Source organism: Halegenticoccus soli (assembly GCF_002844195.1).
GTDB classification, from domain to species: domain Archaea; phylum Halobacteriota; class Halobacteria; order Halobacteriales; family Haloferacaceae; genus Halegenticoccus; species Halegenticoccus soli.
Map to the genome: position 1 here is coordinate 1 of NZ_PEND01000013.1, position 47,805 is coordinate 47,805.

Sequence of the window (47,805 nt, forward strand, 5' to 3'; positions counted from 1 at the left end):
CGTTTTCGTAGTAGATGGCGCTTGGAACGTCGCCTAGAGCCGGGAACCGATCCCGCGCCTCCTCGGGCGACACGTCGTACAGCCGATCGGCCGGTGGGTGATCCGATTTCGCCCGTCGGGCGTAGATACGTTTCCGACCTTCGGAGAACGCCGTATCGTCCCCCGAACGGCTGGCTACGAGGATGCCACACTGGCTGTACCCGGTCTCTTCTAATTCGGTCGTCAGCGAGCCGTAATAGCTCGCCGCCTCGACGGCGAACTCGTACCACGCTTCGGATTCGTGACGGCTGGTTTCGGGCGAGACGATACCGGCTCCGGCGTCGGTCGCCCGACCGCGATCCCGTCTGTCGACGAGAAGTGTGCCGGCGCCGGCACTCGAAAGGTGGTATCCGATCGAAGCGCCCACGATTCCCCCGCCGACTATTACGACGTCGTACACGTGACGGGTGACTTTGTATAGCCATATAAAACCGCACTGCGGTCCGAACGAGCTTCGCAGCGAGGTGTAATCACGTCGACGTGGGACATCCGTACCGACAGCTGAGTTCCCCGACAGCGGAGACAGCGCACTAATCGCCGGTGCGAACGAGGAGCCGAGTACTGTTTTGGCGGGGATTCGGCCCAACGGGGGATATCACGTGGCGTGCGGTCATCCTTGTTGTCGGAACTGTTCGAGGACGCTGTCGGGAACCGGGTTGTAGTACTGAAACGTCTCATCCGCACACAGTTCGTCGAAATCAGCGTCGGTAGTGAGGATGGCGTCGGCGTTGTGAGAGCGTGCGAGTGAGATGAGAACGCTGTCGTAGACGTCGTGGTTCTTCTCGGCGCTAATCTCGTAGGCGGCGAGGAGAGCTTCTCGATCCGCCGAGACGATCTCAAGTGGCTGTCTCAGGAACCGCTGAACGACGTTGCGAGCGCGGTGTGGTTCGACGGAGTACCGTTTCGTGAGCACATACTGAGCGCGAAATGGGAAGTAGTCGAACACGAGGAGACACGATTCTCCCGCGAAGCCTCGCTGGACGTACGGAAAGACGTACTCGTGCCCCGGATGATCGCCGAGTAGCGCGATTGCTATCGCGTTTACGTCGAGAAGGAGCCTCTCGAATTCGATCCGTTCCTTACCGTCCATTGTCGTCCTCGAGATCACCGAACATCGCTTCCCCCACGTCAAGGAAGGCCTCTTCACCCCACTCGTCCTTATTCGACGAAATCGGCGTAAACTGCGGCCTGTTCGGTCGGAGGTGGATTTCGCCCTCCTCGAGGTTGATATCGAGATCGTCGCCCTCTCCGAGCTGGAGTCGATCGCGGATGTGCTTCGGGAGCGTGATTCGACCCCGGTCGTCGACCGTCACCGTTTCGCGCCCCGTGTTCGTACCCATCCTTACTCACCCACCAGTAATTACCCCGGTTTGCAGAAAAGGTGTTGCGGTGCCCGTAGGTCTCCATCTCTATCGGACGCCACTGAGCGATCCGTATCGTTTTGTACTCCCTTTTCAAGTGTCCGAGTACACATCTATGCCGACTCCCAATGACCGCGTCGTCGTGGTTGGCGCTGGCGTCTCGGGGCTTGCCATCGCCCGCGAACTCGCGCCCGACCACGACGTTATCGTCCTCGACAAGGGCGGTGTCGCCGCAGACACGTCCTCCCGAGCGTCCGGGATGATCTCGCTCTCGCTCGAACCGTTCCCCGAGGAGTGGGCGTCGTTCGCCCTGTCGCAGTTCCGCGACCTCAACGGACGGGGCGTCTTCTCGTTCACGGAGCGCGAGACGGTTCGTCTCGTTCCCGAGGCGAACGCCGATCTATACACCGACCAGGCACCCGACGGCGGGGAATTTCTCACCCGTTCCCAACTGGAGCGCAGGTATCCGGACTCGTTCGGCGACCTCTCGGCGTACGGGGGCGGTCTCGTCTACTGCGGGACCGGATTCCTCGACGCACTCGACTACGCAATGACGTTGAAGTGGGCCGCAGAACGGGACGGCGCGGAGATCTTCCGCGACCACGAAGTGACGGACGTCCGGGTCGAAGACGGCACGGTGACCGGTGTCGAGACGGAGTACGGCCCTATCGACGCCGACTACGTCGTCTACGCGACTGGATGGAAGACGCGGGACCTCCTCGCCGAGTACGTCGAACTTCCGGTGAGACCGCTCCGGTGGAACGCGGTCGTCATCGAACCCGATGATCCCCTTCCAGACGACTGTCCGATGGGTTCCGAACCGACGATGCGGATATACTGGCGGCCGACCGCTCACGGGAACGTGCTCGTCGGCGGGAACGAACACCTCCTCGACGACCCCGAAGACGCGCCGATGGGCGTTCAACCGTCGTTCCGCGAACGCGCGGTCGAGGACGTCGCACCGCTGCTCGACGGGGTCGCTGCGGGGACCGTCCGCCGTGAAGATTGCTGTCCGACTGCGGACTGCGCCTCGCCTGACGGCCTTCCGATCATCGACGCCCCCGAGGAAGCGCCGGACGGGCTCGCGGTCGTGACCGGTCTTCACGGCCGGGGCGTCATGCTCTCGCCCGTGGCAGGACGCGCTGTACGGTCGCTGGTCACCGGTGAAGATTCACCGTTCCCGATGACCCAGTTCCGACTCGATCGATTCGATGATCGATCCGCCGATTTCGAGTATCGGAGTCACTGGGGGGCGGGGGAAGACGAGTCGATGTCGTAAAGTGGACTCTTTTCCGACAGAGATCCGAGGGGGAAGGCCCCTCGGTTTTCGGTGTGACGGTTTCCAGCCCGGGACAGTGGGCCGCGAGGTCTACTGTTATGGCTCCGCGGTGCGTATCAATACGCCGGTAATTACGATGCCAGCATCTTCGAACGGGAGTGTCGTGCGACGGCTCCACGAACTGGGCACCGAAGATGTCGGCGTAGCCGGCGGCAAGGGTGCGAACCTATCCGCGCTGGCACGGGCGGGCCTCCCTGTCCCACAGGGGTTCGTCGTCACGACCGCCACCTACCGGGACCTCGTCGAGCCGCCCCGGATTCGGGAGGCAATCGATCGACTCGACGCGCTCGACGCCGCCGACACCGACACCCTCGCCGCGGCCGCGGCCGAACTCCGGTCGCTCATCCAGAGCCGGGAGCTCGGCGCGTCCGTCGAGACGGCGGTCGCCGACGCGATGGCGTCGTTCGAGAGCGCCGATTCCTTCGCCGTCCGGTCGAGCGCCACGGCCGAGGACCTGCCGAGCGCGTCGTTCGCCGGCCAGCACGAGACGTTCCTGGGCGTGGCGAGCGCCGACGTCCTCGACCGCGTCCGCGACTGCATGGCCAGTCTCTTCACCGACAGAGCGGTCACCTACCGGGCTCGCAACGGCGTCTCCCACGCCGACGCGGAGATGGCTGTCGTCGTCCAGCCGATGGTCGACGCGGCGGCCGCAGGCGTCCTCTTCACCGCGGACCCCGCGACCGGGAACCGACACGTCTCGGCAGTCGACGCGAGTTTCGGTCTCGGGGAGAGCATCGTCGCCGGCGACGTCACGCCTGATCACGCGCTCGTGGACGCGCGGACCGACGAGGTGCTGGAGTACACCGTCGGCACGAAGACGATCGCCGTCGAGTTGCACGGGGACAGCACCGCGGGCGAGGGAACGTCGGGGATCGAAACCGAGGAGACGCCGACCGACGAAGGGGGCGGGATCAGGCGAGTCGAACTGCCGTCGGACCAACGGGAGTCGCGCGTGCTCACCGACGACCAGCTTCGCACGCTCGCCGGACTCGGTGAGCGGGTCGAAACGCTGCTCGGCGCGCCACAGGACGTCGAGTGGGCGCTCGCCGACGGGCACTTCGTTCTCCTGCAGTCCCGCCCAATCACGTCGTTGTTCCCGCGTCCGTCACCACCACCTGCCGACGACCGCCTCCACGTCTACGTCAGCATGGGCCACATGCAGGCGATGCCGGAGGCGATGCCACCGCTCGCCCGCGACGTCTGGCGGACCTATACCGGAAACGCACTCTCAGCCCTGGGTTTCGATGATTCCCTCCGCAATCCGACGATCGAGGCCGGCGGGCGGATCTTCGTCGACGTCACCCCGTTCCTGCGCCACCCCTGGCTGCGATCCCGGCTGATCGAACGAATCGCCGCGATAAACGAACCCATCTCCGCCGGGCTCGCCGCTATCGTCTCGCGACGCCCCGAGGAGTTTACGTCCCGCGGCGTCACCGTCGGCGCACTCCCGGGACACGTCGCGACGGCTGGGCGAGTAGCTCGACTGCTCGGCCCTGCAGTCCCGCGTATCGCTCGGAACCTTCTCGGTGCGTTGGCCGGCCGCGGGCCCACCCCCGACGACGAGTCCTGGGCTCGCATGGGCGACCTGTTCGCCGGACAGGTCACCGACGCACCGACCCCCGAAGCCCGGGCCCGCGCCGTGTTCGAGACCATCGACTTCGGGCGTTTCTTCCGAGAGGCCTATCCCCGAATCAGCCCGTTGTTCCTCGCGTTCGCGCTCGGTGGCTGGCTCGCGCGGGCGTACCCCGATCAGCCCGAGGACGTGAACGCGATCGGCCGAGGGTTCGAACGCGACGTCGTCACCCGCATCAACCTCGGCCTCGGAGACCTCGCCGACGTCGCCCGAGACCACCCGCGGGTCGCCGCGGCCCTGCGGGACGGCGCCTCCCTCGGGGACCTGGAGGACGTAGACGGCGGCGAGGCCTTCCGTGACGCGTTCGAGGGATTCCTCGCCGAGTTCGGACACCGTGGCACCGGCGAGATCGACCTCAGCAGGCCGCGCTGGCGCGAAGATCCGTCCGTGCTCCTCGCCGTCGTCCGGGCGAACCTCGCGGACGAGGCGGCGGGCGACCACCGCGAACGCATCCGGCGGCTCGCCGAGGAGGCCGAGGCGGCCGCCGCGCGCCTCGAAGCGCATGCCGACCACGGCCTGCTCGGCCCGCTTCGCCGCCGCTACGTCCGCCGGCTCATCCGCACGTACCGCGACACGGTCTACCTCCGGGAGTACCCCAAACAGGAGGCCGCCCGGGCGTTCACCGCGTGGCGGACGGCGCTGCTTGATGCTGGGGAACTGCTCGCCGCCGATGGACGACTCGACCGGCCGGACGACGTCTGGTATCTCCACAGGGACGAACTGTTCGACGCGCTCGATGACGAGCGCGTGGACGTCGACATCGCCGCCCGCCGCCGGGAACACGCACGGAACGCCGACCTGGACGCCCCGCCCGTGTTGACGAGCGAGGGGGAAGCCGTCCGTGGGCAGGTGGACCGCGGAATGGTCCCCGAGGGGGCGCTTGTCGGTACCGGCGTGTCGTCGGGCGTCGTCGAGGGGGTGGCCCGCGTCGTCCGCGACCCGGCGGCCGCGACGGTGGAGCGCGGCGAGATACTCGTGGCGCCCTCGACCGATCCCGGGTGGACACCGCTGTTCCTGAACGCCGCCGGGCTGGTTTCCGAAGTCGGCGGCTCCGTCAGTCACGGTGCGCTCGTCGCCCGAGAGTACGGCCTGCCCGCCGTCGTTTCCGTGCCAGACGCGACGAAGCGGATTCGGACCGGACAACGCATCCGTCTCGATGGAACCCGTGGCACGGTTGAACTGCTCGACGGACGGCCGGCGACCGCCGACGCGGAGCACGTCGAGCACCCCGAAACCGGTTCGGGTGGGGTCGAGTAGGCTTCGAACGCCGATTTTTCTGCTTTCGATGGAGCCAACTTCCCTTGGGCACCCTCGCGACGCGGAACGAGCGAGCCAGGAACGTGGTGATGGGTATCGGAAACGTCTCGCAGACGATTCCGACGCTCGCCATCATCGCGCTCGTGTTTCCGCTCCTCGGTCTCGGGTTCCTTCCGGCCCTCGTCGGCTTGTTCACCTACGCGCTGCTCCCCGTCCTGACGAACACGGTCGCCGGCCTCGAGAACGTCGACGAGAGTACGGTCGAGGCGGCGCGCGGCATGGGGATGACCGACGCGCAGATCCTCCGGAAGATACAGCTGCCGCTGGCGCTGCCGGTCATCTTCGCGGAGATCCGCACGAGCGCGGTTCTCAGCGTCAGGACGGCGTATCTCGCCTTCTTCATCGGCGGCGGCGGACTCGGCGTCTGGGTCATCACGGGGATTTCGTTGTTCGACACCGCCCAACTCCTCGCCGGCGCGATTCCGGGGGCGCTGTTGGCGATCGGCCTTGACTCGCTGTTCGCGCTCGCAGAGAAGCAACTGAGCGCTGAGCGGCACAGTCAGCGGTCGTCGGCCGTCAACTAGTCGAAAGGAGCCGGTCGAAACGCGGTAGAAATCCCACCCGCCGAAACGCCGGTCTCCCGTGCGCGTTCATGGACGGGGTAGACGCGATCGGCGACCGCCTCTGCACCGTAGCGGATGAATCGCTCCGATTTCGAGCGGTGCCGGGCGTCCTCATCGCCCTGTTCGGCCGAGAGCGCATCGGGCTACGGCCAGAGCCCTCGTGCTTCGTGTGCTTCCGCGATACGGGACAGCGCGACGATGTAGGCCGCATCGCGCCAAGTGACGTCACGCCGCTCGAACTCCGATCGAACCGCCCCCCAGGCGGCCCGCATCTCCGCTTCGAGTTCGTCGTTCACCCGTTCGAGCGACCACGCTCGCCGATTGATGTCCTGGAGCCACTCGAAGTAGCTCACCGTGACACCGCCGGCGTTGGCGAGAATATCGGGAACCACCGCAACGTCTCGCTCGGCGAGGATCGAATCGGCCGTGGAAGTAGTCGGCCCGTTCGCACCTTCGACGACGAGATCCGCGGCAATCGCCGCCGCGTTCTCCTTTGTGATCACGTTCCCCAGCGCTGCGGGAATGAGTACGTCGACGTCGAGCGTGAGCAGTTCGTCGTTCGAAATGACGTCGTCCGCATATGTGGTGACGGCCTCCGGCTCCTCGTCGTGCGAGGGGACTGAGGCCGTATCGATCCCCTCCGGTTCGTACATCGCCCCATTCACGTCGCTGATCGCGACGACTGTCGCACCCCAGTCGTCGAGTAGTCGGGCAGCATTCGCTCCGACGCTCCCGTAGCCCTGGACCGCAACTGTCGTCTCCTCGAGCTGGCGGTCGTAGTACTCACAGACGAGCTGCGTGACGATCGCAACGCTTCGTCCGGGGGCTTCTTCACGGCCTTCGCTGCCGCCGACGACCGGCGGCTTGCCGGTGACGACGCCGGGCGTCGTTTCGCCCTCCTGCATCGAGTACGCGTCCATCAGCCACGCCATCGTCCGGGGATCCGTCCCCATGTCCGGGGCGGGAATGTCCTGGTTGGGGCCGATGACGTCACGGATCTCCTGTGCGAATCGACGCGTCAGCCGCTCTTTCTCTGCCGAACTCAGCTCCTTCGGGTTGACAGCCACACCGCCCTTGGCGCCCCCGAACGGGAGATCCATGACCGCGCACTTCCAGGTCATCCACATGCCGAGCCCGACACATTCGTCTCTGGTCACCTCGGGGTGGTATCGAAGCCCACCTTTGTACGGCCCTCTGACGCTATCGTGTTGGGCCCGATAGCCGGTGAACACCTCGACCGTCCCGTCGTCTCGTTCGATCGGGACCGTTACCTCGTGGACCTTCTTCGGGTACCTGAGCCGTTCGACGATACTCGGGTCAATCTCGAGTCGAGTAGCGGCGTGAGACAGCTGTCGGCGGGCCGTTTCGAGCGCCGATTCCGACTCCGTCGATTCTGCCGGTGCGTCTCCGGACCCGTCGTGGTCGCTCCTAGACGTCGATGCCATGGTTATTCGAGCGGCATCTGCCGATTTCGCATCGGTTCGCCACAGTCGGGACACCGACCGGGGTTGTTTTCAGCGACGATGATGTTCCCACACTCGAAGCACTCGTACGGACTTTCTTCGCCGGGAGTCGTCTCGATATCTCTCATGGTTGGCCACGAGCGCCGGCAGGCGATCTGGGGCACTCTACACGGGAGTAATAAGTGTCTAAGGGAATAATCGGGGGTTTACTACCAAACCGCTCTCTGAATCCGTGGTTCGTTATTCAACGCCCCCGGCAGGAGCGGCAACGGAGCGGTTGGTCTCTTCGAAGAGCGTCGCAAACAGTTTGCGCTGGACGGTCCGAGCGTGCTTGTAGAACGCGGGCGGGGAGATCTCGAGCGTCTCCGCAACATCCTCTCCTGTGCTCTCGCGAGGCGATTCGAAGAACCCGCTGTAGTACGCTGTCTGGACCACCTCGAGCTGTCGCTCGGTCAGCTTCTCGAGGAACTTCGAGTAGAGGTCGTGCTCCATCGACTGATCGAGCGTCTGCTTAGCACGGAGTTCGACGGTGGAGAATGTCTCGCGAACGAGTCGCGTGATCATTCGAATGTCGATACTATCCGGAATCTCGATGACGAGCGTCGTGGTGGTCGGATCAGCGGTCGCCTCCCGGAAGACGGCGCCGTGATCGGCTAACTCCAGGGCGAGGAACGGCTGTGTGAGCCGTAATCGCAAGACGCCTCCGTCCCCATCTGCGCTGATCTGTTGGACGTCGTCGACCGCGACCAGCCGAGATGCCGCTTCGGCGACGTCCTCGGGAGATGCATCTTCGACGGTGACGAAGACGTAACTCCCCTCCGTGGATTGTTGGACGCCACCCTGATACGAGAGTGTACATGCCGCGTCCTGAGCGAGCCGTGAGAGGACGAACGTCGGGTCATCGATAACGAACTCGACGCGAGTTATCGACGTCGTGAGCAGCGCGTTCTTCCGCTCAAGCGCGCTGAGCGCAGACGCGATGGTTTCTCCGAGCTCGGCCAGGACGGCCTTCGCGGTGTCGTCGAACGCGTCTCGGGTCGGTGCGTAGACCGTTAATACGCCGTGGGTGAGATCGTTGTACGCGAGCGGAATACTCAGCACCGAGAGGTAGTCGCGAGCGAGCGCGTCTTTCCGCCACGGTTCGTCGCGGAGACCGGCGGCGACGTTCGTCACCATCGTCACGTCTCCGGTCCCCGCCGTTTTCCCGGCTGGCTCCGCATCTGAGCCGGCGATGGCGAACGACTGGCAGTCCAGATAGCCCTGTTCGCTTCCCGCCCAGGCTCGCGGTTCCACCGCGTCGCTCGTCGGATCGGCCGTCCCGATCCAGGCGAATCGAAACCGGTCGTCGGCGGTCAACAGTTCACAGACCGTATGGTCGATCTCCTCGCGCGTTTCGGCCTGGACGAGCGCCTGATCGATTTCCCGAATCGTCTCGTTGATGCGATTCAGATCGGTTAGCTGTTCGTTTTGTTGCTGGAGCGTGCGGTCCTGCTCACGGAGTCGTGACTCCCGGGTGATGCGGTCGAGAGCCGCTTCAGCCGTCGCTGCGAGGAGATCGGCCAGCTCCCGGGTCACATCGTCGAAGGCACCCACCTGATTCGAGCCCGCGACGAACACGCCGTGATTGCCGAGCGGGATGTAGGTCGCACTCCGGAGGTCAGTCGCCCTGTTTTCGAGTCGGTCTGCCTCGTGGACGTCGTCGAAAAACAGTATCTCGTCCTCGACGAAGCTGTAGCTCGGAAGCGTCTCTCCGTCGGCGCGAACGGCCGGAAGCGGTCCGTTCAGCTCTTTCATCGTCGCCGAGCGTGCTGCGGGCCGAAGGTCGTTGGCATCAGCATCGAAGAGATAGACAGCACTCGCATCGAGATCGAGGACACCGGGTGTGTCGTCGACGACGTGCTGGGCGATTTCCTGGTGGGTTTCGGCATAGAGGAAATCACGGGCGGTCTCGTGGAGCGTCGCAAGCGCTTCCTCGCGTTGCTTCCGTTTCGTAACGTCCCGACAGCTGAAGAGGAGCGTTCCGTCCTGAATCGAGACTTCGCGCACGTTGACCAAGAGCGTGTGCTCGCGCCCGGCTTTGTCGGTCGCCGTGCACTCGATGTTCTTGAGGACGCCGTTTTCCGCGAGTTGGTCGCGATCGACGAGCTCCTCACCGAGGAGCTCGTCGATAGTCCCCAGGTCGCGAATCTCCGCGGCCGTATAGCCGAAGATGAAGTGGACGTTGGGACAGACGTAGGTGTACTCGCCGGCGTCGTCCGTGATGAGGACGGTGTCGGTCATGTTGTTGAGCGTAACGCGGTGAAGTTCCTCGGACTGACGGAGATTGCGCTCTAGATCGACACGCTCGGTGACGTCGACGCCCTCGACAACGATCGAGACGAGGTCACCGCGTTCGTTATCGACCGGGCGTACGGAGAGATCGATGATGCGCGGATCGTCGAGGTGCGGCGGCTGTGGGATGACGGCGGTACCGAACGTCCCGTCGAGTGCGTTCTTCACGATCCGGTGCACCTCCGCCTCCGTCGTGTCCGCGTGCGACCACCACGGGAGCGTCCAGAATGGCTCGCCGACAAGAGTTTCGACGTCCTCGTCGATCATCTCCCGCGCCGTCTGATTCACGCGGGCGAGTGAGCCGTCCGGGTCGAGCACCCACGTCGCCGTCCGCGAATCGTTGAAGATCGCATCGAACTGTCTGGCGCGCTCTCGCCGGGAAATCGCCCGCTGTGCCGACCGAATCGCCCGTTCGGTTCGAGCCACCAGCTCCTCGATCATCTGGTCAGCCGATTCCGTCAGTGCGACGTAATCGGTAACCCCGGCCCCGATGGCCTCACTGGCGATGGTTTCACTTCCGGACGTAGCGCCGATTATCACGGGGTGCGCGGCAGTTTCGTTGCGGATCTCTCTGAGCAGTTCGACTCCCGTCGTCTCGTCGAGCGCGTACTCGCTGATGAGACAGTCTGTGGCCCGCTTCCGGAAGACTTCGAGCGCCTCCGCTCCGGTTTGAACTCGCTGCACAGTCGCGTCAGTCCCAGTTTCGAGCGTCGCTGCGAATCGCCCGACCCACTCACTTGTTCCGACGAGTAGGACGGCCGACGAATCAAGGACGGTGGGGGAAGACGCCATTATTCGATACCTGGGGACCGACGGGAATGCAGCTTACCGCCGGTTCCGGCCCAGCCTTGCTGCTGTACTGGATCGAGATTCGCGCTCATTACTAGTCACCCATCAAACCGACAAGAGACAAAGGCGTTTGCTATTTAGCCCCAGAGGCAATCGCGGGTTGCTCGGTTATCCCCGTACCCTTCCGTTGGAACCGCCTCGCTTGGTATATCCTTTCGTTCGACGAACCGGTGACCCTCGTTCGGAGTACGTGTGTCGGCGTGATTGTCGTCGGTGTCGCAGGTCTCCACCTCGCTTCTGGTGGTCACTGACTACCTACTGCCGAGCCGCATGTACTTCGAACCGATAGGTATCGCCGTGCTCGACGTATGCAACACGGTCTTCGAGATCCGCCTCCCTGACCGCCTCTTTGAAGTCCGACAGCGGCGACTGGAAAACTTCGTAATCGTTATAGTGAATCGGAATGTTCGTGTCCGCATCGAACAGTTCGACGGCCTCGACGCCTTGTTCTGCGTCCATCGTCAACAGGACGCCGAGGATTCTTGTCCCGCCCAGATGCAAGAGTGCGAGGTCGATGTGGGGGTAGCGCTCGGGAATCTCTTTGAGGGCATCGTGCATCACTGTATCCCCCGTGATAAATAACTGGAAGCGGGGCTGTCCCTCCTCTGGTTGGAATTCGAGCATGCTTCCCATGACGGGCGGAAGTGCCTTTTCGACCACAGGCGGGCCATGTCTGCCGGGCGTCGACGTGATAGCGAGTTCTACGTCTCCCTTGCGGACAGTCATCTCCTCCCACGTGTCCAGTGGATACGTTTCGCGGAACCCCTTCTCTGCGAGTTCGTCAGCCGCGTGCTGAGTCGTCACAATGGGGAGGCTTTGGTCGAGTTTCTCTTCGACGACGTGGTCGAAATGATCGCCGTGATAGTGTGAAAGCAGAACGAAGTCAATATCTGACGGGAGTTCTTCGATCTCGATGGCCGGGTCGGTCTTGCGCTCCGACCTGATACCGTACCCGAGGTGGACGTGGTCGCCGCTGTGCAGGAAGTTTGGATCGGTCAGGATTGTGAACCCGGCGTAGCGAATAATCACAGTGGCGGTCCCGACGAAGAAGATCGAACCACTCTCACGGTCAACGTCGCCGGTCTCTGGAGCCGGAAGGTCAAGCGTCTGGTTCATACTCTCTTCTAGTTGGCCGCCTCCGCGTTCTGCGGACGTAGCCATTCCTGGAGGCGGTCGGAATGAATACCGAATCTGAGTCCTGTGAGATATGACAGGAAACTCGAAATAAGTATCCACAGTACTCTTGGATGCTCTATGCCGATGTGTAAGATGGTATCAATCACACCCTCACTGTACAGGCTATCTGCATACAAGATTTTTGCCATATAGTCGAAGTGCCCGTTCAACTGATTTGTGGGGACGTTAGGTAGTCTTCAGAGCGATGAGTGTAGCCATGATGCCGCTAGTTCCACGCAACGGAGTCACGATAATCGACACCGCGATCGAGACGGGATTCGATCTCAAATGAGACGCACCGAGTCGAAGGTTCGATCGAGCGAGGATATGTATTTGAATATCCACCCAAACCGTTCATGTCCCAGGGACTTATAGTCCCTCATATGAACTGGGGACAACGGTTAGAAGGAATCGGCGCGGGCTGGATAATCCTCTTGGGCGTCCTCTTCTTTTTCTTTCCCGAACCAGTTACCTCATTCTGGGGCGCCATTCTGATACTCATCGGTGTGGGGATCTTTCTTGTCGGGTGGTGGCGCGATCGACAGGAGTCGGAAACTGTGACGGCGTAATTGGCGATCCCACAGCGTACCTTTTGCTGCCGGGTACGGGCCGTGCCTATCGGCCTGCCTGTCCCTTCTGTGGTTCGAGACGGCGTCGCCGTCTCGTCATCACAAAAGACCAGAGGTCTGCCGAACGACCACGGTGGACGGGCTCAACTGGAGAGATCAGTATTCTGTGGCCTCAGCCGTGTTCGTAGCCACGCACCGCGGTACCTGGTGAAACGAGACCTAGAGCGATACTTAGTGAACTACCCTACCCTACTCGCTCACGGCTGACGCCGTTCGCTCCGTGAGGGGAGGGCTTCCTGCTTCCACGACGCGCTTTGCAGATACAGGAGTATCCACAGGGAGCGCAGTCTCCACAGGCGTTAATTCGGAGTATCCCACTCCTACGTCTTCGAGGCCACGAAAAAGAATGTTCCACGCCGCGTTCGCGTCCCTGTCCGCCTCAAATCTACAGGCGGGACAGGAGTGTTCACGGACCCACAACGGCTTGTCCGTCGAAACGCCGCACGCCGCGCACTCCTTGGTCGTCCCTCTCGGTCGACCGCCACGAAGTGCGTCCCCTCTCGCTCGCACTTATAGTCGAGCAACGAGAGGAAAGTTCGCCACGCCGCAGACGCCGTGTTGCGGCTATTCGACGGCGACTCCATCATCCTCTTCACGTTCAGGTCTTCAACTGCTACGAGGTCGTACTCCCGAGCGTAGTAGTTCGAGAGCTTGTGCAAGAAGTCGCGGCGCTTCCGTCGGAGGACGGCGTGACACTCCGCGACTCGACGCCCCATCATGAAAGAACAGGGTCACGGAGCGATTGTGAACATCTCCACCTTCTCAGCGTTCGAACCCGCAAGCGACTTCCCCGTTTCGTCGGTGCTTCGGGCGGGACTCGGAAGTTTCACCAAACTCTACGCCGATCAATATGCATCCGACCGCATCCGGATGAACTCCGTTCAGCCCGGGTTCGTCGATAGTTACGAGATCGATGAAGAAACGAAGGAGGAGATCCCACTGGGGCGCTCCGCGAAGACCGCAGAGATCGCCGACGCAGTGGCGTACCTGCTCTCGCCGGCTGCGAGCTATCTAACGGGCCAGAACATTCGCGTCGATGGTGGCCTGACCTCGTCTGTGTAGACGGACCGGACACCCTGGCGACGCTCTGTACTCGCCCAGCGAGAATACGTCGAGAAAGGTCAGCTCGACCGGCGTACCGACTTCTCCCTGATCGCCGACGTGTGCCGCAACGCCCTCAGAGAACGCCCGAGCAGGAAGTCCAGTACCTCCGAGAGACCGCCCCCGCCTCCCTCCGAAAGTACGGCTTCCCCTTTCGGCGTTTACCCAGCTGTTCTTTCGCGTGTAGACAGAGCAGCTGTCTCCCCGTTCAATTACTATACCGCACTCGAATAATTTACTGTAGGATACTAGCAGAAAAGGTCTTAGTGGACTCTTCAGAACATCTGGAGAAGAAGATGGCGTCACACCGACACACCGCGGTTGCAGCCCGAGCAATTCAACTCGCGATCCGAGAGGGGCTTTTCACGGCGTCGGACGTCTGTCGAACGCTCCGCCACCCGCCGATGCAACACGCTGTGACTCAAATTCTAGAGCACCTTGAAACAGAGGGGTGGATCGAGCGGGTCGACTCCGAGTCGTCTCTGTGGCGCGCAGGAGACCTTGCAGCTCGGTACGGGAAGATGGACGACCACGCAAAGCGCCGGGCACGAGTTCGCGTGCGAAGCGCCGAACGTCCGCTCACCTCCTGGAGCAAACCTACCGCAGAACGGCGACGCCGGTGACTCAGAGCACGGCTCAAGCCACTGTCTGTGCGATGTCACTTCACCTTCCCAAACGTGATCCTGGATGGGCGCGTGATCGTCGCTGTCCGACGTGTGGCGAGCTCTCGTCGGCTACACGGGTAGCGCTCAACGGAACTGTCTTCGTCTGCCCAAACGGTCACCGCTGGTTTCGCGAGGCGGCCGTCGGCAGTGACCGGTCTCCGTAGATCTCACACCCCGATATTGTCTCACGAGGTGTATCAGGACACCTCACGAAGAGGTACAGGCCGTCCGACGCCGCACGGGCGTTGCGACGACTACTGTTATCTTTCCTGGGATGGCCGCCCTCGCGGCCATCTTCTACGGTCGCCTCTCTCCCGGTAATCCACTGAGACGGTGCATACAGAACTGTCCAGGAGGTAACGGGACTCACCTTGGCACAAAAAGTAGAACGGGCCACCGGTTCGGTCAACGTTACGCGCAGTTCGCCTCACAGCGGGAGACATCTGGATTGCCGTCCTTCAGGGTGATATCCTCGAGGACGAACCCGATGTCGTCGAACTTGACCGTGACGTCACACACCGTGTAGACGGTGTCGTTCCACGTGAGGTGGAGTCCGTAGATGCGGAACTCCGCGTTCTCGACGAGGTACGCTCGGTGATCGATGTGCGCGTCGGGCAAGCCGGGGCCGACCACCGACACGTGCTCCCAGGCGAAGACAGCGTCCTCGATCACGATTGTCTCGTTGATGAGCTTCACCTCGTCTGCACCTTCAGCCGGCGGTTCGCCCGCTGCGGTCATGCTGAACCCGATGAGTACCACACCGAGTAGCATCGCAACGACGACGAGGCTAACTACGGCTGAGATGGCACTCAAGGCTGTTCGTATCACTGGTATACACCTCGATTGCATTAAACGTCTTCTGAGGAGATGAATATGTCGAACGCGAAAGTAACGACGATCACTATCCACGCAGCCCTTCGACGCTGACGGCGTGCAGCTACGCGAAGAGTCTCGGCGTCTGTGGTGTCGCACCGAGGACCGGTCGTTTGGGGAGCGGCTCGCCGAAACCAGCGAAAAGTTTGATTGGGTCCCTCCGGCGTTCCGCGACCTCTCAGCCTGAGCTCTGGTGAATTCCTTCGCAGGGAACTACCGCATCGCTCGCATCGGTGGCCGCCACACCTATGCCATTCTGTAGCGTACGTCTACGTTGGGAGCCACCACGCCTGCGTTTCCTGTGCCGTCAAGGGTGCGGTGGCTCCCCTCGTCGCATTGGACACGCGAGGCCAGTGGCAGCATGACCGGGCTGGCACGAGCACAGCCTCGGCAACTGTGATACTGGCCTCGCACTTGACGATTAGCTCTCCGGTAAGATCGTCTCGTTCACGGGAAACGCCTGGGGAAACCAGCGCCAAGCGCTCAAGGTCTTGTCTGGTCTTGATCCGTTGAGCAGGACAACGCCAGCGCGAAAGGCTTATCCAATGTATGAAGATCGGAATGATAAGTATTCTACTATCGTTTAATCAATGCAAAAAGCGTATGGTAAAGGATTACACTCGTCTGAATAGACTGTAGAAAATCATCAAACCGGGCTCTAGCGGGCGCAGAAACATCCGACCGCGTGTGACCAGTTGAACGCAGAACGCAACCACCTCATGACGAAAGACACGAACGATCTCGGAGAGCGAACAGGCTTCCGACCAACCAATTCGCGGCACACTTCCCAACAGACGCCCGGGGCGGAATCGCTCGCGAACGACCTGACCCGGCCAACGGATGAGAGAGCCGCCGTAGGAACGGCAGCGAACGGGAACATTCAAAACCCGGCGATCCAGATCGGCCCGAAGTTGGATCTCGGGGGACGACTCATCGTCGGAAAGGGGCTCGCTTACGAGACGATCGAGGCCGCCTGGAACGACGCACAGGACGGCGACAAGGTCTACGTCCACTCGTCGTACGACGCCCAGGAGGCGGGCGAACAGTTCCCAATCGTCCTCGATAACCGGGAGAAAGAAGTCACGCTCACCGGCGGGCATCCCTCTGGGTCGGTGATCGACGCGGGTGACACCGACACCAACGTCATCGAGGTCATCGGCCGGGGCCAGAGCGATTACCGCAACAACCCTCTCGTCCAGAATCTCAAAATCACGGGGGGCAATGTGGGCCTGCGAATTCGCGCGGCCCCCTACTCGATGTACCAGAACCTCATCCTGTACCAGACGGGGTCGCACGGGGTGCAACTCGACGGCTACACGACAGACGACGGCCTCGAAAAGCGGACCTTCGGAGTCAATCTCCGCTACTGCGTGGCATGGGGCTGCGGCGGCAACGGCTTCCGCCTTGAAACCGATGCTGTCCCGAACAGCACGTCGTTCTACGGCTGTCACGCCATGTTTAACGGACGGGCTGGGAGTGCGACGCTTCCGGGCGTGCAGATGCGTGGGTACTCGACGCGGTGGCACGGTGGCTCTATTCGGGGCAACGGCGGATTCGGCGTCGACGCTCGCGGCGGATCGGCACAGAGCGTCTACGGCACGTACTTCAAAGGAAACGGTGCGACGCGACAGTACCCGAGCGACGTCTACCTCTCCGAGACGGCGGTTGGCCACACGATCGAGGCCTGTTACTTCGACGGAACGTATTCGGTAGATTCGCCGAACGGACGATCTCGAGAGTACCGCGCGATCGTCGTCTCCGGCGCGCCGACCGTGTCGATCAAGAACACGACGTACCGGGGCTACGAGGACGCGTTCATCCTCGTCCGGAACGCTCGCGACGTCGACGTTCATGGACCGTCGCACGTCGGACTGGACAGCACCACGTTCGTCAGCACGTCGGGGTCGGTCCGACTCCGGAGCAATGAGGTCGTCCAAGAATCGGACCTGCGCGAGATCTCCGGCGGATACCGGGGCGATCTCGGCATCCACGACGGGTCGGGCGATGCCCGATGGGGGCTCGCGATATGGAACGGCCGAGAGTGGGTTAGCGCCATGAACTCGACAGTGATTCAGTAGCCGCTGGGGCTTGGTTGGCGAACTCACCAGAGAACTTCCTCGTTGAGGGCCTCCAGGAACGATACGACGTCGTCTTCGGCGCAGATTGCGTACGCCGACGCTGACCGGTGTCCGTGGAAATCGTGGGTCTACCCAGTGACGCGGCTTGCCGGCGTACGCTACGTACTCGTTACCCTGGACGATCTCGGGAACGGATACGAGCGCACGACCTCTCCCCCGGTGAAATCGATTCCCCATCGATTCTTGGTGCCGCTGCCCGTCTCTCACCGATCGCTATCGTCGGCATGCGCTCTCGGCTGTGAGCTCCACAGCGCAGGGACACGCTCCCACGAAGACGAAATCGCCCGATACCGACGGTGGCTCCGCTCAGAGCGGCACCTCTTCGAAAAACCCCTCGCGGAGATACTCCTCACGGGCGCCGCACGCTGGACACTGCGTGAGCGCGAGATACGCTGACGACCGTTCGACGGTCGGCGTCGACGCTGAACACGTGTGCGCCTCTACGGTACCGATCCACCGCGCAGGAATACACAAACTGCGTCGCTAGCCGCTCGAAGGTCCGTTCTCTAACTGGTTACTCCGCGAGACGGTCTCGGGTGGGCGTGATACACTTTTTTCCCTCCGGTTACTGAAGGATATATCTGTCATGGGAACCGTTGACGTTGCAATCGGAGTCGACGCCGACTGCGTCGCCGGCTGGCTCGGCTCCTACGGCGGTGCGGATTCCCCCGCGGACCTCTCCCGGGGGCTGGCTGCCGGAAACGAGGGCATCCCGCGGATGCTCGCGCTCTTCGAGGACGAGAACGTCCGGACGTCGTGGTACGTCCCCGGCCACACGATCGAAACCTTCCGCGACGAGATCGAGGCGGTCGCCGACGCCGGTCACGAACTCGGAGTCCACGGGTACTCCCACGAGAACCCGACCGATCTCACGCGAGAACAGGAAGACGAGATCCTCGAGGTCTCGATCGATCTCATCGAGGACGTCACCGGATCGGAGCCCGTCGGCCACCGTGCCAGCTGGTGGGAGTTCAGCGAGAACACGCCCGATCTCGTGGAAAAACACGGGTTCCTCTACGATAGCAGTCTGATGGAACGCCAGTTCGAGCCGGGCTGGCTGCGCAAAGGCGACACCTGGAAGAAGATCGACTACGACGAAAGCCCGCAGACGTGGATGGAACCCTACCAGTACGGCGAGGAGACCGACATCGTCGAGATCCCGATCAGTTGGTACCGGGACGACATCCCGCCGATGCTGTTCATCAAACAGCCGATCTACCACGCGGGGTATAAGGACCCGGAAATGATGTACGAGCAGTACTACAAACGCCAGTTCGATTACTTGTACAACAGGCGCGGCGCTGGCGTCTACACGTTCACGATCCATCCCGACATCCACGGCTTGCCGCACATGATCCCCCTCCTCGAAGAGTTCATCCGGTACGTCAAGAGCCACGAGAACGCGCAGTTCGTCACCCTCGAAACTATCGCCGAGAAATTCAGAGACGATCCGTCGGTGTACGAGAGCGAGAGCGGGTACGTCTGATCAATCGGTCGACGCGAACGCGTCTCGGATCGCGTCCGCGTCGTCGAACGCTTCGAGCGCAAGTGCGAGCCGGTGTCTGGCCTGCGGTGCGGAGAGATCGCCGGCGAAGATAGCCCCGCACTCGCGGAGACGTTCGCCGCCCCCTTCTCCGCCGTAGACCGGCGCGACTCGCCCTTCGAGACAGCGCGACGTGACGACGACGGGAACGCCCACATCGATCGCGTCGCGAACGCGCTCGGCGATTCCCGCGGTCACGTTCCCGAGCCCCGTCCCCTCGATGACGAGGCCGTCTGCGTCGTGTTCGAGTGCGGCCGCAACCAGTTCGCCGGAGACGGCGCCTCCGCTCTTGATCGTGAAGACGGTCGCCGCGAGCGACGTCGCCTCGATCGGACGCGTCTCGCTTTTGGGGGGACGGTGAATCGAAACGCCGCTCCGATCGACAGTCGCGACCGGTCCCGCGTTCCTCGATCGAAACGCCTCGAGAGCGGACGTGTGTACCTTCGTCACCGATCGCGCGCTGTGGATCTTCTCGTCGAACGCGACGAACGTGCCGCCCGCGTCGCGCTCGACGAACGCAGTTGCCGCCCGAACGGCCGTGAGTGTATTGCTCGGTCCGTCCGGGCTCACCTCGTCGGGGCGGCGCTGAGCACCCGTCAAAAACACCGGTGTGTCCGGCTGTACAGTGACGTCGAGGTAGTAGGCCGTCTCCTCCATCGTGTCGGTCCCGTGGGTGACGACCACGGCGTCGACCGCTGGGTCGGCGTCGAGCGCTCTCACCCGCTCGCCGATCGTCTCGAGCGTCGACCCGTCCAGTTCGTAGCTCGGTATCTGCGCGACGTCTTCGACCGTGAGCGTAGCGTACGCCTCGAGTTCGGGAACGGCTTCGAGGAGTTGTGTCCCCGTCTCCGTCGGTCTCGCGCCGTTAGCCGCGTCAGTGCTTGCGATGGTCCCGCCCGTGCTGAGAAGGGTCACGTTCATGTGGTCGCGTTCTTCGTCGACGACCCAAAAGGTACTCTATCAATTCGACGAAGGCTCCGTCGAGAAAGGGCAGACCGACCGGCGCACCAACTCCTCCCAGATCACCGACGAGGGCCGCACCGCTCTCAGAGAGCGTCGCGAGTGGGAGGATCGGTCCCTCCAAGAGACCGCGCTCGCCTAACGCCGAGAGTCGCACCGGAATTCCCCCTGTCAGAGTGAAGACTGGGGCCTCACGATGTCCGGGGCTAGGTAATGCGGACCGCCTCGTCGACGTAGTAGATGTAGCCGCGGCTGTGGAGAACACTCAATAGCGCCTCAGCAGACTCCTCGCCGAACTCGGAAGCGACCACTGAGAGAGCTCGTTCGCGAGGTAGTTCACCACCCGCATTCTCGACCGGCGACCGAAGCACCTCAAGTGCCTCCTCGGCTCGCGGCGGGAGTGGCGTTTGAGGGTTCATCACGAATACGTATCGCGGGCTGCGCCATAAATCTACCACCGTGCCGTGATTTTCGGATTTCGGTGCCTCTCAGCGGTTCCGTCCCCGGTTTTTTGTCCGGCGTATCGTCCCGAGTCTATCTCGTTGCCGAAGCGAAGCACGCCTCCCGTCTCGCGGGAGGCATCTTTGTCCTACATACCGTGTGCGATTTGCGCTTTTATTGGCGGTGCGAGCCTTTCGTGGAAGGAATTACAGAGGTTCGAGGAGAGCCCACGACTTCAGTCGTGGGAGGAAGTCAGGTTCCGTGGAGCCGTTCGACTCGGTCGCTCACCCAATCGAGGACGGCAAACAATGCGTCGAGGTGATGTGGGTCCAGCGACGACGGTTCGGCCTCGCCGGCGTCCGGCGGTGGGTGAAAATGGGTCCGCGGGGCGGCCGTTTTCGGATGCCGGTCCCATCGGCACTGGTACGGACTGGTCTCCCCGTCTCGTTCTTCGAGATAGTGAAACGAGTAGTCGCCGGTGACGAACCACCGGACGTCGATGCGGACGGCTGTGACGTCGGCCGGGTACGCGTTCGCGACGAGGTGGATCTGAAGGTGGCGGGGCGAAACACTCGACGGGTCGAACGCCCACTCGTCGACGAGGGGGTGAGTTGCAGCGCGCTGGGCGAGCGTCTGGAGCGTCGGCACGTCGAGGCGGCCCTCCGGAATCGGGTCAGCACTACGTGAGTCTTCGTCGTCGGGCATGCTGGCTCGCTCGTCACGCCGACGCCGACTTGCCGGTTCGACTGTCGGTATCCCCCTCGGCGCGGTGAGCCGCTTGTTGGAGGACTTCGAGGTCTTCGCGCACGCTCCGCCACCGCGTCAGCGCATCCCACTGTCCGTGGATCTCCTCGTGGTCGACGCCCTCGAACGCCGCCGGCGAGATCGCGTTGGGATCGGGCGCGTCGAACCGTTCCTGAAACGACCGGTCTTCCTCCAGAAGCGCGTCGACCTCCTCGCGCAGCTCGGCAGCGGAGTGCTCGCGCGCGAGCGCTTCGATTCGCTTCCAGCGTAGATACGATTCGTTGCGGCGGTACTCCGCAGGGCGGTCACCGCGGCGCTCGGCGATTCCCATCTCGACGAGCTGCGAGAGGGCCGCGCGCGCGCCGTCAGCCGAACAGTCCGCGCGCTCGCCGATTTCGTTCGCGGTCGCGTAGCTCGTGGTCCCGGTGATGACGTCGTAGACGCGCTGGAAGGTGGTTCGCTCCTCCCGCCAGCGTGCACGAGCCTCGCCGGCGTGCCCCCCATTAGACGTCTCATCGCTCATACGCGACCGTTCGTGACGGAAGAGGATATATCTTTCCCGTAGACGAAAAATATCGTCCGCCTCGGACAGCTCCTCGCCCGAGTGCTCACCGGAGGGACACCGGTTCCGACTCTGAGGTGAGAGTCGTTCAGACGCGTTCCCACGCCGAGTGATTTCGGGAATCGGCGCAGTCGCTTCCCATCCTAATTTAACGAGACAGTATTACGGTAAGTGACTCAGTGCTGAACAGCAGTTATACGTCTTCTCGTGGCACTCACACGTGATGTCCGGACGCAGACTCTTCCGCCGAGAGGCGCTGAGAGGTATCGCAGCAAGCGGACTCACCGCCATAGGCGTCAGCTCTTCGTCCGTCGCGGCACAGACGGACAGTCGCTCGAAGCCGGTGATCGTCGACGACTTCGAAGACGGCGACCTGAACGAATACCAGTTTGACAGGGGGCGCTCTGGCGCCGAAATCGCCTCTCGACCAGTATTCCGTGGATCGAACGCACTCGCGATCCGCGGCACAGACGCGGAACTCACCTCCACTTCAGGTTTGAAGCCGTACCCGAAGGCGGGAGACACGTTCGCCTGCTGGATCCGTGCGTCGGGTGGCGCAGACACCCTCCAGTTCTCGTACGGGGTGCAGAGCCCCGGGGATCGGTACTACGTGAAACTCAACTACCCGAACCAGGCGGTTCAGCTCTACCGGATCCAGAACGCGGGATCGCCGACACGGTTCGGTGCAGCCAACCAGGGGTTCACACTCGCACAGGATCGGTGGTATGGGATCGTGATCACGTGGCACCGCGACGGTCGACAGATCGTGCGGCTCTTCGACGCTCAGGGGAACAAACTCACACAGTTCGCTGGGCGCGACAACACGTGGAAACGGGGCGGAATCGGGTACGACGCCTATCTCGCGTCCGGCGGCTCGGCGTATTTCGACTATGTGACGATTATCACCCCGCCGGATGACGGAAACGGCACCGGCGGGATGCTGAGAAAAGACACTGGTCATCGGAACAGCGGGAACGGCAACGGATAGGGCGACCATAACGGCCACACTGGCGATCCCGACAACGGAAACGGCACTGATCGCGGTGGACGATGGCGGTCCCGTCTTCAGTTTCAATCTCGTCCGCCCGCGTTACTGAGCAAGTGCGCAACCGGAGAAGTCGAGGAGGCGGTCAAAGCGCTGGTCACCCTTCGATGGGTGCCGTCGCGTCAGCTCGTTCGTATTTCGTTTCGAACTCCTGGATGAGCTGCCCCATCTTGGCGTACCAGTCGTTGAGCATCCGCTGCATGTTCTTGGAGATCTTCGAGGGATCGGTCGGCGAGTAGACGTGGTAGTAGCCGCCCTGCTCGTAATTGACCTGCTCTTTCTGGATGAACCCGGCCTGAAGCAGGCGCTGAACGGCGCGATAGGCGGTCGAACGCTCGCGATCGACCGCCTCCGCAAGTTCGTCGACGGTGAGTGGTTCCGCGGCGTCGACGAGCTCCTGGAAGCACTCTTTGTCGAGTTGCTTGAGCCCGTGGAAACACTCGAGGAGTCCCTCGCACTCCATGTCCTGCTGAAGTTGTTCGGCCATCGAATTCGGCATTCGTATCGCGTTCAGCTAGGTACCAGGCCGGTAAAAGACTTGTGCATAAGCTGCACAATTCTGCGCTATCTCAGTCAGCGATCGCTATCAAGGACGCTCCTTTCCGTGGAACCGCCGACGAATTGCGCCGCTCCCTCACACAGGTTCTGGTCGGGTGATCTGCGGGGTCCGCAACGCATCGACGCCGCGTCTCCCTGAACATCCGCGTTGACTTCGCTGACGATATCTTCAAACGCAATATCGGTCACCTCCGTCTCGATGTAGATCGTCAGACGTCAGCCCCTCTCCCACCGCTGATCTCAGTCGTCGCCCGAAAGGCTCGATGTTCGGAGTTCCGTGCTCCCGCTGGCACCGAATTCAGGATGGGTTTCCCGCATCCACACGACCGCAATACCGCCTGAGAGAAACATCGCGGCGGCGACGACGTAGAACGCGGCCTCCGTGGCGACGAGATCGGCCGTCGCGCCGATGAGTATCGCGCCGAAGCCGTAGCCGGCGTCGCGCCACATCCGGTAGACGCCGAGCCCGGTCGCACGCCAGGAGGGGTGTGCGGCGTCGCCGACGACCGTGATCAGGTTCGGGTAGAGCAGTGCCATCCCAACGCCCGTCACGCCGGCGGTCACGAGCCAAGGCCAGTAGCCGTCGACCAACACCGTCGCGAGCACGCCCGCTCCGGCGACGAACATCCCGGCGACGACGGGCGGTCGGCGTCCGACGTCGTCCGCAAGCTTCCCGGTATAGAGCTGGAGGACGCCCCAGACACCCCCGTAGACGCCGACGACGACGCCGACCTCGGCGACCGACAACCCGGCGGTCGTCAGATAGAGCGGGTACGCAATCCAGACGAGGGCGTCGACGAACTTCTCGACGCTCCCCGCCTGTGACGCCGCGAACAGCGTCCTGTCGCCCCACGTCGCACGCTTCAGTATCGCCCGGAACGGCAGGTCGGCGTCTGCGTCGTCGGACTCGTTCTCGGCCTCGGCCCGTGCATAGGGGAGCGTTTCCTCGATAAGGAGAACCGAAACGACGAGTGCGACCACGATGACGCCCGCGAGGACGTAGAAGGGTGCGGGGCGGAGCCCGTACCGTGCCGCGAGGACGCCCGTTATCCAGGCACCGACGGCGACGCCCCCGTAGCCGAAGGCTTCGTCGAGTCCGACGGCGAAGCCGCGCGCGTCGCTCCCGGTGAGATCGATCTTCGCGTTCACGCTCATACTCCACGCGAGTCCCTGGTTGACGCCGAGCAGGACGTTTCCAACCGAAATCCACCACCAGTTCGTCGCGTAGATGAGAATGACGGGAATCGGCAGCGCGACGAGCCACCCGGCGACGAGGATCGGTTTGCGTCCGTACGCTTCGGACCACTTTCCACCGTAGAGGTTGAGCAGGGCCTTGACGAAGCCGAAGCTCACCACGAACGAACCGATAACGAGCACCGACTCGACGCCGAGAACGTCCCGTCCGAGCACGGGGACGACGTTTCGCTCGGCGCCGATAGTCAACCCGACCGCGAAGACGGTGAGCAGCTGGAGCGCGAACTGCGGCCAATTCCGTCGAATACCTTGACTGTATGACATGGGGCGGCCGGTCCCGGGCGCTAGTTGGCCGCGCAGTTGTTCGGGCCGAGTTCGAGCGCTTCGACGTCGTCGCCGGGCTGTTCTCTGCCCCAGTTGATCTGCTTTATCTCGTTGTAGTTCGCGGGTTCGTCGGCGAGACTCTCGACGATGGTTTCGACGAACGCCTCCTCGTCGCCGTCTTCGACGTAGCTGAGGAGCTCATTGGTCGTCTCCGCGCGGAGTTCGCCGAGTTCGGTCGCCAGCGGCCGAATCTCTTCGTCGCTGAAGTGACCGGGGAGGACGACCGTTCCGTCGTCGAGGTCGGTCAGTCCGCCGAGGCTGTCGAACAGGTGACCCGCGGCCTCGCGGACGGCGTCCTCGGAGCTGTCCTCCAGATCGGGACGACCGACGCTCCGGAGGAACAGCGTATCTCCGGAGAGGAGGGCGTCGCCGTACTCGAAGGAGACGCTGCCGGGCGTGTGGCCGGGCGTGTGACGCACGTCGAGAGCGCGGTCGCCGACCTCGATGGCGTCGCCGTCTTCGATCTCGGTCACGCGGTCGAGCTCGCCGGCGTCCTCGCCGTGGAGGTAGTAGGGGACGTCGAGTTCGCCCGCGAGGCGCCGGGCGCCGGAGACGTGGTCGGCGTGCGCGTGCGTGTCCGCGACGCCGACGATCCGGAGGTCGCGCTCGTCGGCCGCCGCCAGGTACTCGTCGATGTACTGCGTCGGATCGACGACGACGGCTTCGCCGCCGTCGTGGACGAGGTAAGAGACGCAGCCCGTGCCGGGGCGGACGATCTGGACGACGCCGTCGACCGCGTCGATGTCGTACTGGCGGTGGACGCGCCCCCAGCCGTTCATCCCATCGTCGATGGATTCCGCGTCGTAGCCGTGCTCGCGGAGGAACTCGGCCGCACGCGCCGACGTGACGCCGGCGACGCAGACGACGGCGATCTTCTCGTCCTCGGGGAGTTCGTCGAGGCGATCTTCGAGCGTGGAGAAGTCGTACTCTAGGAGTTCGTCGTAGATTGGGAGGTTCGTGCTCCCTGGGATCCGCCACTCCTCGTAGTCCTCCTCCCGACGGACGTCGAGGAGGAAGACGTCCTCGGCGTCGTCGTTCTGGACTCGCTGTGCGACCTGCGACGGTGCGAGTTTAGTATTGCTCATCACGTACACAACTATACAATTCCAATGCCTTAAACTCGTTGGCTTCGGCCGGGGAACGCTCAAACTGATCGTTCAAATGTGCCCGATATGCCGGTTGAAGGCCCAGAAACACCGATTTCAGAAAATACCAGCGTGACACTCTAAACCGACGGCGCGTGGCGACGACCGCCAACTACCTCGCGGTCGTTCCACAACCGAAAACACGTGGGCGTCGCACGTTCGATGCCGCCGAGGACGGCTCCCTCGACGGACTCGCTCGCGTTGAGCGCCGGGCGGGCGGCTGGTCGTCGCAGGCCGGGCGGCTACCGGGACCGGTGAGAGCGGTCCTCCCGTCGCTGAGCGCCACACCGCCGAAGAGGCCGTCGATGCGCTGTGAAACCACGGGTTCACGGACGTCTTCGAAGCGACACGATCGGAGACGTATCTCGTCATCGTCGTGAATACGTGACATCGCGTCGTGCTCGCACGGCCGTAGGGGTTGTTAGGTACGGATTCTATGGATTGATGGGGGCGGTTCACGACGTGGTGAGTCGACACAACGTCCCTGTACGGTTTCCCCGGAGGCGACAGACGGCCGCGAGGACGACCGCACCGCTGACGAGGATCGCCGCGCCGAAGATGAGCACGATACTCGCCGTGTTGAGCGCGTCGATTCCGTACGCGGTCCCGAAGTTCTTTGCGGCGACTGCCAGACTTCCCGCGAGCAGCATCGCCGCGAAGTAGCCTTTGATCTCGTCTTCGTCGACGAGTTTCGTCGCGCCTGCTCCGATACGCGCCCCGAATGCGCTTCCGATGAGTAGTGAGGCGACGACAGGGAGGGCGACTGCGTCAGCCTGCGCGTAGGCGAACGTGCCGTACGCGCCAGAGATCGTGATCTGGAGGATATCGGTTCCCACAGCAACTGCCGCCGGGACGCCGAGTCCGTACATCATCGCGGGCATCAGCAAGAATCCTCCACCGACACCGAGGAAGCCAGATAGCACACCGACTACGAACCCGATCGTGAAGACGATCACCCCAGAGACACGAATCTCCCCCTTCAATGTGACCATTGGCGGGAGTTCGATCGACTGCACTCTCTCGGAAAGATCGAAACTTGCGGATTCGTCGTTTGCAGAGCGGGCATCACGCAGGGTGAGAAGACCGACGGTAGCCAATAGACCGACGTACGCGATGCTGACGATCTGGTCTGCCATTCCAGTCGCTTCAAGGAAGAGGACGGCATGTTTGCCACCTTCAATTCCAATGGTCATGGCCACCGTCATGATGGCTGCTAGCTTGTAGTCAATTTGGCCGTGATTACGGTGTCTGAGCGCCCCGACGATGCTAGTTCCGAACACAAATGCGAGGCCACTTCCCACGGCCACTTTCGCCGGGTACCCCATGACCAACAGCGCAGGTGTGATCAGGAACGATCCACCCATACCAAAGAACCCGAAGAGAGTTCCGATCAGGAGACCGAATCCGACGAACACGCCGACCATCGTCATGCTCACTCCAAGCAAATCCATAATTACTCTCCTTCAAGTGCTTCAAGCACGGTTGAGCTGGCGATGTGTGTGAGGATACCGTATCCAATGTACAGAGTGATAGCCTCGCCGAGGACGAGTCCAACCGTCGATACAGCCTCTACAGATCCACTTGTTAATCCAATTTCGAACATTTCAGTTCACCGTTAGCGTTCGGCTCTCTTTCGTGGAGTACATACTATTCTGCACAATACTGGTTTGGGAGCACAGGGTGAAAACAGTTTTGGGAACATCGGACAATACTATATCCGGGTAACGAACCGATATCCATCCGTATGCAATGAATAAGTTATGAACGTCTCCTGGGTACGTGTCTAGATAGAATATACGCCTCACGAAGTATATCTACCAGTGCCCTGTGCCGTTCAGCATCCTAAAGGGCCAGAGATCGCCCAGTACGTTACCAGAAGGGACAGATCAGTATTTACAGGCGGTCGAGGCGCATGCCACGGGGCTTGACCCCCGAGGCGGTTCACGATACCGATACAGCATTGTCGCTCTGAATAATCTCGACGGTAATGAGGAGAGTACTCAGTCTCCGGCCCTACTCGAGCAGAAGAGCGACAAAAAGTCAGTTGTCCGTTGCCGCCGCGTCAGCAGAGGTCGATGTCCGGGCGGTCCGCCAGTATCCCTGGGCGTACGCACCGAGGAACATTCCTGCGATAGCCCATAGGATCGGATAGTTGCCGATTCCGACGCTCGCGTACGCGGCCCCCGGACAGATACCGGAGACTCCCCAGCCGCCGCCGAAGATCGTCCCGCCAATGATGACGTTGCGGTCAAACCCCTTCAGCCGTCGGCGGTAGGCGTCACCAGTCAGTGGCGCCCGCTTAAGGGATCGCGTTGCGACAGCGAACGTAATTCCGGTGACGAGGGCCGCACCACCCATGACAAACAGGAGACCAAAGTCCTCGAATTGGAGGAAATCCAGTACGACTTCGGGGCGAGCCATCCCGCTGATCGCGAGCCCGAACCCGAAGATCAGTCCCCCGACATAGATGACTGACAGGAACCAGGGACCGCGTTCCTCGGTGTTCATGGCGTCACCCCGAGTGCCTGCACGAACTGAGCGGTTCCGATAGCCACGGCAAGGAACGTCACGACGTTCACGAGCGATGTGCGCGAGAGTGAACCAGTGCCGCAGACACCGTGGCCTGAGGTACATCCCTTGCCGAGGCGGGTGCCGACCCCGACGAGAAAGCCGCCGCCGAGCAGCCGCCACCACTGAACCTCAGTTGTCCAGGTGCCCGGACCCAATACGAGCCCGTACAGGGCTGCGCCGCTGACAATGCCAGCAGTGAACACCAGTCGCCAGCCGCGTGACTGGATGTATTTGAAGCGGTTGAACCGTGGAACGTCCGAGACGTACGACAGCGTCGATTCGAGGAACGTGCTCGCTCCAGCGATGATACCCGTTGCGAGGTAGATGAACGCGACCCCGCCGCCGACGAGCAGCCCGCCAAGGAGATACGGCAGAATTCCCCGCGGGAAGAACTCACTGAGTGCGACCAGTTGCACGAGTGAATCCATTTTAATTCGTCAGCGCCCCCTCACTGGCTGCACAGTTGTTCGGACCAAGTTCGAGTTCGAACGCTTCCTCGTCGTCGGACGATTGCTGTCCAAGGTTCGTCGCGATGATCTCCTCGTAATTGGCGGGACGCGGCGGCATGTTCGAGACGACGAACTCGATGAACTCCCTTTTGTCCATCGAGAGTGCATCCATCGTCTCCTTTAGCTCGCCAAGCTCGGCTGTGTACGTTCCGTCGTCGTTGGGCGTCGCAGAGTCGCTGAAGTGTCCTGGTGCGATGATCGTATCGTCGGGCCGCGTCAGAATTTCCTCGGTGAGGCTCTCATAGAGCGTCTCTGCCGCGTTCTTCGCAGCCTCCGGATCCTCGAGGTCCGGCCGGGCGACACTCTCGGTGAAAAGCCCATCACCCGTGAACAGGACGTTCCCGACCATGTACGCGGTCATCCCTGTCGTGTGTCCGGGTGTGTGAATGACCTCTAACTCGACCTCGCCGACGGAGAGGGTATCGCCGTCAGAGACAGTCTCGTAGGGATGGTCGTATGTCACACCACGGTTGGCGGCGGGCTCGGGCAGAACCATCGTCGCGTCAGTCTTCTCGGCGATGGTACGAAGACCGGAAATGTGATCGGCATGGATATGGGTATCGAGCGCATACTCGAGTTCAGTCCCTATCGCGCGCACGTCCTGGACGTACTCATCTGTGAACGCACGGAGCGGGTCGATGACGGCGGCTTCGTCGCCGGAAGCGATGAGATATGCCAGACAGCCGCTGGATGGCCGCTGGTACTGGGCGATCGTAGCGTCGACGTTGACATCGAGTTCCGTGTACTCGTAGATGCGCGCCCAACCGTTCATTCCATGTTCGAGATGGTTAACGTCGTAACCTTCGTCCTCAAGCTGTTCGGCGACCATCTCGCTCGAGCCTCCCTTTGCACAAAGTACTGTGATTTTCTGTTCGTCAGGGAGATCTGCAAGCAGATCCTCTGGAATCCCCTCCAGCAGCTGGAAGTAAGGGTAGTTCACGATCTCAACGTTGTCACCGTTGATGTGCCACTCGTCGAAGTTCTCCTCTGAGCGGGTGTCGAGGATGAATACCTCCGCACCGCTGTCGATCTGCTCTTTGAGCGTTTCGGAAGTAATCGATTTAACCTCTCCTCCCATGTTCGAGAGGGTATCCTTGGTCATCGTCACTCATGGCTAACCGTGCGTTCCAAATAAGACTTTGCATAGTAGTTCTACTATAGTACAAGATTAGGTTCGGTATTCTCCCTCCCTAAGGCCGTCTATGGCCGTAAGGAACAGACTAGGGGAGACAGATGTGTTCGAATATCGAACTTCTACCGATACGCTTTTACACCTCGATCTGATATTGGGTAATGAAGTCAATACCATGACTCAGTACGAAGTGACCGAAACGCTCGACGTGACGGGACAGAACTGCCCGATGCCGGTCGTCAAAACCAAACAGAACCTCGACCAGCTTGCCGAAGGAGATGTTCTCGAAGTCCTCGCGACGGATCCCGGAAGTATGAGCGACATCGCCGGCTGGGCGAAGACCACCGACGGCGTCGAACTCGTCGATCAGGTGGAAGACGACGACGTGTACAAGCACTACGTCCGCAAGACGGAGTAACACCGATGGACGAGATCGGAATCATCGTTTCTGACGACAGCCCGAAAAGCCTCGCAATGGCTATGAACCTCGGCCACACCGCGCTCGCGTCCGACATCGAGGTCATCACCTACTTCACCTTCGACGGACTGACCCACCTGATGGAGGGTGAGAAGGACCTCTCAGAGATCGAACCTCTCCTCGACGCAGGGATGCCGAATCCGTACGACCTGCTCGAAGCGTTCGTCGCCGACGGCGGCGACCGCGTTTCGACGGTCGCCTGCACCACCACGCTCGATATGCTCGAGTGGGACCGGGATGCGATGGACGAGTCGGTCACGACCAAGTTTGCAGGCGCGGCGACGTTCCTCGAAGAAGTAGACGACGCCGATCAGGTGTTCAGCTTTTAAGCCTGAGTTCGGACACGCCGCAGCAGACGACTGATGCGACGGCTAACACAGATACGGCCGCCCTCAAGGTCCGCATCGAGGAACTTGAGTCGGACCTTGCCAACCTCCGCGCCGAGAGCGATGACGCACAACCGAAGATATCGATCATCGAGACGAAGGGGATCCTCGATATGGCGTATCCTCCGCTCATCCTCGCGAGTACCGCTGCTGCCTTCGGCTGGGAGGTCACCGTCTTCCACCCCTTCTGGGGGCTCGATATCCTCCACAAAGAACGCTCGGAGAACCTTCTGCTGAGTTCGGTCGGTAATCCCAACATGCCGGTGCCGAACGCGATCGGCGCACTCCCCGGAATGGACAGCGTAACGACGACGATGATGCAACGGCGGATCGAGGACGACGATACGGCCACTATCGAGGAACTCATCGAGACCTCGCTCGACACGGGCGTCGAGTTCCGAGCGTGCCGGATGACTATCGATTTAATGGGATACGGCCGAAGCCGACATCCAACTCCTCATCCGACTGATCCTCCGACTCCCCCATCGGACGACGAGACCGAGCAGGACCCTGGGCAGAGGCCTCACCGTACGTCTGCCGGCCCTGCTCGACACTAGCGTTCGCAGTACACCCGGACCGTGATCTCTTCCGGTCGTCAACTGTGGGTGAGAGCGCGGCGGTTTCGGTTCGTTGCTACGGTTGACGGCTTGTGATCGAACTGGAGGCGGCGCTAGTCGCGACGCCTGAGTGACTCCCGTCGAGTTTCGTATTCATCGTCGGTCAGCTCACCGCGGGCGTATGCGAGCCGGAGCTCCTCCAGCGCACGGTCTTCATCTCCGGTTGACCGGGTCGCTGCGCGGTAGATGAGGTAGCCTGCCCCGACGACGACTGTGAGGAACAGGAGTTGCGCGATGCTTCCGACGAGGAGCATCCACGTGGGGGCGGTGTTCCCGTCTCCCCACATCCCACCCCACATTCCACCGCCCATCATTGAGCCGAAGCCCATCGCGCCGAATCCCATGAAGAACACGGGAAGGATGACGAGCGCGCCGAGCGCGATGAGCACGATCGTCACGAGCTGTTGATCTCTTGTATCTGTTGACATCGTAGTCACCAGCAGTGTAGGGTTCCCACACTACAGTTACCTAGTGATAGGCCGCGGCAGTTTAATGCACTTCCTGTTGCTTTGTCGCCGCGTATCTACCATCGAAACCTTCGATTCAAAAGTGCTCCCTCTGTCCAGTAACTGTCGGGGGAACATACGGTTCGACTTGACCCGTTGGGGAACGGACAGCGAGAATCCGTTGTCTGACCCCTACAGGTAAAACACTGGGTTGCCGTACGATCTCCCGTCTCTCTCGAAGCTACCGATACTCACACAACAGTAATGACTCTGGAACGCGTTGTGCACAATATGGCGTACACCACGCAAGAACGAGTCACAGGAAAGTTCGATGATGTTGTCGCGCGGACGATATCGGCTCTAGAAGACGAGGGGTTCGGGGTTCTCTGTGATATCGACGTCCAAGCGACCTTCGCCAAAAAACTCGACAAGGAATTCCGTCAGTACCGGATTCTCGGCGCGTGCAATCCCCAACTCGCCTATCAGGGGCTCGAAGACGAGATCGAGCTCGGTGCACTCCTGCCGTGTAACGTCATCGTGTACGAGGAGGACGATGGGACGGTCGTGGTTAGCGCGGTTGATCCGGGCCGACTTGTCGGTATCACAGACAACCCCGACCTTGACTCGATTGCCGAGGATGTCTCCGAGCGATTCGAGCGCGCACTCGAGTCGCTGTGAGTGACCAGCTGTCACCCTCACGCCGCCGATTTCTCCAGATGCTGAGCGGAGCGGGCGTGAGCGCACTCGCAGGATGTTCGACAAGCGACAACTCACCGTCAACCGGGAACGCTCCGACTCTACCACCGCGTCCAGGCCCTTCTGAGCCGGCAGATGTGACCGCCGCACTACGTGCAGCACCGGGGCGGATCCAGCCGAGTGCAGACACGTCCGCTACGACCTGGCTCTACGACGGGGAGTTCCCAGGTCCGGAACTCCGAGTGAGAGAAGGCGACGTGTTCGAAGTCGAGTTGACTAACGAACTCTCGGAGGGGATGACGATCCACTGGCACGGCATCCCTGTGTCCAATGGGATGGACGGCGTTCCAAACGTGACTCAACAGCCAGTCACGTCTGGGAATTCATTTAGCTACAAATTCCGGGCAGAGCCCGCCGGCACGTACTTCTATCACAGCCACGTCGGCCTCCAGCTTGACCGTGGACTCCTCGCGCCGCTCGTCATCGAGGAACCTGACCCACACGTCGCATACGACCGTGAGTATACTGTCGTCATTGACGATTATCTCAAGCGGTCGCCACAGCCGCTCTCGGAGTCTGGTTCCGAGGGCGGTCCATCAGGTAGTCAGGTGCCGCAAAGCGACGGCGGTCCCGGTGGGATGGGTGGTGGAGGTCCTGGTGGAATGGGCGGAGGTATGGGTGGCGGCCCCGGTGGAATGGGTGGTGTGATGGCTGCCAGACGGCCGCCGTACGCCGGGCTTCTTCTCAATGGTCGTTTGCCGACCGATCCGCGAACGTTCACGGTCCGGGAGGGAGAACGCGTCCGTTTTCGGTTCATCAACGCGAGCAGTGCGACACTCTTTCGGGTGCAGGCGGCTGGACATCCGCTCCGGATCACGCACGCTGATGGCCGTCCAGTCACCCCGGTTACCGTCGACTCGTTCGCTTTCGGATCCGGAGAACGCTACGATGCGATTGTCGCGGCCGATAATCCTGGCGCGTGGGAAATCCGAGCCGCGGCCGTCGATGGAGACGAACCCCCTGCGAAAGCAATTCTCACATACGGCGGAAGTGAGCCACCCCAGTCACCGACACCACCATCAGCGGACGGAAACCAGCTGTCGTACAGCGACCTCCAAGCGATCTCACCGCTCGACGGCGTGGATGGCAGTCCAGATCGAACGTTTGACCTGACGCTCTCGGCCGGCCAGCGATCCAACGAGTGGGCGATCGACGGCCGAGCATATCCTGATGCGGATCCGTTTCGTGTCCAGAAAGGAGAGCACGTCCGAATCAGAATGGTGAATCACAGTCCTGTGATCCATCCGATGCACCTGCACGGACACTTCTTCCAAGTGCAGGACGCCGTCAAGGACACCGTCGTTGTCCCCGGACACATGGGCGAAGTGACCTTCGACTTCGTCGCCGACAACCCTGGGAGCTGGCTGTTCCACTGTCATAATCTCTATCACCTTGAGGCAGGAATGGCTCGCGTCATCCGGTATGTCGAGTAGCGCGACTGAGTGATGACATCAGGAGCCCACCCACGGCTGACGGGAGAAGAACTCCGATCGGAGCGAACGTGCCGGCGGCCAGGGGGATGGCGGAGACGTTGTACCCCGCAGCCCAGACGATGTTCTCCTGCAAACTCGTCGACGATTTCCACGGCTGGGTCACCGGAAGCAGGATAGTGAACACTAGACCGTCGGGAGCAAACGACCGCTCTCTCTTTGATTACAGAGTGGTCGTGAATACGGCGACGGCGGAGAGACGGGCGCGCTGACGCCCTCAACCGCAAGAGAAGAACCTGTCTTATTAAACGATGGTACCGTTTCCAGACACAGAAATTCCTCTTAGCAGATTTAGGAACCGTGGGGAGTAGGGGACACGTCATGGCGAACACTCACTGGGGTCGACGTCGAATTCTCAAACTCGCTGGTCCAGCGTTCTTTCTCGGCCTTGCAGGCTGTAGTTCACAACGGGACGACGCAGCGCCACAGTCAACGCCGGCCACCTCTCGCTCACCGCCGGCAAATGAATCGTCCGAAACGACTCCAACGCCAACTGAGACGGCACAAACCACTGAAACTGAACAACCGACTGAGACTCCGGGGTACGTCGAATACCACTGGCACGGACAGCTGTTTTTCGAAATAGACGGAAAGCTGCTTGATTTCACCCAGCCACGGTACTTCCTCGAAACACTCGAGGCCGAGCACCCAGAAACGGTCTACTTTCACTTCCACGAATCTGCGCACGGACCGAACGAGTGGAGCAATGAGAAGAAAGTCGTCACCTTTGAGCAGGGGCTCAATTTGCTTCCCGGGATCGCATATCGGCAAGGCGCGAACGGGAATCACGTCGTAACGCACGAGGGAACGACCTATCGGGAGACCGACGCCGGCACGACTATCTCGATCGCCGAGGGAACACGGGAGATCGATCCGGCCCAACACGACATACAGCACGGCGATGAGCTCTGGGTTCGTACCGAAACCTCACACTCGAAGTCAGCCACGTCTGAGACATCAGGCTTGCTCCTCGTCGATGTCAATAACCACCGTATTGACTTCTCTCATCGAAAGTACCAGAATATAGAATCCGATCGCTTCCGGTTTGAAGCCAGCTCAGCACCGTACTATCGCTGGAGAAGCACCGAGTCAGTCACTCTCGAAGAGGTGTTCTCTATCTTGCCTGATGTCCGCTACGAACGAGGGCGTGGTGGACACAGTCTTACCTATTCTGGAGACGATGCACATAGTGGCACCTATCGACAGGCGGATGCCGGGACAACGATCACTTTCCGGCAGCGGATGACGGACATTGATCCGGCCTCGTATCAGTTAAAAAACGGAGATATTATCTGGGTGTACGTTCACACAGACACGGCACCTGATAACGAACACTAACAGCAACTCTGGCGGCGTCTTCGTTAGTGCTCCGCTGGGGACTAGCGACTGTTGGTTGGATACCTCCTATTGAATGGGAGCGGTGGGCATCCCAAGCGAGACGATATCTACTCGAACGGATCTAGCGACGAGCCGTTTTCGGAATGAGTCGATGAATCGCTCCTGTGGGTTCCTGGCCACGGCCTCTCGGCGCTGTTGACGAGTCGCCGAGTATGATACCGTCGGAGCGGTTGCTTCACCGTCGACACCCGTCCGCGGAATCGCTGAAAGCGCCAAGTCCTGTACCGCTACCGTTTCCAACTGGCGTTTGTGCGAGAGGGACGCGAAGGAACGTTACCCCCTCACGCGGGCGTTATGACGTGCCCGCCGATCTCTCCCCTGCCCAAAGGAGGTAGACGAGGATACCAATGAGGAGAAGTTGTGCTACTTTGTCAATACCTCCATACGTTTGCAGATGTGGCATGCCAGCCTTCCACCAGAGGACGAACTGTGTAGCTACGTATGGAATGCCAACGGCGTAGAGCAGGCGACGGTTGACACCCAGGAAGAACAGTACAGTTGCCCCGATGAATCCAAGTCCTGCGAGGAGCATCTGTACCTCACTATGCTGGAGGTAGAGGTAGATGTGCACAGCCGCACTTACCAGGCTCAGTCCGATTACGGCAATATGCACGCTTTCGAGGTCCGAGAGGTGGTCTCGTCGTTTCCCGACCCAGTACGCCGGTGCCGTGGGAAGTGCTGCCACCGCTATTAATCCGATAATACCCGTCGCCCAGGTTAGCGGGTTCTCGGTGTGATGGCCACCACCGCTCGCTCCGTCATGGCGATCGTCGTTACTCTCGCCGGGGTGGTGCCCGTCATCTCCATTCGAATGCGTGACTCCGGGAGTCTCAGTGCGGCTGTGATGCCCATCGTCGGTATGGTGGTCACCACTCGCATCTGTCCCGTCGCGGCTGTCAGTCCCAGCAGCGTGATGATCGCCACCGTCACTGTGCCCGGTCGTGGTTTTGGATGCCGGCGTTGCCGTTCCGTTGCTGTGGTCTTCGTCGGCGAGGGCGGCACCGCTGGCAATAACTAGCAGTACCGTCAGGAGAACGACTAGTTTCGGAAGGTGTCGTCTGAGCGTGCGAAGCCTCATGTGCGGCTTGTGGTTCAATCATCGAAAGTAATACTATACGGTGCCTAAGCGGCGTTTGGAGACGTTTCGTTCTCTTTCGAGTAATCGATCCCACGAAGTGGATACGCTCTACCTCCTTTTTCGAACGACTATTTCATCTTCGCTCGTTCCGATACGTGTGTGGAGATAGCCTTCGGTCAGTTTCAACGTATTCGCCTCACAGTGAGATACCAGTCCGCCAAGGTAAATAAGAGGGGTGTGGTTTTGCAGACTCTGTAAAGAGGCCGTTCTACTAATAAGTCGCCACTACCAACACCCACTATCGTCGACTAAGAGCAACCGCGAATTCAACGTATCATGACCGCCTACACCCTCGCGTTCAAGCCCGCAATTGGTCTGTACGGCCAGCATGACCCTAGTGCCGCCCTCTTTGAGGCTGGGACGCCCGTCTTCGGCATCGAAGAAGAGCGCCTCTCCAGAAGCAAACATGCCGTCAATACGTTTCCAGAGCAAGCGATCGAGGCGTGTCTAGACCACCGTGATCTCGTGCTTTCCGACGTTGAACGGATACTTCTCCCGTACGATCCGCGGCTCCAGCGGAAGATTCTTCCTCACTACATCCGTGACGCGATGAGCCCGCCAGGAATCGTGGGAAAACTCTCTGCGTTGGAACAAACAGCGGTAACCCAAGCACAAGCACAGTTCAGGCCGGTTCATGAAATCACGTCACGATTGGCCGACATCGGGACGCCAGTTCCCCCTATCGAAACGAGGAGTCACCACGCGTGCCACGCCGCCAGTGCGTTCCACCCGTCTGGATTCGACCGGGCGCTTATCCTGACCATCGATGCAAAAGGAGAGTACGATTCGACTGTCGTGTGGTACGGCGATGAGACGGGCTTGAGACGACTACGAACGTATGAGCATCCGAACAGCCTTGGGCTGTTCTTCGCGATCGTGACCGAGTACCTCGGCTATCGGATGTTCAACGGAGAGGGAAAGGTAATGGGACTCGCACCCTACGGAAACGAAAATCCGGACATTGAACGCACGTTTCGACGCCTCGTCTCCACCGGCGTCGATTACGACGTAACCGACCTCACTAAACGGTGGGGAACCGACCACGGGATAGCCCAACTTGAGCGAGCCTTTGGACGGCCTCGAAACGAATCGCCGGGGGACTTTGACCAGTGGGAAAAGAACTTCGCATACGTTGCACAGAAACTCCTCGAGGAGACAGTCCTCGATATCGTTGAGACGTACTCTTCTCGATTAGGTGTCCAGAAAGTTGGACTCGCTGGCGGAGTCGCGCTCAATTGCAAACTGAATAAACGCATCCGGGAGTCTCCTCGCGTAGACGATGTCTTCATTCAACCTGTCGCTCACGACGCTGGACTGGCCCTGGGTGCGGGGTGGCTCGACCAATCACCCTCCGAGGTGCCGAAAATGACGACTGTCTACCTCGGGCCGGAATTCTCCGACGAAGATATCCGTGAGATGCTAGAAACGAACAAGATTCCGTACGGCAAACCAGCCAATCTGGAGCGGTACGTGGCTGAACGGTTGGCTAACGGGGCGCTCGTTGGCTGGTTCCAAGGGCGGTTAGAGATGGGGCCACGTGCACTCGGGAACCGGAGCATCCTTGCTGATCCCCGGACCGTCGAATCACGAGACAGCGTCAATCGGTTTGTCAAACACCGGGAAGAGTGGCGACCGTTCGCTCCGTCACTGCTTGAAGAAGCAGCACCAGACTACCTCGAAAACGCCGCCCCATCGCCGTTCATGATAGACGCGTTCCGCGCGAGGGACGAACGGAAGAACGACATCGCAGCGGTGCTCCATCCGGCAGACGGTACGACTCGCCCGCAGACAGTAACTGCTGAGCAAAACCCCCGCTACTACCGCCTCATCTCCAAATTTGAATCGATTACCGGCGTACCGGTGCTCCTCAATACCTCGTTCAACGACCACGCGGAACCCATCGTAACGACGCCGGTAGAAGCGCTCAAAGACTTCTACGGAATGGGGCTCGATACGCTGGTTCTAGAGGATTTCGTCATAGAGAAAGCGCCAACGGAGGAGTCGGCCGGCGACATCACGGACCGGGGCTCTGCGATACTCAACCGGACTACCGAGTAAGGGCGGGCGTTAGACTCTGCTATCCGTACGTGGTATCTCAGTTCGAGCGTAATCTCTGTGTGGTATACGTTCTGGCTTACGAGACACGAACTTCCTCACACTCTCTTTTGTAACCCAAAGAAGGAGGTGGCGATCTTTTACTCTCTCTATCGTCGTGTGACGACAGGATCCCCGGTAGCGCCGCATTTTCCGATTTTCAGCCGGTAGTGACGGTTACTCCTCTTAGCGACAATCGGCATAAAGTTGGCAGTCGATAGGTAATATGCGATGGCGCTCCAACAGATTTCCCACCTGACCGACGAGATGGCCGACTGCATCGACAACTGCTTCGAAGCAGCACAAGCGTGCGAATGGTGTGCCGATGAGTGTATCGGCCAGGGCGAAGAGATGGCTGAATGCGTTCGTCTCTGTCGCGATGTCGCCGACCTGACGACGGAGCACGCTCGGTTCATGGCCCGGAACTCGAACTACAGCGCGGCGCTTGCGGAGGCTTGCGCCGAGGCCTGCGAGGAGTGCGCCGACGAGTGCGAACAGCACGACGACGAGCACTGTCAGGTCTGTGCGGACGTGCTCCGCGACTGCGCGGAGAGCTGCCGCACGATGATGCAGAAAGCCTGAACGTCCCGTAAGTTATCGTCACCTTCTTTTAAGGTGCCCCGAGATCACTCCCAATCCACCCCGGTGAGGCTTCTCAAAAGATCCGTATTCCGATTTCATTCGGAGATGAGTGACCCGAGTCAAGACGACTTAGGACGAGCGTCTCTTCGGTAGTAGTCGGGCCTATCCGCCGTACGAGGAGCACCGTGACATCTCCCGCTTTGCGAAGAGCGGGAGAAGACTCGTTCCGGACGCGGATTTTCCGCCAACTCATCTGTGAGTACACTGTCACCGCCCAAACTGCGCGGTGTCTCGTTTACAACGAGTGTGGATAACGCGCTGTTTCATGATTTTCAAACGATAATAAGTCGCTACGTGGCTATCGGGACAGGGGTCGTCAGTTGTTTAAATACGGACGTCCTTCGATCAGTAACCCTGCCTAATCGCGCACGTACCGCCATAGAAATCCTGTCTGCCGTTTTCCGGAAGGAATTTCTCTGGGATGGTGCCTGAGCAAACAAAGAGGAAGGGCACGAAGCTCTCTTTCGGCCAAAGTATTACAAGCATATCCCTGTAACATTCAAAGTAGTAGATTCGTAAAGACGCCCTCCAGGCCAAGAGACCGCGTTACCTCCAGGCAACGTGAGTTAACTCGACGCGCTAGAATGGCGAAAACGGTGGAATTCACGCATCGGAGATCGTTTTGTGGTTGTGGCGAGTCAACCAAAAGACGATTTATGAGCGTGCGTAGTGGTAGAGATCCGTTTGGGCGTAACTTGCGTACCTTCCGAACACTGGTTTACTCGTGCTCGCTCAACAGTACAGTACACGCTAATTGCGTAATCACTCGCCATACGAGGCGGTTCTCACGTCGAACACATCGGAATCTGTCAGTGGGGCTATCTCCCGCGCGCAGAACATCGTATCAGACAGAATGGAAATATGGCGGACATTAAAAAGCCCCAAATGAGGGGAGACCGTAGGGGGAACCGTAATGAGCGACGATACTGAGACAACCGAAGGCTACGTCATAGATGGGGGGTGTATCCGGAAGAACGCGCGCGACGAACTGCTCGAGAAAGCGCGAACGCACACGCGAGACTGTGCGTTGATGGGTCACTGTATTGAAAGCGGGTATGGGATCGTCACCGACGACGATCGGCTTGTACTGCTCGACTCAGAAGCCACACCGAAAGTTGTCGATACCGTCGAGAAAACGGACACGCAGGAAGGCATTCGCCTCCGCGTGAACCGCGAGAAACAGGACAATCAAATGGAGACAACGCGCGTCGAAGAGATCACGTAACCGTCGACGAGGACCGCCTTTGCCCCGACGAAAGGATCTGCCGAGGCGTCATTCCCGACGTCGCCGCTGAGACAGTTCGGTCCCGCATCGTCTCGTCTTTCAATCGTACGCTCCGCGGCAGAACGCGTGGACGAGTTCGACGCCTGATCCTCGATGAGTGATCGCCCTGCCTGGGAGAGCTTGCACGTATAGCTGCCGAGTGTGGGGGTAAGTGGCTGAACTCACGTGCGTTCTACAGAAGGCCATTGACGCGCATCAGCCTCGATTAGTCCGAGTAATCGTCGCCGTCGGTCGTCTAACCGATCGAGAGAACGGGCGAACTCGTCGTCAGTTACAGTTGGGATGTCCGCCTCGCGGAGCGAAGCGAGGTCCGGCGCCGGCGGGGTACGAGCCGCGGGCGTGATGAACGCCTCGTTGAGCGTCTCCAGGTAGTTTTCGACGCTCGAGCGCGAATTTTTGAGTATCGCTTCGCTCAGTCGGTGGTGTTCGGGAACTCCGAAGCGGAGCAGAGTCAACGCTTCGTCGAGGATTGTGATACTCAGCGTCGGCGCCTGTTTGCGTTGACCGCTAAAAAAGTAGTGGAGAATAGGATACGCTTTGTGATTCGCCGTGAGGGTGTTGAGCTGTGACGTGAACGTGTTTAGAGGGAGGTCGAGCCCTCGAAACTCCTCGCCGTTCCAGCTCGTTCGAACGACCGTCTCGCTTTGCGTACCGAGACCGCTCACGTTACTCGCAAACGAGCGTTTCTGGGTGACTGCGTCGAGGACTGAAAGGACATACGTGACGCTGAGCGTGACGAAAAGCATCCCGTTCGCCGTCGCAAGGACGGTGGCAATCTGCCAGACGCCGTCCCGCGGCGCGAAATCGCCGTTTCCGAGGGTGAAGATCGTGTACCCGCTGAAGTAGAACCGTTCGATCCACGAGATAGGTCCCGCGCCACGAGTATCGATGAGCGCGCTCTCCGCACTCGCAAAGATGAGCGTCCACCCGACCCAGAGAAGGGTAATCCACAGTGTGAGCCCACCGACAAGAATCAACGGGCCTGAGAGACTGAGTACGCGTGGGTGCTCTCCTCCGATTCTTCGAAGCGTTTGCCACGTCCGCGCCATCAGTCTGGACGTCAGCGGCCCAGCGCCCCCCTCCACCCAGAGCGTTGTCCAGAGGAGATCCACAACCCCACCGGTGAGAAGGGTGATACCGAGCGTGAGATACAGGAGGTCTATTCTACTCATGTCCCACGGACGAGATGTGACAACCAGCTCATTGAATTCTTTGGCTCGTGAGTGAACAACGGTAAATCTGGCTTGGGCTGCGAACCGGGTAGCAGCGCCAAAGCCGGGATACTCACAGATTTTCGGACGGAAGGACTCCATCAGATCGGCTCTTCACGTCTGTTTCGTAGTCCAAGGTAGAGGGTCATCATACTGATCGCCAGTGCGCCACCAAGAAGAAGCGTTAGACTGAGCGTGTGGAGCGGTTCGATACCGTACGCGTGGCTTATCGTTTTGCTTGCGACGGAGACGCTTCCCAGGAGCAGCATGGCGAAGTGGATCGCTCGCTGCTGCCCGTAAACGAATACCCCGTACGCGCTGGATACCGTGATCTGAAAAATGTCTGTTCCAATAGCGACGGCACCCGGGACCGCTAGCCCGTACACGAGTGACGGCACCATGAGAAACCCACCGCCGACGCCCAAGAATCCGAAGAGAGAGCCGACGAGCGTCGCAATTGAGAGGACTACCCAGATCGATACATCGATACCCCCGCTAAGGGTGGTCAGCGGAGGAACGCGAACCCGTTCGAGAACGGAGGCAAGAGACGGCTGATCGGCGCGAGGACCTTCGTCATCGATCGCAGGATGCCGCCCGTCACGAACGACGAAGAGACCGACAGCGGCGAGGAGCACGACATACAGGAGGCTCACCACGAGATCGGCGAGTCCCGCGGCCGCCAGTACCAGGAGGGCTCGCTTCCCAAGTTCGATGCCAGCTGTCATTCCGATGATGAGCAAGAGGCCGAGTCTGTAGTCGATATGGTCGAGATCGCGATGGGTGAGGGTAGCAACGAACGACGTCCAAAACACGAATGCAAGCCCGGTTCCGACGGCGGTTGGCGCTGAATGCCCGAGGACGAGGAGCGCGGGGGTAACGAAGAAGCTCCCGCCCATCCCAAAAAACCCGAAGAGGATGCCGACGGTCAAACCGAACACGACAAATAACGCTGTGAGGGTGGCGCTCAGTTCGAAGAGACCCATGCACCTAGCACACGGCTGCGACCGACACAATTGTTTCTATCACGCCACTGTGTAGTCGTATCGAACATCGGGTAGCTCGACGCGACCGTCTATGAGCTGTGACCTTAGTTGAGTCATGCTCGACGTAGCCACGACCGACGGGTGTCGGGCAGTAATCAGTGTCGGACCGAACCGCTGTCAGTACTCCTCACCCCGTATTTAATTGGCCGCTCGCTTCGGAACACGAAATCGTGCGAAGTAGCCGAACCGGTTCCCCGCTCGTTCGGTGAACTGAAATCCCCGTCGTTCGGCACGGTGCCGGAGCGCCTCGAACGCGACAAAGTGCGGGTCAGGAACGAGTTCCCCGACGACGAGCCGACCGCCGGGTCTTAGAACGCGGATCAATTCCCGCAGCGCCTGGTTTTGGTCGGGGACTTCACCAAGCACGGTAACCAGGTATGCGGCGTCGAAGCTGTCATCCAGGTACGGGAGATTCTCTGCATCTCCCCGCATCGGCTCGACCTTCAGCCGCTCTTGTTGCGCTCGAATGCGCGTGTGGTCGAGCATTTCCTGCTGAATGTCTACCACGTGAAGCGCACCGTCTGGTTCGAGCCACCGGGCGACTGGCAGGGCATAGTAACCCGTACCGGGCCCCACTTCGAGGATGCGGTCGTCCGATTGCGGACGTAGAATCCCCCGCAGCCGTGATCGGGTTATGATGGGCCGGGGGAGGCCGATCCAGTATCGCTGTGAATAGGGGCACGGTGATGGATGCGTCCGCCACCAGAGTGTATACCCTACTCCGGCAAGAACGGCAAGACCAAGCAGACATCCGACCAACCGACCTCGGGGTCGAGAAATCATCCAGTTTGTATCTACGTAGTGGTTTAGGATTAACCCTCCGTCCGGGGTACACCGGCCTACAATCTGTGTACCATGGAGTTTAGGAAGCCTAAGGAAATTTCATTTGGGTCACCGAGCTATCGCACGGTATTCCTCAAAGTTCGCGAAACGACGCTACACGCAGATGCATCAGATGATGCGTCAACAAACACAGGATTACGCGAAGATGCGTGCGTTGATGCAACAAATGCAGTCACAGCGGCAACACCAGCGGACACAGCAGACGCTTACGGCGATGCTCCACACCGACGCAAACGATAACCGGCGTCTCGACTACCCCGGAGTTGACAGGCCATATCAGCGGGACGGCCAGCCGGTTACAGCAAACGCGCGAATCACGCTGTAACTGCTTTGCTCCTCTTCGTTCTGTAGGCGTAGTACACTGCGATGTTGAGCCGAACTGAGCACCTTGGCGTTTTTCGTTTTTGACGTAGACGGGGATACCGGATACCTGTTTTAGCTACCAAGAACAGCGCAGGTCTGAGTCCAGAACCCAAACGTGAGTACCCGAAATCGTCGCGGTTTCTTAGCCGGAATACCGTTAATCGAAAGCGCCCTGTTACTATGTATGGATCGAAAAGAGTACGCCATCTTGACGGTCATTGCCCTGGCGACTGTCGGTATCGGGGTGATCACCGCGTCGAAACCGCTGGGCGCGTTCTTTGTCGAGAGTACTCGGCAGTTCGTGACGACAACCGTTTCGATGGCGTGGATCACGTGGTGGGCGCTGGTCGCGGGGTTCGCCATCGCGGGCGGGGTCGAAGCGTGGACATCGAACGAGGAGATCTCGGATCTTCTCGAGGGGCACGGTCCGCGCGAGATCGGGTACGCGTCGCTGTTCGGGTCCGTCTCCTCGTCGTGTTCCTACAGCGCCATCGCCACGGCGAAGAACCTCTTCAAGAAGGGCGGATCGGCGGCGGCGACCCTCGGCGCGTTCATGTTCGCCTCGACGAACCTCGTCATCGAGATCGGCGCGGTGATCTGGATCCTCCTCGGGTGGCAGTTCCTGCTCGCGGACATCATCGGCGGATTCATGCTCATCGGCCTCATGGCGCTCGGGTTCGTCTATCTCGTTCCAGACGAGGTCGTCCAGCAGGCGCGGCAGAACGTTCGTGATGAGGGCGAACCGACGGCGCAGGATCCCGTCTGCGGGATGGAGGTCAACCCGGAGGAGGCGGACTACTCCACCGAATACGACGGGAAGACCTACTACTTCTGTTCGGAATCGTGTAAGGAGAGCTTTGATCCCGAAGAAGCCAACACGACCATCCGCGAGCAGGCGACATCGCTCTCGGGGTGGAAGGCGCTGGCCGACAAGCAGTGGAAGGAGTGGGGCATGCTCTGGGACGAGATCGCGATCGGGTTTATATTCGCAGGCCTCATCGCCGGATTTATCCCGGAGCACGTCTGGACATCGGTGTTCTCCGGGCCAGTGCTCGGACTCCCGGTGTACATCTTCTGGACGGCGGCTGTCGGCGCAGTCATCGGCGTCGTGACGTTCGTCTGTTCGGTGGGGAACGTCCCGTTCGGAGCGGTTCTCTGGACGAACGGTTTGCCCTTCGGGAGCGTTCTGAGTTACATCTACGCGGACCTCATCGTCCCGCCTATCATGGACGCCTATCGCGAGTACTACGGGACGAAGTTTGCTGCCATCCTCTCAGGAATGATCTTCGTCTCAGCTGTCCTTACCGGCTTCGTCGTCCACTTCCTGTTCCTGGGTGCGGGCCTCATCCCCGATCCGTCGACCGCGACAGTGACAGAGGTAAAAATCGAGCTGAACTACAAAATGGTCCTGAACGTGCTGGCGACCGGGTTCTTCCTGGTCCTCTACTGGCTCCACCGCTCCGAGTCATCAGAGGGCAGCCACGGCGAGCACGCTCAGACGGCCGACTGACGCGTCTCGGATCCCTGCTCTACCCCTTCGATCGGTGAGTCATGAGGCTGAGAGGAAAGGGTATCGGAGGGGTTCGCCGATGGATACTTCGCGTTCCCTCTTCACGAAGTGTCTCCTCGTGCTCTCGCGAGGTGTGTCGACAGCTGCTCTCTTCGAGGAAGTGGTCGATCGCCTACCACGCATAGCTGTCGGAATTGTGGTTTCTATGGTGCTCTGAACCGTCAAGAGTGGACCCTCATAGATCTCGACCCTACGCCAGTTTTGTCTGGAGAGGTTTAGGCTGGTAGCTGACCGGGTGAATGTGCTCCCCGTCGGGCAGACGAAAACGTGCGGCAGTGAGAAGGAGCGCTGAGCATCTCCCTTTGGGCTCTCGATCTGTTGTCGCATAAGATCCGTTACGCACCCCAGCACGTGATCGTAATCAGAGCGACTAGGAGAAGCCACGGTCCGTGGCTTCTTCTCTCATACTTGAAGACCCAACCTATAGAGCGCAGCACCCCCAGTGGAGGAGACGGTAGTCTACAGATATAGTTGTACTACGCCGCCTGGGCGTCCGGGTCATCACGGGGACTGTCACGAACGCTGAAAACCCGGCATAAGGTAAATGTATCGCCATAACTCAAACGGTGATTATCGCCCATACTTACCCTACTACGCTTAGTTAGGGTTCAAATCTCGATATATTGTCAATTTGCATCGGGCTCAGAAAACGGAAAATCGTTGTCAGCGCCGCTAACGTCCTAACGAGGCCGTCTAAAACGGTATCAGCAAGGATCGGTAGGTATGTCCGTCGAGTATCGCTTGCCGTGGGCTGAGATCATACGGAGCTTGAACACTTTTGTTGGCCAAGCAGCGTGACGAGCCTCGCTCAGGCCTCGTCGACTCCCCCGGTCGCTCACGAGGTATCTCGCTCGTCGCGGGCCTACCGAAGAGAGATGACTGCCTTCGCGATCGCCGACTACGGTGCCCACGATGGGATCCGTATCGGGTCTCCAGGCGGTTCGGTACCGCCGGCGTCGATCGATCGAGTGCCGTACCCATCGACCGGGTAGCTAGACGAATCGAGCCGGGGAGAACGCCGACGCGTCCGTATCCACGTTTTTCCCCAGTAGCATGTCGGCGACGATCTTTCCCGTGTACGGACCGAGCTGGAGTCCGGTCGGGCCGTGACCGGTTGCCAGATACGCCCCGTCGACCGACGGAACGGGGCCGATCACGGGTAAGCCGTCGGCGCTGAGCGGGCGGAGGCCGACATCGATCCCGTCGATAGCCGCTTCGGCGAGACCGGGCGCGACGCGTAACGCCTCCTGCAGCACTTCACGCACGCCGGCGGCGGTCGTGCGTGGAGCGAAGCCCGAACCGGTCTCGCGGGTGGCCCCGACCGCGACGCGGTTGTCGGGCCACGGCACGAAATAGTACCCTCCGTACGTGGTCAGAATCGGCCAGATCGACGTGTTCGTGTCGTGCAGATCGAGGTGGATCAGCTGTCCGCGCTGCGGTTCGACCGGGACGCGCGCGTTCAGTTGCTCCCCGAACGCGCTGGACCACGCTCCTCCGGCGATCACGACGGCTGACGTTTCGTACGACCCGCTTTCGGTAACGATACCGGTGACGGCGCCCCGCGTTTCGGTTATTCGTTCGACGCTGTCGTGTACCGTTTCCAGTCCGTGGGTCGCCCCCGCCCGAAGGAGGGCGTTTTGCACCGCCGTCCCGTCGACGCGACCGGCGTTTTCGTAGTAGATGGCGCTTGGAACGTCGCCTAGAGCCGGGAACCGATCCCGCGCCTCCTCGGGCGACACGTCGTACAGCCGATCGGCCGGTGGGTGATCCGATTTCGCCC

General features: G+C 60.8%; 42 protein-coding genes and 5 pseudogenes. 20 read left to right on the plus strand and 27 right to left on the minus strand.

Annotated elements, in window-relative coordinates; translation table 11 throughout:
- From CNO20_RS22080 to CNO20_RS22090, 3 genes are all read right to left on the minus strand, one after another.
- Window positions 1-439: FAD-dependent oxidoreductase (locus CNO20_RS22080; RefSeq protein ID WP_233204292.1), on the minus strand; the 439-nt coding region annotated here is incomplete at its 3' end.
- Window positions 440-649: 210 nt separating this feature from the next.
- Window positions 650-1,129 carry a type II toxin-antitoxin system VapC family toxin gene (locus CNO20_RS22085; protein WP_101298373.1) on the minus strand — a complete coding sequence of 160 codons (480 nt, stop codon included), beginning with the start codon at window positions 1,127-1,129 and terminating at the stop codon, window positions 650-652.
- The gene (locus tag CNO20_RS22090; protein WP_199174972.1) at window positions 1,119-1,352 is read right to left on the minus strand and encodes an AbrB/MazE/SpoVT family DNA-binding domain-containing protein; all 234 of its coding nucleotides are present in this window, start codon (window positions 1,350-1,352) and stop codon (window positions 1,119-1,121) included. The genes CNO20_RS22085 and CNO20_RS22090 overlap by 11 nt, the downstream gene beginning before the upstream one ends.
- Before the next feature lie 163 nt (window positions 1,353-1,515).
- Between CNO20_RS22090 and CNO20_RS22095 the strand changes: the two genes are divergently transcribed.
- The 3 genes and pseudogenes from CNO20_RS22095 to CNO20_RS22105 all read left to right on the plus strand — a co-directional run.
- Entirely contained in the window at window positions 1,516-2,679 is a 1,164-nt protein-coding gene (locus CNO20_RS22095; protein ID WP_101298375.1) for an NAD(P)/FAD-dependent oxidoreductase, read from the plus strand.
- A gap of 163 nt (window positions 2,680-2,842) precedes the next feature.
- Window positions 2,843-5,629: a PEP/pyruvate-binding domain-containing protein gene (locus tag CNO20_RS22100; RefSeq protein WP_233204293.1), complete on the plus strand. Its 2,787-nt coding sequence runs from the start codon at window positions 2,843-2,845 to the stop codon at window positions 5,627-5,629.
- A 38-nt stretch (window positions 5,630-5,667) separates the two neighbouring features.
- Window positions 5,668-6,213 (plus strand): annotated as a pseudogene (locus tag CNO20_RS22105) (ABC transporter permease); the annotation flags it as partial.
- A 182-nt stretch (window positions 6,214-6,395) separates the two neighbouring features.
- On the opposite strand, the gene gdhB reads toward CNO20_RS22105, so the two are convergent.
- The 3 genes from gdhB to CNO20_RS22115 form a co-directional block, all read right to left on the minus strand.
- Entirely contained in the window at window positions 6,396-7,697 is a 1,302-nt protein-coding gene (gene gdhB / locus CNO20_RS22110; RefSeq protein ID WP_101298378.1) for a glutamate dehydrogenase GdhB, read from the minus strand.
- 2 nt (window positions 7,698-7,699) lie between these two features.
- A complete protein-coding gene (locus CNO20_RS22815) occupies window positions 7,700-7,843 on the minus strand; it encodes a rubrerythrin-like domain-containing protein (RefSeq protein ID WP_143423335.1) in 144 nt (47 codons plus the stop codon).
- A 112-nt stretch (window positions 7,844-7,955) separates the two neighbouring features.
- Window positions 7,956-10,838, minus strand: a complete 2,883-nt coding sequence (locus CNO20_RS22115) for a bacterio-opsin activator domain-containing protein (RefSeq protein ID WP_101298379.1) — start codon at window positions 10,836-10,838, stop codon at window positions 7,956-7,958.
- A 180-nt stretch (window positions 10,839-11,018) separates the two neighbouring features.
- Here CNO20_RS22115 and CNO20_RS24480 point away from each other — a divergent pair.
- A pseudogene (locus tag CNO20_RS24480) lies at window positions 11,019-11,146 on the plus strand (ligand-binding protein SH3); the annotation flags it as partial.
- 4 nt (window positions 11,147-11,150) lie between these two features.
- On the opposite strand, the gene CNO20_RS22125 reads toward CNO20_RS24480, so the two are convergent.
- Window positions 11,151-12,011: an MBL fold metallo-hydrolase gene (locus tag CNO20_RS22125; protein ID WP_101298380.1), complete on the minus strand. Its 861-nt coding sequence runs from the start codon at window positions 12,009-12,011 to the stop codon at window positions 11,151-11,153.
- Window positions 12,012-12,889: 878 nt separating this feature from the next.
- Window positions 12,890-13,410: pseudogene (locus CNO20_RS22140) on the minus strand (RNA-guided endonuclease InsQ/TnpB family protein); the annotation flags it as partial.
- Window position 13,411: 1 nt separating this feature from the next.
- On the opposite strand from CNO20_RS22140, the pseudogene CNO20_RS22145 reads away from it, so the two are divergent.
- Window positions 13,412-13,762 (plus strand): annotated as a pseudogene (locus CNO20_RS22145) (SDR family oxidoreductase); the annotation flags it as partial.
- A gap of 1,115 nt (window positions 13,763-14,877) precedes the next feature.
- Here the strand turns inward: CNO20_RS22145 and CNO20_RS22150 are convergent.
- Complete coding sequence (locus CNO20_RS22150) at window positions 14,878-15,294, minus strand: hypothetical protein (RefSeq protein ID WP_143423331.1); 417 nt, start codon at window positions 15,292-15,294, stop codon at window positions 14,878-14,880.
- 956 nt (window positions 15,295-16,250) lie between these two features.
- Between CNO20_RS22150 and CNO20_RS22155 the strand changes: the two genes are divergently transcribed.
- Entirely contained in the window at window positions 16,251-17,417 is a 1,167-nt protein-coding gene (locus CNO20_RS22155; RefSeq protein ID WP_143423332.1) for a right-handed parallel beta-helix repeat-containing protein, read from the plus strand.
- Between the two features lie 646 nt (window positions 17,418-18,063).
- Entirely contained in the window at window positions 18,064-18,963 is a 900-nt protein-coding gene (locus CNO20_RS22160; protein ID WP_101298385.1) for a polysaccharide deacetylase family protein, read from the plus strand.
- On the opposite strand, the gene CNO20_RS22165 is transcribed toward CNO20_RS22160, so the two are convergent.
- The 4 genes from CNO20_RS22165 to CNO20_RS22185 all read right to left on the minus strand — a co-directional run bounded on the left by CNO20_RS22165 (window position 18,964) and on the right by CNO20_RS22185 (window position 21,688).
- Window positions 18,964-19,941, minus strand: a complete 978-nt coding sequence (locus tag CNO20_RS22165; RefSeq protein ID WP_101298386.1) for an asparaginase — start codon at window positions 19,939-19,941, stop codon at window positions 18,964-18,966.
- Between the two features lie 245 nt (window positions 19,942-20,186).
- Complete coding sequence (locus tag CNO20_RS22175) at window positions 20,187-20,399, minus strand: hypothetical protein (RefSeq protein ID WP_101298388.1); 213 nt, start codon at window positions 20,397-20,399, stop codon at window positions 20,187-20,189.
- Window positions 20,400-20,673: 274 nt separating this feature from the next.
- Entirely contained in the window at window positions 20,674-21,126 is a 453-nt protein-coding gene (locus tag CNO20_RS22180; protein ID WP_101298389.1) for a toxin-antitoxin system TumE family protein, read from the minus strand.
- Between the two features lie 13 nt (window positions 21,127-21,139).
- Window positions 21,140-21,688 carry a DUF7342 family protein gene (locus tag CNO20_RS22185; RefSeq protein ID WP_101298390.1) on the minus strand — a complete coding sequence of 183 codons (549 nt, stop codon included), beginning with the start codon at window positions 21,686-21,688 and terminating at the stop codon, window positions 21,140-21,142.
- 262 nt (window positions 21,689-21,950) lie between these two features.
- Between CNO20_RS22185 and CNO20_RS22190 the strand changes: the two genes are divergently transcribed.
- A complete protein-coding gene (locus tag CNO20_RS22190) occupies window positions 21,951-22,715 on the plus strand; it encodes a hypothetical protein (protein WP_101298391.1) in 765 nt (254 codons plus the stop codon).
- Window positions 22,716-22,869: 154 nt separating this feature from the next.
- Here CNO20_RS22190 and CNO20_RS22195 read toward each other — a convergent pair whose 3' ends face one another.
- The 8 genes from CNO20_RS22195 to CNO20_RS22230 form a co-directional block, all read right to left on the minus strand.
- Window positions 22,870-23,271 (minus strand): helix-turn-helix domain-containing protein, encoded by a 402-nt coding sequence (locus CNO20_RS22195; protein ID WP_101298392.1) that lies wholly within the window; start codon window positions 23,269-23,271, stop codon window positions 22,870-22,872.
- A gap of 299 nt (window positions 23,272-23,570) precedes the next feature.
- A complete protein-coding gene (locus CNO20_RS22200) occupies window positions 23,571-24,848 on the minus strand; it encodes an MFS transporter (RefSeq protein WP_101298393.1) in 1,278 nt (425 codons plus the stop codon).
- Window positions 24,849-24,868: 20 nt separating this feature from the next.
- On the minus strand, window positions 24,869-25,993 hold the full coding sequence (locus tag CNO20_RS22205) for an MBL fold metallo-hydrolase (RefSeq protein WP_101298412.1): 1,125 nt from the start codon (window positions 25,991-25,993) through the stop codon (window positions 24,869-24,871).
- Window positions 25,994-26,508: 515 nt separating this feature from the next.
- Window positions 26,509-27,504, minus strand: a complete 996-nt coding sequence (locus CNO20_RS22215) for a sulfite exporter TauE/SafE family protein (protein WP_101298394.1) — start codon at window positions 27,502-27,504, stop codon at window positions 26,509-26,511.
- 2 nt (window positions 27,505-27,506) lie between these two features.
- On the minus strand, window positions 27,507-27,656 hold the full coding sequence (locus tag CNO20_RS24565) for a DUF7512 family protein (protein WP_449405053.1): 150 nt from the start codon (window positions 27,654-27,656) through the stop codon (window positions 27,507-27,509).
- A gap of 437 nt (window positions 27,657-28,093) precedes the next feature.
- Window positions 28,094-28,561, minus strand: a complete 468-nt coding sequence (locus CNO20_RS22220; protein WP_101298395.1) for a DUF6691 family protein — start codon at window positions 28,559-28,561, stop codon at window positions 28,094-28,096.
- Window positions 28,558-29,052 (minus strand): YeeE/YedE family protein, encoded by a 495-nt coding sequence (locus tag CNO20_RS22225; RefSeq protein ID WP_101298396.1) that lies wholly within the window; start codon window positions 29,050-29,052, stop codon window positions 28,558-28,560. Before CNO20_RS22225 ends, CNO20_RS22220 begins: the two co-directional genes overlap by 4 nt.
- 1 nt (window position 29,053) lies before the next feature.
- Window positions 29,054-30,235 (minus strand): MBL fold metallo-hydrolase, encoded by a 1,182-nt coding sequence (locus CNO20_RS22230; RefSeq protein ID WP_101298397.1) that lies wholly within the window; start codon window positions 30,233-30,235, stop codon window positions 29,054-29,056.
- A gap of 205 nt (window positions 30,236-30,440) precedes the next feature.
- Between CNO20_RS22230 and CNO20_RS22235 the strand changes: the two genes are divergently transcribed.
- From CNO20_RS22235 to CNO20_RS22245, 3 genes and pseudogenes are all read left to right on the plus strand, one after another.
- Window positions 30,441-30,683 carry a sulfurtransferase TusA family protein gene (locus tag CNO20_RS22235; protein WP_101298398.1) on the plus strand — a complete coding sequence of 81 codons (243 nt, stop codon included), beginning with the start codon at window positions 30,441-30,443 and terminating at the stop codon, window positions 30,681-30,683.
- 5 nt (window positions 30,684-30,688) lie between these two features.
- Complete coding sequence (locus CNO20_RS22240) at window positions 30,689-31,072, plus strand: DsrE family protein (RefSeq protein ID WP_101298399.1); 384 nt, start codon at window positions 30,689-30,691, stop codon at window positions 31,070-31,072.
- A gap of 2 nt (window positions 31,073-31,074) precedes the next feature.
- A pseudogene (locus CNO20_RS22245) lies at window positions 31,075-31,563 on the plus strand (DsrE/DsrF/DrsH-like family protein); the annotation flags it as partial.
- A 236-nt stretch (window positions 31,564-31,799) separates the two neighbouring features.
- Here the strand turns inward: CNO20_RS22245 and CNO20_RS22250 are convergent.
- Entirely contained in the window at window positions 31,800-32,174 is a 375-nt protein-coding gene (locus CNO20_RS22250; protein ID WP_101298400.1) for an SHOCT domain-containing protein, read from the minus strand.
- A gap of 309 nt (window positions 32,175-32,483) precedes the next feature.
- Between CNO20_RS22250 and CNO20_RS22255 the strand changes: the two genes are divergently transcribed.
- The 4 genes from CNO20_RS22255 to CNO20_RS22820 all read left to right on the plus strand — a co-directional run bounded on the left by CNO20_RS22255 (window position 32,484) and on the right by CNO20_RS22820 (window position 35,776).
- Complete coding sequence (locus CNO20_RS22255) at window positions 32,484-32,870, plus strand: DUF302 domain-containing protein (RefSeq protein ID WP_101298414.1); 387 nt, start codon at window positions 32,484-32,486, stop codon at window positions 32,868-32,870.
- Window positions 32,871-32,908: 38 nt separating this feature from the next.
- A complete protein-coding gene (locus CNO20_RS22260) occupies window positions 32,909-34,381 on the plus strand; it encodes a multicopper oxidase family protein (protein WP_101298401.1) in 1,473 nt (490 codons plus the stop codon).
- Window positions 34,382-34,467: 86 nt separating this feature from the next.
- On the plus strand, window positions 34,468-34,650 hold the full coding sequence (locus CNO20_RS23605) for a hypothetical protein (RefSeq protein ID WP_199174974.1): 183 nt from the start codon (window positions 34,468-34,470) through the stop codon (window positions 34,648-34,650).
- Window positions 34,651-34,759: 109 nt separating this feature from the next.
- Window positions 34,760-35,776 (plus strand): hypothetical protein, encoded by a 1,017-nt coding sequence (locus tag CNO20_RS22820; RefSeq protein WP_143423333.1) that lies wholly within the window; start codon window positions 34,760-34,762, stop codon window positions 35,774-35,776.
- A 352-nt stretch (window positions 35,777-36,128) separates the two neighbouring features.
- Here the strand turns inward: CNO20_RS22820 and CNO20_RS22825 are convergent, their stop codons facing one another.
- Window positions 36,129-36,914, minus strand: a complete 786-nt coding sequence (locus CNO20_RS22825; protein ID WP_143423334.1) for a hypothetical protein — start codon at window positions 36,912-36,914, stop codon at window positions 36,129-36,131.
- A 336-nt stretch (window positions 36,915-37,250) separates the two neighbouring features.
- On the opposite strand from CNO20_RS22825, the gene CNO20_RS22280 reads away from it, so the two are divergent.
- The 3 genes from CNO20_RS22280 (at window position 37,251) to CNO20_RS22290 (ending at window position 40,935) form a co-directional block, all read left to right on the plus strand.
- Window positions 37,251-39,032, plus strand: coding sequence for a carbamoyltransferase family protein (locus CNO20_RS22280; RefSeq protein WP_101298404.1), 1,782 nt, complete (start codon window positions 37,251-37,253; stop codon window positions 39,030-39,032).
- 267 nt (window positions 39,033-39,299) lie between these two features.
- Window positions 39,300-39,650: a four-helix bundle copper-binding protein gene (locus CNO20_RS22285; protein ID WP_101298405.1), complete on the plus strand. Its 351-nt coding sequence runs from the start codon at window positions 39,300-39,302 to the stop codon at window positions 39,648-39,650.
- Window positions 39,651-40,623: 973 nt separating this feature from the next.
- On the plus strand, window positions 40,624-40,935 hold the full coding sequence (locus CNO20_RS22290) for a hypothetical protein (protein WP_101298406.1): 312 nt from the start codon (window positions 40,624-40,626) through the stop codon (window positions 40,933-40,935).
- A gap of 221 nt (window positions 40,936-41,156) precedes the next feature.
- On the opposite strand, the gene CNO20_RS22295 is transcribed toward CNO20_RS22290, so the two are convergent.
- From CNO20_RS22295 to CNO20_RS22305, 3 genes are all read right to left on the minus strand, one after another.
- On the minus strand, window positions 41,157-42,158 hold the full coding sequence (locus CNO20_RS22295; protein ID WP_101298415.1) for a potassium channel family protein: 1,002 nt from the start codon (window positions 42,156-42,158) through the stop codon (window positions 41,157-41,159).
- Window positions 42,159-42,307: 149 nt separating this feature from the next.
- The gene (locus tag CNO20_RS22300; protein WP_101298407.1) at window positions 42,308-43,189 is read right to left on the minus strand and encodes a sulfite exporter TauE/SafE family protein; all 882 of its coding nucleotides are present in this window, start codon (window positions 43,187-43,189) and stop codon (window positions 42,308-42,310) included.
- A gap of 198 nt (window positions 43,190-43,387) precedes the next feature.
- Complete coding sequence (locus tag CNO20_RS22305) at window positions 43,388-44,032, minus strand: class I SAM-dependent methyltransferase (protein ID WP_101298408.1); 645 nt, start codon at window positions 44,030-44,032, stop codon at window positions 43,388-43,390.
- A gap of 226 nt (window positions 44,033-44,258) precedes the next feature.
- Here CNO20_RS22305 and CNO20_RS24570 point away from each other — a divergent pair, with 226 nt between their 5' ends.
- Together CNO20_RS24570 and CNO20_RS22315 are read left to right on the plus strand one after the other, a co-directional pair.
- The gene (locus tag CNO20_RS24570; RefSeq protein ID WP_449405054.1) at window positions 44,259-44,417 is read left to right on the plus strand and encodes a DUF7282 domain-containing protein; all 159 of its coding nucleotides are present in this window, start codon (window positions 44,259-44,261) and stop codon (window positions 44,415-44,417) included.
- 222 nt (window positions 44,418-44,639) lie between these two features.
- Window positions 44,640-45,965, plus strand: a complete 1,326-nt coding sequence (locus tag CNO20_RS22315; RefSeq protein ID WP_101298410.1) for a permease — start codon at window positions 44,640-44,642, stop codon at window positions 45,963-45,965.
- Window positions 45,966-47,017: 1,052 nt separating this feature from the next.
- On the opposite strand, the gene CNO20_RS22320 is transcribed toward CNO20_RS22315, so the two are convergent.
- Window positions 47,018-47,805: NAD(P)/FAD-dependent oxidoreductase (locus CNO20_RS22320; RefSeq protein WP_101298411.1), on the minus strand; the 788-nt coding region annotated here is incomplete at its 5' end.

Coding starts and splice junctions, on each gene's coding strand:
- CNO20_RS22085 (WP_101298373.1), bottom strand. CDS start 1,129: ATGGACGGTAAGGAACGGATCGAATTCGAGAGGCTCCTTCTCGACGTA.
- CNO20_RS22095 (WP_101298375.1), top strand. CDS start 1,516: ATGCCGACTCCCAATGACCGCGTCGTCGTGGTTGGCGCTGGCGTCTCG.
- gdhB (WP_101298378.1), bottom strand. CDS start 7,697: ATGGCATCGACGTCTAGGAGCGACCACGACGGGTCCGGAGACGCACCG.
- CNO20_RS22815 (WP_143423335.1), bottom strand. CDS start 7,843: ATGAGAGATATCGAGACGACTCCCGGCGAAGAAAGTCCGTACGAGTGC.
- CNO20_RS22115 (WP_101298379.1), bottom strand. CDS start 10,838: ATGGCGTCTTCCCCCACCGTCCTTGATTCGTCGGCCGTCCTACTCGTC.
- CNO20_RS22125 (WP_101298380.1), bottom strand. CDS start 12,011: ATGAACCAGACGCTTGACCTTCCGGCTCCAGAGACCGGCGACGTTGAC.
- CNO20_RS22160 (WP_101298385.1), top strand. CDS start 18,064: ATGGGAACCGTTGACGTTGCAATCGGAGTCGACGCCGACTGCGTCGCC.
- CNO20_RS22165 (WP_101298386.1), bottom strand. CDS start 19,941: ATGAACGTGACCCTTCTCAGCACGGGCGGGACCATCGCAAGCACTGAC.
- CNO20_RS22175 (WP_101298388.1), bottom strand. CDS start 20,399: ATGAACCCTCAAACGCCACTCCCGCCGCGAGCCGAGGAGGCACTTGAG.
- CNO20_RS22180 (WP_101298389.1), bottom strand. CDS start 21,126: ATGCCCGACGACGAAGACTCACGTAGTGCTGACCCGATTCCGGAGGGC.
- CNO20_RS22185 (WP_101298390.1), bottom strand. CDS start 21,688: ATGAGCGATGAGACGTCTAATGGGGGGCACGCCGGCGAGGCTCGTGCA.
- CNO20_RS22190 (WP_101298391.1), top strand. CDS start 21,951: ATGTCCGGACGCAGACTCTTCCGCCGAGAGGCGCTGAGAGGTATCGCA.
- CNO20_RS22195 (WP_101298392.1), bottom strand. CDS start 23,271: ATGCCGAATTCGATGGCCGAACAACTTCAGCAGGACATGGAGTGCGAG.
- CNO20_RS22200 (WP_101298393.1), bottom strand. CDS start 24,848: ATGTCATACAGTCAAGGTATTCGACGGAATTGGCCGCAGTTCGCGCTC.
- CNO20_RS22205 (WP_101298412.1), bottom strand. CDS start 25,993: ATGAGCAATACTAAACTCGCACCGTCGCAGGTCGCACAGCGAGTCCAG.
- CNO20_RS22215 (WP_101298394.1), bottom strand. CDS start 27,504: ATGGATTTGCTTGGAGTGAGCATGACGATGGTCGGCGTGTTCGTCGGA.
- CNO20_RS24565 (WP_449405053.1), bottom strand. CDS start 27,656: ATGTTCGAAATTGGATTAACAAGTGGATCTGTAGAGGCTGTATCGACG.
- CNO20_RS22220 (WP_101298395.1), bottom strand. CDS start 28,561: ATGAACACCGAGGAACGCGGTCCCTGGTTCCTGTCAGTCATCTATGTC.
- CNO20_RS22225 (WP_101298396.1), bottom strand. CDS start 29,052: ATGGATTCACTCGTGCAACTGGTCGCACTCAGTGAGTTCTTCCCGCGG.
- CNO20_RS22230 (WP_101298397.1), bottom strand. CDS start 30,235: ATGACCAAGGATACCCTCTCGAACATGGGAGGAGAGGTTAAATCGATT.
- CNO20_RS22235 (WP_101298398.1), top strand. CDS start 30,441: ATGACTCAGTACGAAGTGACCGAAACGCTCGACGTGACGGGACAGAAC.
- CNO20_RS22240 (WP_101298399.1), top strand. CDS start 30,689: ATGGACGAGATCGGAATCATCGTTTCTGACGACAGCCCGAAAAGCCTC.
- CNO20_RS22250 (WP_101298400.1), bottom strand. CDS start 32,174: ATGTCAACAGATACAAGAGATCAACAGCTCGTGACGATCGTGCTCATC.
- CNO20_RS22255 (WP_101298414.1), top strand. CDS start 32,484: ATGGCGTACACCACGCAAGAACGAGTCACAGGAAAGTTCGATGATGTT.
- CNO20_RS22260 (WP_101298401.1), top strand. CDS start 32,909: ATGCTGAGCGGAGCGGGCGTGAGCGCACTCGCAGGATGTTCGACAAGC.
- CNO20_RS23605 (WP_199174974.1), top strand. CDS start 34,468: ATGGCGGAGACGTTGTACCCCGCAGCCCAGACGATGTTCTCCTGCAAA.
- CNO20_RS22820 (WP_143423333.1), top strand. CDS start 34,760: ATGGCGAACACTCACTGGGGTCGACGTCGAATTCTCAAACTCGCTGGT.
- CNO20_RS22825 (WP_143423334.1), bottom strand. CDS start 36,914: ATGAGGCTTCGCACGCTCAGACGACACCTTCCGAAACTAGTCGTTCTC.
- CNO20_RS22280 (WP_101298404.1), top strand. CDS start 37,251: ATGACCGCCTACACCCTCGCGTTCAAGCCCGCAATTGGTCTGTACGGC.
- CNO20_RS22285 (WP_101298405.1), top strand. CDS start 39,300: ATGGCGCTCCAACAGATTTCCCACCTGACCGACGAGATGGCCGACTGC.
- CNO20_RS22290 (WP_101298406.1), top strand. CDS start 40,624: ATGAGCGACGATACTGAGACAACCGAAGGCTACGTCATAGATGGGGGG.
- CNO20_RS22300 (WP_101298407.1), bottom strand. CDS start 43,189: ATGGGTCTCTTCGAACTGAGCGCCACCCTCACAGCGTTATTTGTCGTG.
- CNO20_RS22305 (WP_101298408.1), bottom strand. CDS start 44,032: ATGATTTCTCGACCCCGAGGTCGGTTGGTCGGATGTCTGCTTGGTCTT.
- CNO20_RS24570 (WP_449405054.1), top strand. CDS start 44,259: ATGCAGTCACAGCGGCAACACCAGCGGACACAGCAGACGCTTACGGCG.
- CNO20_RS22315 (WP_101298410.1), top strand. CDS start 44,640: ATGGATCGAAAAGAGTACGCCATCTTGACGGTCATTGCCCTGGCGACT.